This is a genomic window from Synechococcus sp. BMK-MC-1, assembly GCF_014279955.1.
In the GTDB taxonomy this organism is placed as follows: domain Bacteria; phylum Cyanobacteriota; class Cyanobacteriia; order PCC-6307; family Cyanobiaceae; genus Synechococcus_C.
Map to the genome: position 1 here is coordinate 1126019 of NZ_CP047939.1, position 52867 is coordinate 1178885.

General features: G+C 60.8%; 61 protein-coding genes and 1 tRNA gene (1 of these 62 only partly in view). 21 read left to right on the top strand and 41 right to left on the bottom strand.

Translation table 11 applies throughout. The annotated features are described in order from the left end of the window. A protein-coding gene (locus SynBMKMC1_RS06385) for a kinase (RefSeq protein WP_186473120.1) crosses the window boundary here: on the top strand, positions 1 to 617 show its 3' portion. It extends 316 nt beyond the left edge of the window; 617 of the gene's 933 nt are visible here — the last part of the coding sequence; the start codon falls outside the window, past its left edge; the stop codon is at positions 615 to 617. 1 nt (position 618) lies between these two features. Here the strand turns inward: SynBMKMC1_RS06385 and rpmF are convergent, their stop codons facing one another. After that, positions 619 to 795 carry a 50S ribosomal protein L32 gene (gene rpmF, locus SynBMKMC1_RS06390; protein ID WP_011933023.1) on the bottom strand — a complete coding sequence of 59 codons (177 nt, stop codon included), beginning with the start codon at positions 793 to 795 and terminating at the stop codon, positions 619 to 621. An 87-nt stretch (positions 796 to 882) separates the two neighbouring features. Between rpmF and ftsH the strand changes: the two genes are divergently transcribed. Continuing rightward, complete coding sequence (gene ftsH, locus SynBMKMC1_RS06395) at positions 883 to 2745, top strand: ATP-dependent zinc metalloprotease FtsH (RefSeq protein WP_186473357.1); 1863 nt, start codon at positions 883 to 885, stop codon at positions 2743 to 2745. Further along, complete coding sequence (locus SynBMKMC1_RS06400; RefSeq protein ID WP_186473121.1) at positions 2742 to 5543, top strand: UPF0182 family protein; 2802 nt, start codon at positions 2742 to 2744, stop codon at positions 5541 to 5543. Before ftsH ends, SynBMKMC1_RS06400 begins: the two co-directional genes overlap by 4 nt. Positions 5544 to 5590: 47 nt before the next feature. Here SynBMKMC1_RS06400 and SynBMKMC1_RS06405 read toward each other — a convergent pair whose 3' ends face one another. Further along, positions 5591 to 6193: a peroxiredoxin gene (locus SynBMKMC1_RS06405; RefSeq protein ID WP_011933026.1), complete on the bottom strand. Its 603-nt coding sequence runs from the start codon at positions 6191 to 6193 to the stop codon at positions 5591 to 5593. A gap of 153 nt (positions 6194 to 6346) precedes the next feature. Here SynBMKMC1_RS06405 and SynBMKMC1_RS06410 point away from each other — a divergent pair, with 153 nt between their 5' ends. Beyond that, on the top strand, positions 6347 to 6637 hold the full coding sequence (locus SynBMKMC1_RS06410; protein WP_186473122.1) for a hypothetical protein: 291 nt from the start codon (positions 6347 to 6349) through the stop codon (positions 6635 to 6637). 49 nt (positions 6638 to 6686) lie between these two features. Then, positions 6687 to 6760: transfer RNA gene (locus tag SynBMKMC1_RS06415), tRNA-Met, on the top strand. 70 nt (positions 6761 to 6830) lie between these two features. Here the strand turns inward: SynBMKMC1_RS06415 and SynBMKMC1_RS06420 are convergent. The 6 genes from SynBMKMC1_RS06420 to SynBMKMC1_RS06445 all read right to left on the bottom strand — a co-directional run bounded on the left by SynBMKMC1_RS06420 (position 6831) and on the right by SynBMKMC1_RS06445 (position 11233). After that, entirely contained in the window at positions 6831 to 7817 is a 987-nt protein-coding gene (locus SynBMKMC1_RS06420) for a M23 family metallopeptidase (RefSeq protein ID WP_186473123.1), read from the bottom strand. Positions 7818 to 7926: 109 nt separating this feature from the next. After that, positions 7927 to 8424 (bottom strand): tRNA (cytidine(34)-2'-O)-methyltransferase, encoded by a 498-nt coding sequence (locus tag SynBMKMC1_RS06425; RefSeq protein ID WP_186473124.1) that lies wholly within the window; start codon positions 8422 to 8424, stop codon positions 7927 to 7929. Further along, positions 8421 to 8975 (bottom strand): bifunctional adenosylcobinamide kinase/adenosylcobinamide-phosphate guanylyltransferase, encoded by a 555-nt coding sequence (gene cobU, locus SynBMKMC1_RS06430; RefSeq protein ID WP_186473125.1) that lies wholly within the window; start codon positions 8973 to 8975, stop codon positions 8421 to 8423. The genes SynBMKMC1_RS06425 and cobU overlap by 4 nt, the downstream gene beginning before the upstream one ends. After that, complete coding sequence (pxcA, locus tag SynBMKMC1_RS06435; protein WP_186473126.1) at positions 8962 to 10110, bottom strand: proton extrusion protein PcxA; 1149 nt, start codon at positions 10108 to 10110, stop codon at positions 8962 to 8964. The genes cobU and pxcA overlap by 14 nt, the downstream gene beginning before the upstream one ends. A 7-nt stretch (positions 10111 to 10117) precedes the next feature. Continuing rightward, the gene (gene psb32 / locus SynBMKMC1_RS06440) at positions 10118 to 10795 is read right to left on the bottom strand and encodes a photosystem II repair protein Psb32 (RefSeq protein WP_186473127.1); all 678 of its coding nucleotides are present in this window, start codon (positions 10793 to 10795) and stop codon (positions 10118 to 10120) included. Between the two features lie 30 nt (positions 10796 to 10825). Further along, complete coding sequence (locus SynBMKMC1_RS06445; protein ID WP_041428819.1) at positions 10826 to 11233, bottom strand: tellurite resistance TerB family protein; 408 nt, start codon at positions 11231 to 11233, stop codon at positions 10826 to 10828. 67 nt (positions 11234 to 11300) lie between these two features. On the opposite strand from SynBMKMC1_RS06445, the gene SynBMKMC1_RS06450 reads away from it, so the two are divergent. After that, positions 11301 to 11966, top strand: a complete 666-nt coding sequence (locus SynBMKMC1_RS06450; protein ID WP_186473129.1) for a cofactor assembly of complex C subunit B — start codon at positions 11301 to 11303, stop codon at positions 11964 to 11966. Here SynBMKMC1_RS06450 and lptC read toward each other — a convergent pair. Both lptC and SynBMKMC1_RS06460 read right to left on the bottom strand, forming a co-directional pair. Continuing rightward, positions 11896 to 13083, bottom strand: a complete 1188-nt coding sequence (gene lptC, locus SynBMKMC1_RS06455; protein ID WP_186473130.1) for an LPS export ABC transporter periplasmic protein LptC — start codon at positions 13081 to 13083, stop codon at positions 11896 to 11898. The two genes, SynBMKMC1_RS06450 and lptC, sit on opposite strands and share 71 nt — an antisense overlap. Then, positions 13083 to 14627 (bottom strand): methionine--tRNA ligase, encoded by a 1545-nt coding sequence (locus SynBMKMC1_RS06460; protein WP_186473131.1) that lies wholly within the window; start codon positions 14625 to 14627, stop codon positions 13083 to 13085. Before SynBMKMC1_RS06460 ends, lptC begins: the two co-directional genes overlap by 1 nt. A gap of 74 nt (positions 14628 to 14701) precedes the next feature. Here SynBMKMC1_RS06460 and SynBMKMC1_RS06465 point away from each other — a divergent pair, with 74 nt between their 5' ends. Next, positions 14702 to 15346: a Mo-dependent nitrogenase C-terminal domain-containing protein gene (locus SynBMKMC1_RS06465; RefSeq protein ID WP_186473132.1), complete on the top strand. Its 645-nt coding sequence runs from the start codon at positions 14702 to 14704 to the stop codon at positions 15344 to 15346. Further along, the gene (locus SynBMKMC1_RS06470; RefSeq protein ID WP_186473133.1) at positions 15346 to 17133 is read left to right on the top strand and encodes an FAD-dependent oxidoreductase; all 1788 of its coding nucleotides are present in this window, start codon (positions 15346 to 15348) and stop codon (positions 17131 to 17133) included. Before SynBMKMC1_RS06465 ends, SynBMKMC1_RS06470 begins: the two co-directional genes overlap by 1 nt. On the opposite strand, the gene ilvD is transcribed toward SynBMKMC1_RS06470, so the two are convergent. From ilvD to SynBMKMC1_RS06485, 3 genes are read right to left on the bottom strand one after another with little or no spacing between them, the layout of a single operon-like run. Beyond that, a complete protein-coding gene (ilvD, locus tag SynBMKMC1_RS06475; protein ID WP_186473134.1) occupies positions 17134 to 18804 on the bottom strand; it encodes a dihydroxy-acid dehydratase in 1671 nt (556 codons plus the stop codon). 53 nt (positions 18805 to 18857) lie between these two features. Further along, the gene (locus tag SynBMKMC1_RS06480) at positions 18858 to 19154 is read right to left on the bottom strand and encodes a hypothetical protein (protein WP_011933040.1); all 297 of its coding nucleotides are present in this window, start codon (positions 19152 to 19154) and stop codon (positions 18858 to 18860) included. Between the two features lie 24 nt (positions 19155 to 19178). Further along, positions 19179 to 19796 (bottom strand): uracil phosphoribosyltransferase, encoded by a 618-nt coding sequence (locus SynBMKMC1_RS06485; RefSeq protein ID WP_186473135.1) that lies wholly within the window; start codon positions 19794 to 19796, stop codon positions 19179 to 19181. Positions 19797 to 19881: 85 nt separating this feature from the next. On the opposite strand from SynBMKMC1_RS06485, the gene SynBMKMC1_RS06490 reads away from it, so the two are divergent. Both SynBMKMC1_RS06490 and cobW read left to right on the top strand, forming a co-directional pair. Beyond that, positions 19882 to 20412 carry a pentapeptide repeat-containing protein gene (locus SynBMKMC1_RS06490; RefSeq protein ID WP_011933042.1) on the top strand — a complete coding sequence of 177 codons (531 nt, stop codon included), beginning with the start codon at positions 19882 to 19884 and terminating at the stop codon, positions 20410 to 20412. Further along, the gene (gene cobW, locus SynBMKMC1_RS06495; protein ID WP_186473136.1) at positions 20412 to 21509 is read left to right on the top strand and encodes a cobalamin biosynthesis protein CobW; all 1098 of its coding nucleotides are present in this window, start codon (positions 20412 to 20414) and stop codon (positions 21507 to 21509) included. Before SynBMKMC1_RS06490 ends, cobW begins: the two co-directional genes overlap by 1 nt. On the opposite strand, the gene SynBMKMC1_RS06500 is transcribed toward cobW, so the two are convergent. The 3 genes from SynBMKMC1_RS06500 to SynBMKMC1_RS06510 form a co-directional block, all read right to left on the bottom strand. Next, positions 21506 to 22873, bottom strand: a complete 1368-nt coding sequence (locus SynBMKMC1_RS06500) for an MFS transporter (RefSeq protein ID WP_186473137.1) — start codon at positions 22871 to 22873, stop codon at positions 21506 to 21508. The two genes, cobW and SynBMKMC1_RS06500, sit on opposite strands and share 4 nt — an antisense overlap. Positions 22874 to 22926: 53 nt before the next feature. Further along, positions 22927 to 23535, bottom strand: a complete 609-nt coding sequence (locus SynBMKMC1_RS06505) for a hypothetical protein (protein ID WP_186473138.1) — start codon at positions 23533 to 23535, stop codon at positions 22927 to 22929. A gap of 69 nt (positions 23536 to 23604) precedes the next feature. After that, the gene (locus SynBMKMC1_RS06510) at positions 23605 to 24153 is read right to left on the bottom strand and encodes an isoprenylcysteine carboxylmethyltransferase family protein (RefSeq protein ID WP_186473139.1); all 549 of its coding nucleotides are present in this window, start codon (positions 24151 to 24153) and stop codon (positions 23605 to 23607) included. Positions 24154 to 24183: 30 nt separating this feature from the next. Here SynBMKMC1_RS06510 and SynBMKMC1_RS06515 point away from each other — a divergent pair, with 30 nt between their 5' ends. Then, the gene (locus SynBMKMC1_RS06515) at positions 24184 to 24888 is read left to right on the top strand and encodes an SDR family NAD(P)-dependent oxidoreductase (RefSeq protein ID WP_186473140.1); all 705 of its coding nucleotides are present in this window, start codon (positions 24184 to 24186) and stop codon (positions 24886 to 24888) included. Between the two features lie 2 nt (positions 24889 to 24890). Here the strand turns inward: SynBMKMC1_RS06515 and SynBMKMC1_RS06520 are convergent, their stop codons facing one another. After that, on the bottom strand, positions 24891 to 25238 hold the full coding sequence (locus SynBMKMC1_RS06520; RefSeq protein ID WP_186473141.1) for a hypothetical protein: 348 nt from the start codon (positions 25236 to 25238) through the stop codon (positions 24891 to 24893). Positions 25239 to 25335: 97 nt separating this feature from the next. Here SynBMKMC1_RS06520 and purS point away from each other — a divergent pair, with 97 nt between their 5' ends. The 4 genes from purS to SynBMKMC1_RS06540 are packed head-to-tail and all read left to right on the top strand — an operon-like array spanning position 25336 to position 28361. Beyond that, positions 25336 to 25590, top strand: coding sequence for a phosphoribosylformylglycinamidine synthase subunit PurS (purS, locus tag SynBMKMC1_RS06525; protein WP_011933049.1), 255 nt, complete (start codon positions 25336 to 25338; stop codon positions 25588 to 25590). Then, positions 25587 to 26240 carry a phosphoribosylformylglycinamidine synthase subunit PurQ gene (purQ, locus tag SynBMKMC1_RS06530; RefSeq protein WP_011933050.1) on the top strand — a complete coding sequence of 218 codons (654 nt, stop codon included), beginning with the start codon at positions 25587 to 25589 and terminating at the stop codon, positions 26238 to 26240. Before purS ends, purQ begins: the two co-directional genes overlap by 4 nt. A gap of 3 nt (positions 26241 to 26243) precedes the next feature. After that, positions 26244 to 27221: an LD-carboxypeptidase gene (locus tag SynBMKMC1_RS06535; protein WP_186473142.1), complete on the top strand. Its 978-nt coding sequence runs from the start codon at positions 26244 to 26246 to the stop codon at positions 27219 to 27221. A gap of 9 nt (positions 27222 to 27230) precedes the next feature. After that, on the top strand, positions 27231 to 28361 hold the full coding sequence (locus tag SynBMKMC1_RS06540; protein ID WP_186473143.1) for a CARDB domain-containing protein: 1131 nt from the start codon (positions 27231 to 27233) through the stop codon (positions 28359 to 28361). Positions 28362 to 28415: 54 nt separating this feature from the next. Here the strand turns inward: SynBMKMC1_RS06540 and fba are convergent, their stop codons facing one another. From fba to hisA, 19 genes are all read right to left on the bottom strand, one after another. Then, on the bottom strand, positions 28416 to 29489 hold the full coding sequence (fba, locus tag SynBMKMC1_RS06545) for a class II fructose-bisphosphate aldolase (RefSeq protein WP_186473144.1): 1074 nt from the start codon (positions 29487 to 29489) through the stop codon (positions 28416 to 28418). Between the two features lie 86 nt (positions 29490 to 29575). Continuing rightward, entirely contained in the window at positions 29576 to 30661 is a 1086-nt protein-coding gene (locus tag SynBMKMC1_RS06550; protein ID WP_186473145.1) for a Gfo/Idh/MocA family protein, read from the bottom strand. Positions 30662 to 30693: 32 nt separating this feature from the next. After that, positions 30694 to 31089, bottom strand: a complete 396-nt coding sequence (locus SynBMKMC1_RS06555) for a hypothetical protein (protein ID WP_011933055.1) — start codon at positions 31087 to 31089, stop codon at positions 30694 to 30696. Next, on the bottom strand, positions 31089 to 31967 hold the full coding sequence (accD, locus tag SynBMKMC1_RS06560) for an acetyl-CoA carboxylase, carboxyltransferase subunit beta (RefSeq protein WP_186473146.1): 879 nt from the start codon (positions 31965 to 31967) through the stop codon (positions 31089 to 31091). Before accD ends, SynBMKMC1_RS06555 begins: the two co-directional genes overlap by 1 nt. A gap of 36 nt (positions 31968 to 32003) precedes the next feature. Next, on the bottom strand, positions 32004 to 32810 hold the full coding sequence (locus SynBMKMC1_RS06565; protein WP_186473147.1) for an A24 family peptidase: 807 nt from the start codon (positions 32808 to 32810) through the stop codon (positions 32004 to 32006). A 5-nt stretch (positions 32811 to 32815) separates the two neighbouring features. Continuing rightward, positions 32816 to 33058 carry a hypothetical protein gene (locus tag SynBMKMC1_RS06570; RefSeq protein WP_370593946.1) on the bottom strand — a complete coding sequence of 81 codons (243 nt, stop codon included), beginning with the start codon at positions 33056 to 33058 and terminating at the stop codon, positions 32816 to 32818. Between the two features lie 144 nt (positions 33059 to 33202). After that, positions 33203 to 34105, bottom strand: coding sequence for a phosphoribulokinase (locus SynBMKMC1_RS06575; protein ID WP_011933059.1), 903 nt, complete (start codon positions 34103 to 34105; stop codon positions 33203 to 33205). A 75-nt stretch (positions 34106 to 34180) separates the two neighbouring features. Next, positions 34181 to 35254 carry a 3-isopropylmalate dehydrogenase gene (gene leuB / locus SynBMKMC1_RS06580; RefSeq protein WP_186473149.1) on the bottom strand — a complete coding sequence of 358 codons (1074 nt, stop codon included), beginning with the start codon at positions 35252 to 35254 and terminating at the stop codon, positions 34181 to 34183. A 29-nt stretch (positions 35255 to 35283) separates the two neighbouring features. Next, positions 35284 to 36360: a UDP-3-O-(3-hydroxymyristoyl)glucosamine N-acyltransferase gene (lpxD, locus tag SynBMKMC1_RS06585; RefSeq protein ID WP_011933061.1), complete on the bottom strand. Its 1077-nt coding sequence runs from the start codon at positions 36358 to 36360 to the stop codon at positions 35284 to 35286. A 4-nt stretch (positions 36361 to 36364) separates the two neighbouring features. Further along, positions 36365 to 37480 (bottom strand): glutamate 5-kinase, encoded by a 1116-nt coding sequence (proB, locus tag SynBMKMC1_RS06590; RefSeq protein WP_186473358.1) that lies wholly within the window; start codon positions 37478 to 37480, stop codon positions 36365 to 36367. Further along, positions 37477 to 37986, bottom strand: coding sequence for a YqeG family HAD IIIA-type phosphatase (locus tag SynBMKMC1_RS06595; RefSeq protein WP_186473150.1), 510 nt, complete (start codon positions 37984 to 37986; stop codon positions 37477 to 37479). The genes proB and SynBMKMC1_RS06595 overlap by 4 nt, the downstream gene beginning before the upstream one ends. Then, positions 37986 to 38528, bottom strand: coding sequence for a DUF3727 domain-containing protein (locus tag SynBMKMC1_RS06600; protein WP_011933064.1), 543 nt, complete (start codon positions 38526 to 38528; stop codon positions 37986 to 37988). Before SynBMKMC1_RS06600 ends, SynBMKMC1_RS06595 begins: the two co-directional genes overlap by 1 nt. Next, on the bottom strand, positions 38525 to 39004 hold the full coding sequence (gene ruvX / locus SynBMKMC1_RS06605; RefSeq protein ID WP_186473151.1) for a Holliday junction resolvase RuvX: 480 nt from the start codon (positions 39002 to 39004) through the stop codon (positions 38525 to 38527). The genes SynBMKMC1_RS06600 and ruvX overlap by 4 nt, the downstream gene beginning before the upstream one ends. 23 nt (positions 39005 to 39027) lie before the next feature. Next, positions 39028 to 40092 (bottom strand): hypothetical protein, encoded by a 1065-nt coding sequence (locus SynBMKMC1_RS06610; RefSeq protein WP_186473152.1) that lies wholly within the window; start codon positions 40090 to 40092, stop codon positions 39028 to 39030. 51 nt (positions 40093 to 40143) lie between these two features. Further along, a complete protein-coding gene (locus SynBMKMC1_RS06615; protein WP_186473153.1) occupies positions 40144 to 41310 on the bottom strand; it encodes a F420-0:Gamma-glutamyl ligase in 1167 nt (388 codons plus the stop codon). Positions 41311 to 41371: 61 nt separating this feature from the next. Further along, entirely contained in the window at positions 41372 to 41908 is a 537-nt protein-coding gene (locus SynBMKMC1_RS06620) for a thylakoid membrane photosystem I accumulation factor (protein WP_186473154.1), read from the bottom strand. Positions 41909 to 41968: 60 nt separating this feature from the next. Then, positions 41969 to 43585 (bottom strand): DUF3685 domain-containing protein, encoded by a 1617-nt coding sequence (locus SynBMKMC1_RS06625; RefSeq protein WP_186473155.1) that lies wholly within the window; start codon positions 43583 to 43585, stop codon positions 41969 to 41971. 45 nt (positions 43586 to 43630) lie between these two features. Next, positions 43631 to 44008 carry a Fur family transcriptional regulator gene (locus tag SynBMKMC1_RS06630; protein ID WP_255486381.1) on the bottom strand — a complete coding sequence of 126 codons (378 nt, stop codon included), beginning with the start codon at positions 44006 to 44008 and terminating at the stop codon, positions 43631 to 43633. Positions 44009 to 44152: 144 nt separating this feature from the next. Then, the gene (gene hisA / locus SynBMKMC1_RS06635) at positions 44153 to 44923 is read right to left on the bottom strand and encodes a 1-(5-phosphoribosyl)-5-[(5-phosphoribosylamino)methylideneamino]imidazole-4-carboxamide isomerase (protein WP_186473156.1); all 771 of its coding nucleotides are present in this window, start codon (positions 44921 to 44923) and stop codon (positions 44153 to 44155) included. Positions 44924 to 45002: 79 nt separating this feature from the next. Here hisA and SynBMKMC1_RS06640 point away from each other — a divergent pair, with 79 nt between their 5' ends. Then, positions 45003 to 45926 (top strand): NAD-dependent epimerase/dehydratase family protein, encoded by a 924-nt coding sequence (locus SynBMKMC1_RS06640; RefSeq protein ID WP_186473157.1) that lies wholly within the window; start codon positions 45003 to 45005, stop codon positions 45924 to 45926. Here SynBMKMC1_RS06640 and pgsA read toward each other — a convergent pair. Further along, positions 45892 to 46440, bottom strand: coding sequence for a CDP-diacylglycerol--glycerol-3-phosphate 3-phosphatidyltransferase (pgsA, locus tag SynBMKMC1_RS06645; protein ID WP_011933073.1), 549 nt, complete (start codon positions 46438 to 46440; stop codon positions 45892 to 45894). The two genes, SynBMKMC1_RS06640 and pgsA, sit on opposite strands and share 35 nt — an antisense overlap. A gap of 31 nt (positions 46441 to 46471) precedes the next feature. Here pgsA and SynBMKMC1_RS06650 point away from each other — a divergent pair, with 31 nt between their 5' ends. Further along, the gene (locus tag SynBMKMC1_RS06650) at positions 46472 to 46942 is read left to right on the top strand and encodes a CBS domain-containing protein (protein ID WP_186473158.1); all 471 of its coding nucleotides are present in this window, start codon (positions 46472 to 46474) and stop codon (positions 46940 to 46942) included. Here the strand turns inward: SynBMKMC1_RS06650 and SynBMKMC1_RS06655 are convergent. Continuing rightward, positions 46939 to 48135 (bottom strand): hypothetical protein, encoded by a 1197-nt coding sequence (locus SynBMKMC1_RS06655; protein WP_186473159.1) that lies wholly within the window; start codon positions 48133 to 48135, stop codon positions 46939 to 46941. The genes SynBMKMC1_RS06650 and SynBMKMC1_RS06655 overlap by 4 nt on opposite strands. Positions 48136 to 48211: 76 nt before the next feature. On the opposite strand from SynBMKMC1_RS06655, the gene SynBMKMC1_RS06660 reads away from it, so the two are divergent. Together SynBMKMC1_RS06660 and SynBMKMC1_RS06665 are read left to right on the top strand one after the other, a co-directional pair. Then, a complete protein-coding gene (locus SynBMKMC1_RS06660; protein WP_011933076.1) occupies positions 48212 to 48685 on the top strand; it encodes a L,D-transpeptidase in 474 nt (157 codons plus the stop codon). A gap of 17 nt (positions 48686 to 48702) precedes the next feature. Next, the gene (locus tag SynBMKMC1_RS06665) at positions 48703 to 48984 is read left to right on the top strand and encodes a hypothetical protein (RefSeq protein WP_186473160.1); all 282 of its coding nucleotides are present in this window, start codon (positions 48703 to 48705) and stop codon (positions 48982 to 48984) included. A gap of 2 nt (positions 48985 to 48986) precedes the next feature. Here SynBMKMC1_RS06665 and SynBMKMC1_RS06670 read toward each other — a convergent pair whose 3' ends face one another. Beyond that, entirely contained in the window at positions 48987 to 50372 is a 1386-nt protein-coding gene (locus tag SynBMKMC1_RS06670) for a hypothetical protein (protein ID WP_186473161.1), read from the bottom strand. 62 nt (positions 50373 to 50434) lie between these two features. Continuing rightward, positions 50435 to 51115, bottom strand: a complete 681-nt coding sequence (gene pdeM, locus SynBMKMC1_RS06675; protein ID WP_186473359.1) for a ligase-associated DNA damage response endonuclease PdeM — start codon at positions 51113 to 51115, stop codon at positions 50435 to 50437. Positions 51116 to 51202: 87 nt separating this feature from the next. Here pdeM and SynBMKMC1_RS06680 point away from each other — a divergent pair, with 87 nt between their 5' ends. Then, positions 51203 to 51391, top strand: a complete 189-nt coding sequence (locus SynBMKMC1_RS06680) for a hypothetical protein (RefSeq protein WP_011933080.1) — start codon at positions 51203 to 51205, stop codon at positions 51389 to 51391. 81 nt (positions 51392 to 51472) lie between these two features. Further along, positions 51473 to 52546 (top strand): transporter substrate-binding domain-containing protein, encoded by a 1074-nt coding sequence (locus SynBMKMC1_RS06685; RefSeq protein ID WP_186473360.1) that lies wholly within the window; start codon positions 51473 to 51475, stop codon positions 52544 to 52546. Positions 52547 to 52569: 23 nt separating this feature from the next. Here the strand turns inward: SynBMKMC1_RS06685 and SynBMKMC1_RS06690 are convergent, their stop codons facing one another. Further along, a complete protein-coding gene (locus SynBMKMC1_RS06690; RefSeq protein WP_011933082.1) occupies positions 52570 to 52806 on the bottom strand; it encodes a CopG family transcriptional regulator in 237 nt (78 codons plus the stop codon). Between the last annotated feature and the right edge of the window lie 61 nt (positions 52807 to 52867).

Below are 52867 nucleotides of genomic sequence, written 5' to 3' on the forward strand. Positions count from 1 at the left end.
AGCAGTTATCGCTCGATGACTTCTATTGGCCTGCAGACGAACTGGAACGCAGCATGGCTGGGAATCCCTGGCGGGTTCCCCGGGCTTTGCCTGGCAGTCACGACCTCAACGGTATGGAACGATCGCTGCAGACCTGGCTGCAAGGGGGCTGTTTGCAAGCGCCGCGGTTTGACAAATCCCTTCGGGGAGGACGCGGTGACCGTTGCGGTTCCGTGACCTCCAAGCCACGGGTGGTGTTGCTCGAGGGATGGTTTCTTGGTGTGGTGGCTGGTGAGCACCATGAGGACGTCCTGCAGCAACCGCTGACGCCAGCAGAACGCCAGTGGCGCCCCAAAGCCATGAGCAGTCTCAGCGAGTATGCGTCGATCTGGACGTTGCTCGATGAGCTTTGGCATCTGCGGATCGACAGTGTGCAGGCTTCCGCGCGCTGGAAGCGTCAGCAACTGACCACCCAGTTGGACAACACCGGTGTGATGTTCGCTGAGAACGATCTCTCTGATTTCAATCGGATGGTTGAGGCCGCTCTCCCGAGCAGTTGTCTCAACAGCATTTCTGGAGCCGCGGTGATTGTCGACCTCACGAGTGACAGGAGCATTCGCGAGGTCAGACTGCGCTGATTCAGCTTTCGGAGTCGTCGGCTTCCGCCACGGGATAAACGAAACCTTGAGCCCGGCCGCTCAACACAGACTTGCCAATGGACAGTGCTCGCTGGGCTGCCGTAGCGGCCTTCGCTTTCCAAACGGCATGGCGCTGGTTGCGCTTGCTTTTAGAGGTTTTCTTCTTCGGGACGGCCATCTCGGGCTGATCACTGCCAAAGAGCCATGATCCACTTTCGAGAGCCCCTCCGTCAAATCGCTAGTCTTGACTCAACGCAACAGCGGTGTGAGCTCAGAGCAAAAGAGTCAGTCACAGCCGGGCCTTGATGCCCCTAAAGCAGAGGGTGCCAATCAACCGAGCAATCCATTCTCCCGCTTCCGTGCTGAGCCTCCCCCGAGTTACAGCGTTTTGCTGAAGCAGATCACCACGGGGAAGGTGAAGGAGCTGGAGTTGGTGCCGGCCCGTCGGGAGGTGATCGTCACCTACCCCGATGGACGCACCGCCACGGTGGCGATCCTCGCAAACGATCAACAGATTCTGCGAACCGCTGAGTCTTCAGGAACTCCCTTGCGTGTCAAGGACGTTCGCCAGGAACAGGCGTTGGCTGGTCTGGCCGGAAACCTGGCCCTGATCGTGCTGATCGTCGTCGGCTTGTCGCTGTTGTTGAGGCGATCGGCGCAGGTGGCCAACAAGGCGATGGGCTTCGGACGGAGTCAGGCGCGCACCAGCCCGCAGAGCGAGGTGACGGTGCGTTTCGACGATGTGGCTGGGATTGCCGAAGCCAAGGACGAGCTCCAGGAGGTCGTGACCTTTCTCAAGCAGCCGGAGACATTCATCAAATTGGGGGCGCGCATCCCCCGGGGGGTGCTGCTGGTTGGCCCTCCGGGCACCGGAAAAACCCTCTTGGCGAAAGCCATCGCTGGCGAAGCTGGGGTTCCGTTTTTCTCGCTTGCAGCCTCCGAATTCGTGGAGTTGTTCGTGGGTGTGGGAGCCAGCCGTGTGCGCGACCTGTTCCGCAAAGCCAAGGAGAAGTCGCCCTGCATTGTGTTCATCGACGAGATCGATGCCGTTGGCAGGCAGAGGGGGGCAGGGATTGGCGGAGGCAATGACGAGCGGGAGCAGACGCTCAATCAGCTGCTTACCGAGATGGATGGGTTCGCTGATAACTCCGGCGTCATTCTTCTGGCGGCCACCAACCGCGCCGACGTCCTCGATACAGCCTTAATGCGTCCAGGGCGCTTCGATCGCCGAATTGCCGTTGGCTTGCCAGATCGCAAAGGGCGTGAGGCGATTTTGTCGGTGCATGCCCGCACCCGACCCCTGGCTGAAGAGGTTTCCCTGGCGGACTGGGCCAGGCGGACGCCTGGTTTCTCCGGAGCTGATCTGGCCAATCTCCTCAACGAAGCGGCCATCCTCACGGCCCGGCATCAGTCCACAACTCTGGGCAATCGCGAGCTGGAAATGGCTCTCGAACGCATCACCATGGGCTTGACGGCTGCCCCGCTTCAGGATGGGGCCAAAAAGCGATTGATCGCTTACCACGAGATCGGTCATGCCTTGGTTGCCGCCTTGACTCCCCATGCCGATCCCGTCGACAAAGTCACCCTCCTTCCCCGCAGTGGTGGTGTCGGGGGATTCACGCGCTTTTTCCCCGATGAGGAGGTGCTCGACTCAGGCCTGGTGACCCGCGCTTACCTCCAGGCCCGTCTGGTGATGGCTCTTGGAGGCCGTGCCGCGGAAGTTGTGGTGTTCGGCGCGTCCGAGGTCACCCAAGGCGCCAGCGGAGATCTGCAGATGGTGGCGCAACTGGCCCGGGAGATGGTGACGCGATTCGGATTTTCAGATCTTGGTCCTGTGGCCCTGGAGGGACAGGACCAGGAGGTGTTTCTGGGCCGCGATTTGATCCATACCCGGCCGTCTTACGGGGAACGCACCGGACGCGAGATCGACCTCCGCGTTCGTGTCCTGGCATCGGATGCTCTGCAGCAAGCGATTCAACTGCTTGAGTCCAGGCGTGAACAGATGGATCGTTTGGTTGACGCCCTGATCGAGGAAGAAACGCTTCAGTCGGATCGGTTTTATTCCCTGCTTGGGATTGATCCTCCGGATCGGAGACCTAGCCTGGGGCAACTGCCGGCCTGGACTTGAGCCTGTCCAAGCGAGCCTTCCCCATTCGCCATCGAACCTCGGCCCGTTGGCTGTTGCTTCTGCTTCCTGCGTTGGTGGTGTTGGCACGCCTTCACGTCGAGGTGGCCTGGTTCCAGCAGTTCAACCTTGAGGAGGTTTACCTCACACGTCTCGGCCTGCAAGCAGCCGGTGGCGCTGTCGCCCTGGGTCTCGCAGTTGTCACGATCCTTTGGCGACGGCGATGGATGGCGGCCTACGAGCCGACCCCCAAAGGTGAGCTCCCCGCCCTGAGGGGGAGAACCTATGCCCTGTGCTTGGCCAGCACGCTGGTGGTGCTGCTGAGCGTGCTGGTGGTTGACACCCGCCTGGCCTGGTTGGCCTTCTCCCAGCCCTTCCTCCTGGCGCACTGGTGGAGTGTTCCCTTCCAGAGCAGCTGGCCACTGTTTGCGTTCTCGATTCTGCTGATCCTCACGATCACGTTCGGTCTCACACGCAGTCATCGCCTGGGATTGGCCCATCTCTATGGAAGTGCCTGTTTTTGTTTGATCACAGCGCGGGCCTGGGGACTCTGGGCTTTGGCGCTGACGATTCCAGACTCCAACCGTGTTGAGCCGCTTCTCGGAGCTGATGTGAGCTTCGGTCTTGGTCGTTTTTCGGCGATTGCCCTGGCTCTGGAATTGCTGCTTCTGCAGCTGCTCCTCGTTTTGAGCACTGCGATCTGGAGCCGGCTCACCCGCAGTCCATGTCTGAGTGACTGGGGTTTTCCTGGTTGGACAAGCCAGGAACGCCGATTGCTGCGTCCTTTGCTTTCACTGTTGTTTCTGGTGCTGGGCGCCCTGCTCTGGTTGTCCAGGCATCAGCTGCTCTGGACTCAGAACGGTGTTGTGGCGGGTGCTGGCTGGCTGGACGTGCATCTTATTTTGCCACTCAGGGATGGGGGCAGCGTTCTTCTCGTTCTCTTAGCGACCACCGTCTTTCCATGGCCTGGGGTGCCCTCGCGTCGCCGACAGGGGTTGAGGCGTTGGTTGGTCACCTTGGCAATCCTGTTTCTTCTCACTGAACTTCTGCTCACACCCCTGTTGCAGTGGATGGTGGTTCGTCCCAGAGAATTTCAACTGGAGGAGCCGTTCCTCGGGCGTGCGATCAGTGCAACCCGGGATGCGTATCAACTCACCGGCATGACGACACGACCGATCAACCCTTCCAAGCAGCTGGAAGCGGATGATTTGGTTCAAGGAGAAAGCACGTTGAGGAACATTCGTCTTTGGGACAGTCAACCGCTGCTGGCGTCGAATCGACAGCTTCAACAGCTCAGGGTTTATTACCGCTTCGCCAAAGCAGCCGTGGATCGCTACCCATTGCGACCTGATCGCAAGGAACGGCAGCAAGTAATTCTGGCGGCGCGGGAGCTGGATCAAACAGCCCTTCCCAAACGATCAAGAACCTGGCAAAACCGACACTTTGTGTTCACGCACGGATTCGGTTTTACCCTCAATCCGGTTAATACCAGTGCGCCCGATGGTCTACCTGTCTATTTCATTAAAGATCTAGGACGTTCAACCAGGATCCAAGGAAACCCAGCCCTTGGTATTACGCAAGATGACGTCAAACGTGAAGTTCCCATTGGCCGTGCTGCTCTGTATTTCGGCTTGCTGCCTTCGCCCTATGCAGTGGCACCAACGCGAATTCAGGAGTTTGATTATCCAGAAGGCGATAAAAATACTTATACCCACTACTCCGGCACAGCGGGGATTCCTCTGTCTTCACTCTGGCAGCGCATCAGTTCCTCGATCTACCTCGCTGATCCCAGGCTGCTGAACACCGGTGCCTTGACGCCGCAATCCAAACTACTTCTCAGGCGCGATGTGAAACAGAGGGTCAAGGCTTTGGCTCCATTTCTCACCTTTATGGGTGACCCGTACCTGGTCTCTGTGCCCTTGGAGGATCCGCCACCTGGTTATGCAGAGGGTCAACATCAGTATTGGATTGTTGATGGCTACACCACCTCCCGAACCTATCCCTATGCAGCCACGCTTCCCGATGGACGACCCCTGCGCTATTTGCGTAACTCGGTGAAGATCATTGTGGATGCCTACAACGGCAACGTTCATTTCTATGTGAGTGAGAAAGATGATCCAATCATCCGTGGCTGGAGCCGATTATTCCCGGCATTGTTTGAATCATGGGATGGGATGCCGTCAAACCTCCGCGATCATTTGATGGTTCCTCCGGATCAGTTTGAGCTTCAGGTACAGCAACTCCTGCGTTATCACGTTACTGAGCCGAGAACGTTCTATAGCGGTGATGATGTTTGGCAAGTTCCCCTTGAGCTTTATGGGCGCCAACAGATTCCTGTTGCTCCTTATCACATTACGGCTCAGGTGAAAGGTAGCGAACGTTCCGAATTTCTACTTCTACAACCACTCACACCATTGGCTCGCCCGAACCTTTCGGCTTGGCTAGCCGCCCGCAGTGATGGGGAGCATTACGGCGAATTGATCCTGTTGCGATTCCCAAGCGATGTTCCGATTTTTGGTCCTGAGCAGGTTCAGGCTTTAATCAATCAAGACCCTGAAATCAGTCAGCAATTCGGTTTGTGGGACAGGGCCGGGTCCCAGGTTGTTCAGGGAAATCTCCTTGTGGTGCCTGTCGGCGATTCCCTGCTCTATGTGGAGCCGATCTATCTCAAAGCGCGCCTTGGCGGATTGCCGACGCTCACTCGAGTGGTTGTCAGTGATGGGCGACGCGTGAAGATGGCCAGTGATCTTGAGGCTGGGCTGAAGGCTCTTCTGAATCAATCTGCTGCAACGCAGCCATAAAAAAAGGACCCACATGCGTGGGTCCCCAGTTGTCACTGACGTGGAGGTCAGTTCACAGCGGCGAAGAACTCCTTGCTTCCCACGGGATCAGGCTTCATGGTCTTCTCGCCGGGAGTCCAGTTGGCGGGGCAGACCTCATCGGGATGGGACTGCACGTACTGGAATGCCTGGAGAACGCGGAGCGTCTCGTCAACGTTACGGCCAACGGGGAGGTTGTTGATCGTGGCGTGCATGATCACACCCTCGGGATCGATGATGAACAGGCCGCGCAGCGCAACACCTTCCTCGTCGTCCAGCACGTTGTAGGCGCTAGCGATCTCTTTCTTGAGATCAGCGACCAGCGGGTAGTTGATGTCGCCGAGACCACCCTGGTTGCGGGGTGTCTGAATCCAGGCGAGGTGGCTGAACTGGCTGTCCACGGACACGCCCAGAACCTCGGTGTTCTTGCTTGAGAAATCGGCGTAGCGATCGCTGAATGCCGTGATCTCCGTGGGGCACACGAAGGTGAAGTCGAGAGGGTAGAAGAACAGCACCACGTACTTGCCGCGGTACTGGGACAGGCTGATCTCCTTGAATTCCTGGTCAACCACTGCTGTGGCGGTGAAGTCGGGGGCTTGTTGGCCCACGCGCAGACAACCGTTGGCGGTCATGATGAACGGGCGAAGGATGGCAAGGAAGCGTGAGGACCTAGCTCGAAGTCGTTACGACTTCCATTTGCGCGCAACAATTTATCACGCCTGCGTGCGTCAAGGGCGTGCCTCGCTGCACCGAAGCACGGTGTCATGGGCTTTTAAGATGGGTTGATGATTCAAACATCCATGGCCTGGGATCAGGCATTGCTTCGCAAGTTCAGCAGCACTGGCCATTTCCGTTTGCTGAATCAAGTGCGTAGTGAGCTCAGCAGTCAGCCTCTAGTTCGCGATCCTTCGACCCGTGTTTTGTTGCTCAAGGCCAGGCCTCATCGCGGGCAGCCTGTTCGTCAACAGCGCAGGCCGAATGCCATCCCTGAAGGAATGGAGTCTCTCTCTAATGCCGTTGTCGCGTCGTCTCCGAAATCGTTCCGAGAGAGGCTGAACGCCATTGATATGCGCTGAGGTTGTCCCTTCAAGATGTATGATGGCAACTGGCCAAAAGGGGCCTTTCGTCAGAGTAGCTCAGCTGGTTAGAGCACAGGATTCATAACCCTGAGGTCGAGAGTTCAAGTCTCTCCTCTGACATTTTCAACACTTAATTAGATCTTCGCAATCGATCAATTGCGAGGATTTTTGCTGTGATTAGCCTGATTGTTCAGCCTCTGCGGGAGGGAAGCATGGTCATCGGATCCATGGCAGCTCCTCCAGCTTTGCGGATTTCAAAATGAAGGTGGGGTCCAGTGCTGCGACCCGTGCTTCCCATCAAAGCGATGCGGGCACCTTGAGGAACCAGTTGGCCTTTTTTCACGAACAGTCGGCTGCTGTGGGCGTAGCGGGTTGACGATCCATCGCCATGGGAGATTTCAACGAGGTAGCCATAGCCGCTGCTCCAGCCGGAGTAAGCAATCACGCCATCCTTGGCAGCCACAATCGGCGTCCCAACATTGTTGGCAATATCAATCCCTTTGTGCATCCTTCCCCAGCGCCATCCATATCCAGAGGTAAAGACCCCTTTGGTGGGCCAGATATAAGTTTGCGACGCATCGAACTGTTGACTGCCGGGAAGAGCGGGCAGTTCGGGCCAGCTTGCCCCACCGGATCGCAGGGGCCTCACCGCCAGAACACTGGCTTTGGCAACCCGGACCTTGCTGCCCACCACAAGTTTGGAGAGCTCGACCCCAGGATTGAACGATTCCAATTGCGTCAGTGTGATCCCGTGATCCCTCACGAGGGACATCAGGGATTGCTCGGGCTTGATTTCAACGACGTCCACCGGAGTGGGAGGCGTTTTCAGAGGAGGAGTGTCTCTGATTTCTGTTCCATCAAGGGCGGTCGATGCACTGATGGATTCAACGCTTGTTTCAGGAAGAACCACCCAGGTTCCTGCTTCAAGAACAGCTTCGGCTTTGAACTCATTGAGTTCTTCGAGCTGACTCTCGCTCAGGTCGAGATCACGCGCCAACGTTTGCAGGTCGCTGCGTTCAATCAACCGGACCCAGATCTTGGTGGGCTCTGACGTCAGAGCCGAGAGAAGTTGCTTGGAGCTGATGTGGTCGGAATCTGCGAAACCCGACGCCTGCGACATCGCGAACAAGGCGCTGCTGGATGCAACAGCGGTCACGGCGAGGAGCAGAGGCTTCATTCAGCGCGCAAGTGAAGAACAGATCCCAGACCGCCGCCACAGCACCGGACCGGGCTGAAAGTAGCGGGCTGAACACTGCTCTGCAAGGGTGCTCGTGGCAGATCATCGATCACCACAGCTGCAGGTTCAGGCCTGCCTGAAAGCAGGCGATCGCGCAAGCGACAGACAGATTCAAACTGCGGACCCCGCCCTGGCCGTCACTGTCAGCACTGCAAGGCATTGGAATCGTCAAGATCTGATCGCACTGGTCACGCACTGGCTGCGGCAGCCCTGTGTCCTCTCGTCCGAACAGAAGAACATCGCCAGGTTCGAAGCAGAAACCCTGCAGCGCAACGCCGTCCCTTCGGCTGCAGCCGATCACACGGGACGGTTTGGCGAGACTGTTTTTAAATGCTTGGAAATTGGTGTGAACCGAAAGGTTCACATGGGGCCAATAATCCAGTCCGGCTCGCTTGAGCTGCCGGTCATCGATCGAGAAACCGAGGGGTTCGATCAACGACAACGGCAAGTCGAACGCTGCACAGGTTCGCGCGATGTTGCCTGTGTTCGGAGGAATGCGTGGTTCGAATAAGGCGACGCGAAGCGGGGATGGCTTGAGATGGGTCACAGCGGAACGGCCTGTCCTAAAGCGTGAAGATCGAGAGCTCTGCCCTGAACGACGAGCCAGCTCCGATTGGCCTGACTGGCCAATCGTTGAGCCAAGGCCCCCTGGCGATCGCGGAAGAGCCCGCCAATGGCTGTGGAGGGCACCACCCCCCAGCCTGTTTCTTCAATCACGATCACGACGGGCTCTTGGCGCTGTTTTAGAGAGGTGAGCAGCTCGATCTGAAGTGCATCCCACTCCTGTTCATCGGTCTGGAGATGGGCGGCCGTAAAGCCTCCGAGTGCATCAATCAGCAGCCCATGAGTCTGCGGCGCTTTTTGCAGCGCAGCCGTGAGCTGTCCCTCGCATTCGAGAAGACTCCAGTTCGCTGGCCGCCGGTCTCGATGCAGGCGCAGTCGCTCCTGCCATGCAGCATCCCCCGGCAAGGAAGGCGACGTGGCGATGTAAGTCACTTCAGAACAAACGGACACAAGATGCTCGGCCCACCTGCTTTTGCCGCCACGGCTAGGCCCGGAGACAAGAACAAGACCTTCGGGATGATCAGCCGCCACCATTCATGCCGCGAAGCGTCGCCACCGAGGAGGGGCTGACACGGTTGAGGTAGCGGAAAATCCAATATTTGAAGATCGTCGCCAGGATCACCGGGAAGGTGGCGATAAACAGAAGGATGAAATTCTCGCGCGCGGGGAATCCGAAATGATTCGCGATCCCATCGAGAAGAACCGTCCAACCTTCCGGGCTATGGAAGCCAACAAAAATGTCGGTAAAGAGAATGATGGCGAACGCCTTGGCTGAGTCGCTGAGTCCATATACGGCTTCGTCGAAAAATCCTCTCAGTACGCGTAATTCTTCCCGACTGAAGACACAGACCACTACAAACGCAGCTGTGGCTGCGAGATCAGCGATCACATTCTTGACGGCATGGGTGCTTTCTGAATCGGCCTCCTGCTTTAACTCCTCCGCTTTTGCAGACAGTTTTTTCTGCAGTTCTTCCTGTGTGGGTATCGAGTCGCCGCGCAAAAGTGCATCAAATTCGATCTCAGCCTTGTACACCCGAAGCTTCTCAACAGCCTGTTCCTCAAGTTGCGGTTTGGGGTAACTGAGAAAAGGCAGGTCTGGTGCGTAGCGATCCACAGCTGGGCTAATGATGTAAGTGCGGCTCACTTGTTGCACCAAAAGGGGCACAAGGATGAGCAGCAGCAGCACCTTCAGTGAAATCAGAGTGGAATCGCGACGTCGCCGGAATCCAGCCACCAGCGTTGCTTCTGCGGTGGGATTCAGCTGCCGCCGCAGCGTGTCGAAAATGCCAAGCAGAGAGCGTGGGAGCGGATCAGGAGATCGGCTGATGGTGGGAGCTGAGGCTGTTCGCCGCGGGCTGTAGCGGTTCACAACGCTTTCGATCAGCTGGAGCTGACGCAACTCCTGGGGATCAAGCTCTCCCCGCTGATATTCGAGCTTGTCTAGAGAGGCCCGGCAGACGCTGATGGCTGCTCGGAATTTCCTCAGAACCGTTGCTTGCACTGAGCTGGGAACAGACAGTTCCAGATCGGGGCGGATCGGCCGGTCTCCGTAATATTCAAGCTCCAGGCTTTGAATCAACAGAGCGGCTTCATAGCCGCGATCGAGATCGGCGTTCACATTGAGGGACTTGGCCCTTCCGAAGGTGTCGAGCCAGTTGCGTCCTGCCATCGTGCTGTTACCGGGAGAAAATCCACCAGGTGGCCATCGGAACTATCGTGCCGACCACGAGCAGAACGACAACCCAAGTGAAGGCATTGCTTTCCTCGGTTTGTTCAGCAGTTGGCACATTGGTGGGAAGCGCAACCCTCTCCACCTGAACGGGAGGACCTGGATCTTCGCCACCGTCGAGCACGACCTCAAGGCGCGTGATGCCGTCGAGCGTGGCTTGGCGGAAGCGATCGCCATCCCGCAAGGGTTGGCTCATGGTGGTTCGCCCTGTGCTCCGCAACAGGCTCTCCGGCAGTTGCTCCAAGAGGGCCGGTGAGGCAACAACCGTGGCCTGTTTGCTCTGGCTTTCCTCCAGGAACAGCAGAAGGGGTTTGTTGGAATCGGCTGTGGTCGAACTCCAACGACCGAGTAATTCCTCCCCAAACGCTGGCAGGCTCAGGCCGTAATCAAGACGTCGCAGTGTTACGAGTCGAGCATCAACGTGAAAGCGATCCAGCTCCTCAAGTCGGCTGCTGATTTCGTTGCGACCAGAACGACTCAACACCTCAGCTGAATCGAGAACCAGCTCGTCGGGGGGCTGGGGTGGGAAGTCTTGGGGAGAGACGGCAAGTGCGATCGGCGTGCAGAAGAGCACGCAGAGAATGGCGGCAAAAATCCCGCCGGTGAGCTGGGTCAGGCGATTCATGGTCATGCTCAGCGTCGCAACAGTCTGCCTTTAAGCGGCAAGGCTGTCTCGGTTGAGGGCCATGATCGCTTCCAGCACCATCACAGCGCGTCCCTCAGGAAGATTCAGGCGTCCAGTCAGGTTGTTCAGAAAGCTTTTTTCTTCAGGGGTCACGTCCCGGTCGGCATGGGTGAGCTGAACAGCCACTGCCAGTGCTGTCTCTTGCTGGACGGGTGTCAGAACAGGCAGGGCGTCGTCGACCAGTTTTTCAACACCGTCGCTGCGCAGCTGGGCCAGGAGGCGATCGAACAGGGTCGCCATCTCCTGCTCATTCCGATCTTTGTAAGGCGTTCGGTATTCGAGGGAGCGGCGCAGAGCGTGGGCTTCATCACGCCCGAGGGTGCCGTCGCAGGCCACTGCGGCAAGGGCGATGGCGGCAAAGGCTTCAGCGTCAGTCATCTCGGCTGGTCCGTGCTCACCCATTTGAGCAAGAGTGCGACGATCTGACCGCAGCATGTTGCAGACCATGCCTGGCTCCGCTCGTCTTTGTCTGATCGCTGGGGTGCTGGTGCTGAGCCTGTCGCTCCTGAACGCCCTCACGGCTGGAGAATTTCCCCCGGCCCTGCAGCGGGCCGAGGTGCTGGCTGGAATGGCCTCCGTTGGCTTGATGTTGGTTGCCGCTCTGTGGACCCGGGCCATACCGCGTGCTGCTGAAGCAGCGAAACTCAGTGGTGAACAGGGATTTCAGATCAACGACACGCTGGATGGTGCCTTGGCATTGGAGTTGGCCTGGGGAAGCCATCAGTTCCTCACCGCAACTTCAGCCGCCTCGATGTTGGTGATGTGGGATGGGCACGTGCTGCTTCGGCGGGGTCTGATCACTTCGGATGCCTTCGTGCCCGGTGCCATCTGTGCGCGGGCGCGCGAGCGACAGGAGCTGATCTCGCTGGTGAAAACAGCGCTTTATCCAGGGCGCGAAGAATTTGATCCTGTGCTGCCGGGCTTGCCATCGCTGATGGTGCACCCCCTAGGGCAAAGGGGCTGGGTGGTGCTGGGTGGTTGGTCCGAACGCTGCTTCACCCGATCGGATGAGCGTTGGTTGGCGGGGTGGTGTGAACGCCTCAGAACGACACTGGATTCGGTTGGCGGCGGGATCCAGGAGTCCCACCCCTGCCCTCAGCCGGGATCCTGATTTCTGATTCCACCAGAGATCCGGGCGCAGTGAAGGAAATGCGTCCTTCCTTCCCAACCGTTCCCTCAAGCCGTGTGGCTCGTGTCACCTGATCGTTCTCATCCCTGCGCACGCGAACCTGCCCTTCGGCCAAGACGGCTTCACTGCTCCAGTTCCAGCGGCAACGTTCAGCTTTCAGCACTTCCCCTGGCTGGCGAATCTCACAGGCTCCCTCAACGTCGACGGTCGTGTCGCCGAGATCCGCCCTGAATCCCTCCCCCGTGATGCGCGTGCGGTCGAGATCAGCCTCAAAGGGTTCGGTGCTGCGAATCACCTGCTTCCGGAACAGCCAGGTTGTGGCTTGAGCCCGCAGCACACCTTTTTCACGCGGGATGCGCAGCGTCACCGGAGACAGAACGGTGATCTCACCCTTCAGGGTGTTTCCATTCAGGGATTGGCCCTCGAGTTGCTCGAGAACGGTTCCCTCCTGATCTCTGCGCTGACCAAGAACGGGCCCGTTGGCTTTGAGTTGTCCTGAATCAAGATTCCACTGCGCTTTGCCGCTGCGCAATGAACTGTCAGGCGGGATGGTGCGGTCGTCGTTGGACCAACGCTCGAGTTGAACGGTGCCCGTCAGGGTGAGTTCATTGGTGGCTTGTTGAAGAACGGCTGTTCGCGACGAAATCCGCGACTCCCGATCCGTGGCACGGGGCCGCTGCTCCATGGTCAACTCGCCTTGTTCAGGCCTCCAGCGCAATCGATCCCCCTGGATCAGCAGCTTCGCGCCGGTGAGTTGCTGGAGCTTGACATTCCCCTCCAGCAGGATCTTTTCACCATCGTTGATCACTTGGGCTAGATCGGACTGAATCCGAAAGGAGGGCTTCCCATTCCGAAACAGGAGGCCAACGGGTTTGCGGGCACGAACCAAGCGTTTGTTCAGTTCGTAACGGGCTTCAGGGCTCGAGAGGGTCCATTCGTTTTGGCCATCACTCGATTTCTGTTCAAGCTCCAGTGAACGAAACACGAAAGGGGGTGCTTCGAGGGCGACTGGAGCGTCGGCATCGGCGCAACCGCCGAGAAGAGGGAGGCCTGCTAGCAGGCAGCTTGCAAGCCAGCCATGGCGTGAGGGCAAGGCCATCAGAGGGGGGACTCAAGCTCAAGTCTCTGCATCACTGGCTCCGGTTTGGGCAGACCGACGCCTGGTTCCAGTTTTCCCCAGCGCAGTGCCTGGGTCCAGCCATCGTCGCTCGGCCGCTGATCGAGCTGGGCCAGGATCCTGGAACTGAGGCCTGGCACCAGGGGTTGAAGCAACAGGCCAATCACCCTGCAGCATTCCAGAACGGCATAGAGATCATCCCCCACTTTTTCTTCGTGGCCTGGTTGTTTCATCAGGCTCCATGGCGCTTGTTCATTGAGATAACCGTTGGCTTCGATCGCCAGTTGCAACACGGCTTCGGCCGCGTCTTGAAACGCCAGTGCCGGGATCGACTGACGCACGCGCTCGATTGTCTGTTCGGTGGGTTGTTTCAGCGGATGCTCAGAGCGCACATCTGGCGAGACGGGAGGGAGGGATGCATCGAACCATTTGCGCGACATCGAGGCTGTTCGATTCAGAAGATTGCCGATCGTGTTGGCGAGATCGTTGTTCACGAGATCCATAAATCGTTGCTGCTGGAAATCGCCGTCTTCTCCAAATTGGATGTCTCTCAGCAAATACCAACGCACGGCATCGGTGCCGCAGCGCTCGAGCAGGATTTCAGGATCCAGCACATTGCCAAGAGCTTTTCCCATCTTCTGCCCCTCTCGGGTGAGAAAGCCATGTCCGAAAACACGTTTCGGAACGGGCAAACCCGCCGACATCAGCATGGCAGGCCAATACACAGCGTGAAAGCGCAGGATGTCTTTCCCGATCACATGAACATCGGCAGGCCAGCCGATGTCAGCAAGGCGATCCAGGTCCACCGCTCCGCCGTCATCCAGCAGCGCTGTGAGGTAACCGAGCAGGGCGTCAAACCACACATAAAAGGTGTGTCCAGGATGTCCAGGGACGGGTAGGCCCCAGGACACATTCACCCTGGAAATGGAGAAATCACGTAGTCCTCCGGCGACGAAATTTTCGATTTCACGACGCCGACTCGTGGGTGCGATGAATTGAGGATCAGCAATCAGGGTTTCAATGCGCTCTTGAAATTGCGAGAGGCAGAAGAACAGATTTTCCTCATCGCGCCATTCCAGCGGCTTGCGATGGATCGGGCAGTCGGGAGCCTTGGCATCGGCAGGATCATCTTTGAATTCCTCACAATCCACGCAGTACCAACCTTCCTGATGGCCGGTGCGGATGTGTCCTGCAGCTTCGCAGCGCTGGAAAAAGGCCTGAACCAGCGGAAGATGGCGAGCGCTTGTGGTGCGAACGAAGCGATCGTTGCTGATGTGCCAACGCGTCCAGAGGTCGGAATACAACGCCGAAATGCGATCGCAATGATCGATTGGGCTGATGTTCTGCGTTTCGGCCGTGCGTTGAATCTTCTGGCCGTGTTCATCAACCCCGGTAATGAACACAACGTCTCGTCCTTCCAGACGCTGAAAACGAGCCAGTGCATCGCAGGCGAGCGTGGTGTAAACGCTTCCGAGGTGGGGTTTGGCGTTGACGTAGTAGAGCGGCGTTGTGAGGCTGTAGGTCATCGCGTCGGCTCTCCTCTGAAGCCCCTGGCTCTGGGGCTGGATCTTAACGACCCCCTTTCCCCCCCCTGGAATCGATGACGTCCTCAATCCGACGCGCAGAGCTTCGGCGTGTGTGGTTGTCAGCCCTGCACCAACTGGCTCTTGCTGACGGTGATTTCAGCGAAGGAGAGCGCCGAACGCTGGCCGATCACCTGGCGGCCACCCTGCCCAACGCCGAACTCGACTGGGAGGGCTTGCCCCCTGTTCAAGACAGAGATCTGGCCGGGGCTTTTGCGCAAGATCCGACCCTCGCCGAGCAGTTTCTGCGCTCGGCTGTTGTGGTGTCGTTGGCCGATGGTCATCTCAGTGACAAGGAATTGGCTCTGCTCCATCACTGGGCGGACTTGCTCGGCTGTGATCAGTCAGCGTTGAAGGGATTGCAGCCGTGTGAGGCTCCAACAAGCGCCCTGAACCTTCATCCGCTTGAACCTTTGAAGCATTGGTTGGATGCGCTCGACCCCAGCGACCAAGCCGTTGCCGGCTTCATCGTCAGCCTGATCCCCGCGCAATGTCCGTTTGAGAGGGACATCGTGCTGTTTGGCCACAAACTCGTGCACATTCCGCCCATGTGCAAATTGAATCCGCTCTACGACCAACTCGTGGGTCTGCGCTTCCGCTGCCTGAGCCGCCTCCCGCAGGACGAGCAGTTGCGGATCAGTCGCAGGGACTGCGGCGCGTGATGACCACGTCCATCGATGCGGTTGATGTGCTCGTTTGGGGGGGCGGCACTGGTGGCGTGGCCGCTGCCATTCAGGCAGCACGGGGTGGAGCCTCCACGCTTCTGCTCACCCCTGGCAGCTGGCTTGGGGGAATGGTGAGCGCCGCCGGGGTGTGCTGTCCGGATGGCAACGAGCTCAGCCCCTGGCAGACGGGCCTATGGGGTGCCTTCCTGCGGGAGCTGGAGAGGCGTGAGCCGGAGGGGCTCGATCACAACTGGGTGAGCTGCTTCGGCTACCGGCCCACGACCGCCGAGCAGATCCTCCAGGACTGGGTGGCGGCCGAAGCCAAGCTGCTCTGGCGTTCCGGTTGCCGCTTGCTGGCGGTGGAGCGCGAGGGGGCGCTGATCACGGCGGTGCGCGTTGACGTTGAAGGAGAGCCGCGTCGGGTTGCCTGCCAGGTGGTGATCGATGGCAGCGACCGCGGCGATCTCTTGCCCCTTGCAGAGGTTCCCTTCCGCTTCGGCTGGGAAGCCCAGGAGCACTGGAATGAACCCAGTGCCCCAAGCCGCGCCCGGCTGGAAGCGGAGCCCTTTTTCAGTGAGCATCCGCTGCAATCGCCCACCTGGGTGGTGATGGGGCAACTGCAAAGCGACCATCTGGAGCCGGATCCAGCCCGCACGATCGGATCCAGCGCTTGCCCCCAGCTGCCAGCTCCGTTCGAGCGGGCCTGTGAGGCCTTCGGCTTGGAGCGCACCCTCACCTATGGGCGCCTGCCCGGTGGGTTGGTGATGCTCAACTGGCCCCTCCACGGCAACGATTGGCACTGGGGGCTGAGTCGGGCCTTTGGCGCTGACCCCAAGCAAGAAGCGGCGTTGTACGAAGAGATGCAGGCCCACAGCCTGCGTTTTGCTGAAGCCCTCAAGGAAGCCAGCGATGGCTGGCTGCAGCTTGGCCACGCCTTCCCCGCCGAGTCCGGCAGTCCGGCTCCCTGGCTGGCGGCCATGCCCTATTGGCGGGAGGGGCGGCGTTTGGTGGGGCGCGCCACGGTGATCGAGCAAGACCTGTTGCCAGTTGGCCAGGGTGCTTCGTGCGCTGCTTTGCCGCGAGATTCCGCCGGCGTGATGCAGTCGATCGCGGTGGGCAATTACGCCAACGACCATCACTATCCCGGGCCGGATTGGCCCCTGGCGCCAAAGAGCTGCCGCTGGGGTGGGCGCTGGACGGGCACACCGTTCTGCATCCCCTACGGCGCGCTGGTGAGCGCGGAGATCGCCAATCTGATGGCGGCCGACAAGGCGATCAGCACAAGCCATATGGCGAATGGCGCCACGCGGCTGCAGCCGTTGGTGTTGAACGTGGGTCAGGCGGCGGGAGCCGCTGCAGCGCTGGCGGTGGCCCAGGCCGTGCCACCGGCGCACTGTTCAGTTCCCCAGCTCCAGGAGCTGTTGATCAATGATCGAAGGGCACCTGCAGCAGTGGTTCCGAACTGGACCTTGGCTTGGAGGGATCCGTTCTGGAACGACCTCCAGCACAAGGCACTGCGTGGGTTTTCGGAGCAGACTGATGCAACGCAGGCAGCGGCCCCTGCCCCCCCCAGCCACAGAGATGCTGTGTTGAGGGGATGGATTCATCCCTGCGGCGACGGAGGATTTCGGCTTGAGACGCCCGATGGGGATGCCTGGCCGGTGATCACCCTCGAGCCATCGGTTCAGGCCTGGATGACCACCGTGAAGGAGCCGACTGCCGTGGCCCTGCGAGGAATCCTCAACCCCTGGGGGCCCTGGTTGAGGGTGACAGGCTGGGGCTGATCAGGGCTGGTCGGTGACCGCACCCTGGCTGCTGGAACTCACAAGCCGGGCATATTTGCCGAGGATTCCAGTGCGGTACTTCGGCACTGGTGCCGACCATGCACTCCGCCTCCGCTCCAGCTCAGCCTCCTCCACATTCAGTTGCAGCAGCAGCTGATTGGCGTCCACGGTGATGCTGTCTCCTTCCTCGATCAAACCGATGGTTCCGCCCACGGCCGCTTCGGGGGCTACGTGGCCAATCACGAGGCCATAGGAGCCACCTGAAAAGCGTCCGTCGGTGATCAGCGCCACCTTGTCGAGTAGCCCTTGTCCCACGATCGCGGACGTAGGACTGAGCATCTCGCGCATGCCCGGTCCGCCGACCGGGCCTTCATTGCGCACCACCACCACATCACCGGCCTTGATCTGATTGTCGAGAATCGCTTCAAGACAGCTTTCTTCGCTCTCAAACACCCTTGCTGGACCGGTGATCACCGGATTCTTCACACCACTGATCTTCGCGACAGCTCCTTCGGAAGCCAGATTGCCCTTAAGGATGGCCAGGTGGCCCTTGGCATACAGGGGATTGGAGAGCGGCCGAATCACATCCTGATCCGCGGGCGGAGTGGAGGGCACATCGGCAAGCAGCTCCTTCAGGGTTTTGCCTTCGATGGTGCGGCAATCACCGTGGAGGAGTCCGGCATCCAGCAGCAGTTTCATCACCTGGGGAATTCCACCGGCGCGGTGGAGGTCCACCGTGACGTAACGGCCACTGGGTTTGAGGTCGCAGATCACTGGAACGCGCTGGCGGATCCGTTCAAAGTCGTCGATGGCGAGCTCCACCCCAGCAGTGCGGGCAATGGCGAGCAAATGCAGGACGGAATTGGTGGAACCACCCACCGCCATGATCACGCTGATGGCATTTTCGAAGGCTTCCCGGGTCATCAGGTCGAGGGGGCGGATGCCGGATTCGATGGCCTGCACCAACACCTCCGCCGATCGGGCTGCGCTCTCGGCCTTCTCTTCATCTTCAGCAGCCATGGTGGAGCTGTGCGGAAGGCTGAGTCCCATCGTTTCGATGGCGGCGCTCATGGTGTTGGCGGTGAACATGCCGCCGCAGCTGCCAGCACCGGGGCAGGCATTTTTCTCGATGGCCGTGAGCTGCTCCTCGTCGATCTTGCCGCTGGTGATCTGACCGACCGCTTCAAAAGCACTGACCACGGTGAGGTCGCAGCCGCCGAGTTTTCCGGGCTTGATGGTGCCGCCGTACACGAAGATCGCCGGGATGTTCATCCTCGCCATCGCAAGCATGGCTCCAGGCATGTTCTTGTCGCAGCCGCCCACGGCCAACACGCCGTCCATGCTCTGGCCATTGCAGGCTGTTTCGATGGCGTCGGCGATCACTTCCCGGCTCACCAGGGAATATTTCATTCCCTCTGTTCCCATCGAGATCCCGTCGCTGACGGTGATGGTCCCGAACGTTTGAGGCATACCTCCCGCTAGGCGGGCCGCCTCCTCGGCACGCTTGGCGAGATCATCGAGCCCAACGTTGCAGGGCGTGATCGTGCTGTAGCCGTTGGCGATGCCAATGATTGGTTTTCCGAAGTCCTGATCGCCGAAACCGACGGCTCGCAGCATCGCCCGATTGGGTGAGCGCTGAATCCCCTTGGTAACGGCATCGGAGCGGAGCATGGATCAGGCCGTCATCCGGCGTGAAACTGAAAGCAACCTACCGGCCGCGCTGGTCACCCCTTCGAGCCAAGGTCTTCCAGCTGCTTGCGTACATCGGCGATCGCGGCATTCAGCTGATCAACGCGAGCCTCCAGCTGGCTGTCGGCATCCAGAGGCTGGCGCTCTCCAGGGCCCAACGCCTCACTGCCGTCCTGCATGCGTGGGGCGTACAACATCGAGCGTTTGTAGCGCAGACGCCGGCGACGGTCCGCCTCGGAGATCAGCCACCAGCCAAGGCCGGCTGCACCGAGGACAGCGCCGCTGACGAGTGTCGCCAGGGTTGCCGATGTTGACTCTTGCTGACGCGCCATGGCCCTCCAATCCTTGAATGAACCCTAGGTGTCTTGGGATGATCTGATCCCGAGCCTTAGCAAGGGGTCACCGATTCCAGGAAGAATCTGATTGTCTTCATTGAGGTCGGCATCGATGCAGGCGGTGTGAAGGGTGATGTCGGGGAAGGCCTCACCGATGCGCTTCAACCCCGGGCTTGCACAAACCGTGGTGATCACGCGCAGGCGACGCCCATCCACCCCTTCCTGATGCAACCGACTCAGGATTGAGACCACAGCCTCACCATCGTCGATCTGATCGAGAAGCACCATCACGCCAGCCTTGCTTTCGATGCTGGAGGGCACGCCATCGAGGCACAGGTCAGCATTCGGAAGCACCTGACGCGCCCCTTCCCAGAGATGCAGGCCACCTGGAAGCAGTGGGATGGCCAGCAGGGGAACGCTTGTTTCAATCATCGTTCCTTCCGTGCTCGCCAAAGGTGTCTTCACCACCTCCCTGCGGTGCGGCAACCAATCGCGAAGCGCTTCATAACTCAGCCATCGGCCGAGCTCCTCCATGGCTGTGCGGTAGAGAGCTGCTGGAGTTCTCTCGTGGCGCAACACTGTCAGCCAGTGGGCGATGAGGGGGTGGGGCGGAACCACCACTCGAAGAGTCTTGGCCATGACACGTGGCTGGGCAGATCTCTGCCATAACGTGACCGTTCAAATTACGGCAGTTGCTTCCGGCACCCGCCGAGCGTCCTCCCCCATGCCAGTCCCTGCGTTTCTTCGCCACTCGCTGCGACAACTGACCACGGCCCTGCTCGCCGGCTTGTTGGTGCTCTCATCCGTTCTCATCGGTGGACTTTCCGCAGAGGCAATCACCGCACCGGAGTTGCGCGGTCAGCGTGCTGTGCAGGACATCTCCTCCAACATGCACGGACGGGATCTCAAGGAAAAGGAATTTCTCAAGGCCGACCTGCGCGAGGTTGATCTGGGGGATGCCGATCTGCGCGGGGCTGTGATCAACACATCGCAACTCCAGGGTGCTGATTTACGCGGAGCCGACCTGGAAGATGTGGTGGCGTTCTCCAGCCGTTTCGATGGAGCCGACCTTCGCGATGCGAACTTCACCAACGCGATGCTGATGCAGAGCCGATTTAACGATGCACAGATCGAAGGGACCGATTTCACAAACGCCGTGATCGACCTTCCCCAGCTCAAAGCGCTCTGTGGACGCGCCAGTGGGGTGAACAGTCTCAGTGGTGTGAGCACAAAAGAATCACTCGGATGCCGTTGATGGCCAAACGACTTCCTGTGACGGTGATCACCGGCTTTCTCGGCGCCGGTAAAACCACTGTTCTCCGGCATTTGCTTACCCAGAGCGGTCAACGACTTGCCGTGATGGTCAATGAGTTCGGAACGGTTGGCTTGGATGGAGATCTGATTCGCAGTTGCGGTTTCTGTCCAGAGGAGGAGGTGGAAGGTCGCCTTGTGGAACTGAATAACGGCTGTTTGTGTTGCACCGTTCAGGACGATTTCCTGCCCACGATGGAAACGCTTCTGCAACGCTCCGATCAGCTCGACGGCATTGTCGTTGAAACGAGCGGTCTGGCTCTTCCCCGTCCCCTGCTCCAGGCTCTTGAGTGGCCAGCCATCCGTCGCCGTGTGCACGTGAATGGGGTTGTCACGGTGGTGGATGGCGAAGCCCTCAGTGGCGGCAGTCCCGTTGGCGATCCCGAGGCCCTGGAACGTCAGCGGCAGGGGGATCAGAGCCTCGATCACCTCACCGCCATCGAAGATCTGTTCGAGGACCAACTTGAGGCAGCGGATCTGGTGCTGATCAGCCGTTCCGATTGTCTGCAGCCTTCCCAGCTGGACAGCGTGCTGGAGGGGATCCAGCCGCGTTTGCGTCCAGGGGCAGGCACTCTGGCCATCAGCCAAGGGCAGGTTGATCCAGCCCTGGTGCTTGGTCTTGAGTCGACCGAATCCACCCATCGCGCTCACCAGCCTGAGGATGCCGGTGACCACGATCACGACCACAGCCATCACGACCACAGCCATCACGACCACGGCCATCACGATCACAGCCACGTGGAGGCGATCAGCGGTCAGATCCGTCTGGAAGGCTCTTTTGATCGCAGCTCGCTCGAGCAACTCTTACCGGAGTTCGCCCGCACCCACCACGTCATCCGCCTCAAAGGCCGTGTCTGGCTTCCAGGCAAAACCCTTCCTCTGCAGATCCAGATGGTGGGTCCCAGATTGGACAGCTGGTTTGAGGCCGCTCCGGAGCAGGCCTGGACACCTCCCTCAGGGGCCGGTCTCGAGCTCGTCGTGATTGGCCTTGAAGCTGGCGCGGCAGAACGTCTTGAAACCAGGCTTGTGGCCAATCGCTAGCTCGGCAAAAGGCGCGTCCGCACCCTGTTCCAGTCGCGCATGACCCAAAGAGAGAGCATGACCAAACCAGCGGGAATCAACCCCATGCTCATTCGGATCATGACCAGAGCTCGATCGGGCTGGGCTTCCCCCAGGGATGCTTCGTAACCACTCCAGCTGAGCATGAGGCCCAGCAGGAACACCGAAGCGGCACTGCCAAGCTTCTGGATCTGCACCATGAAGGCTGTGATCAGACCGGCGGGATGATTTGGCTCTGCATCAACGGCATCTGGAAGAAAAGCCCAAGAAAGCAGATAGGCCGTGGCAGCGCAGAGACCGAGCAGCACCAGGGTGACCAGCAAGGCGAGAAGCTGGCCCCGGTTGGCAGCGGCCAGGGCGTTGCCGCTGACCGGAAGCGCTGGCAGCACCAGCGCAAGGATGCAAAACACGATCCAGCCACAACCACCAACCTGAAGCGCAACCAGGCGGCTGCGTTGCGCGGCCACCCGATTCCAGATCCAGAGTCCTGCCAGGGCGCTGATCTGAAACGGGATGAGCAAGAACGTGCTCCAACGATGGGGGAGATGCAGTGCATCCGAGAGGTAGATGATCGACACGGGCTGCATCAGCTGAAGAGCACCCCAGCCCAGCAGGTACATCGCCACCACGCGCACAAACAGACCGTTGGTCTTGAGGCTGCGCAGCTGAGGGATGAGGGCCTGATGCGTCGGAGAAGGACGCTTGCAACGGGCCGCCGCAGGCGCCAACCCAAGCGCACTGGACACACTGCCGAACGTCAGGATCAGGCCCGTGGCCAGACCGATCTGCAGATATCCAGGTGCACCTTGATGGCTCAGGGCAGCGCCGAGCAGAAGCCCGAGAAGGCTGGCCAGAACAGACCCTGTGAAGCGGTAGGCATTGAGGCGTGTGCGCAGCTTTTCATCCTTCGTCAACTCCGTTGCCAGAGCTGAGTAGGGCAGGTTCACGCCGGAGTAGGTGCTCTGAAAGATTGCTGCCACCGCAACAAACCAGAGAAACCGCCAGGGATCAGCGAATGGAGGCACCCACCACATCAGGGTCATGGACAGCCCCAGGGGGACCGCACTGGAGATCATCCAGGGCAAACGCGGGCCCCAGCGTCCACCTGTGCGATCGCCGAGCCAGCCGATGAGCTGATCACTCAAGACATCCCATACGCGCACCACCATCAGCACCGTTCCCGCCAGCCATGCGGGCAATCCAGCGACTGCGGTGTAAAAAACGAAAAGGTAGAAGCCAACGACCGCTGAGGCCATGCCTGTGCCGGCATCACCGATGCCGTAGGCACGCAGCACCCTGCGCTTGAGTGCAGCGGGGGCATCGATCAGATCCACCGCAGTGCTCATTGTCGCTTCAGTCCTCTGCTGGCAATTTTGGGCGAACCAATCAGTTAAACAACTCAGTTCATCACCACAAGACGCTGGGTTCCCGATTGTTCGATCAGGCTGGAGAGATCGAGCATGTCCTTGCGATGCACGAGGCCGATGCAGCCAAGGGTGCCGCTCTGGGAATTCAGGCGACCGGCGCTTGGGTCTTGGTGAATTCCCAGAACTCTGCGCCCCGTTGTGAACGTGGGTTCGATGCTGATCCACACAGGGCCGAGTTCGGGATAGGCCCCGTCGGCGAGGGGTTCCACCGGACCGACGCTGTAGGTGCCTGCCGGTAGGGGAGCCCGACTTCCCATGCGGTCGCGGTCCGCGTTCTGACGATTGGCCCGTCCACTGACGGCGTCGAAGCGACGGGTGGGCTCGCCTGGAATCTCGAGCCTCAGATCCCAGATTGGATCCCCGGTTGAGGCGATGCGGCGCCCGGTCCTCTCCAGGACGAGGGTGGGGACCGGCTCCACCTGCGGTTGCACGGGCTCGAGCAGGGCCATCAGGGACGAACGCTCTCCATCCTCACGATCAGCCCGGGCTGCGGACGTCACTCCCAGTCCGAGCAACGCTGTGGCCAGCACCGTTCGTGCAAGGCAACGGCGGAGGGTTCGGCGGTCCCGGACGATTTGCATCCCGCTGACAGAAAAACGACCCTGTCCTACGGGCAAACATTATCGGCTCAGGAATGAATAAACGGTTTGTCAGCCGGACCTTGGTGCCCGCCAGTCGAGGCCTGGGACGTGCGCCACGATCGCCGCTGTGGTTGTCATGTAGTGCGCGTAGTTGGGGCAGCACTGGAGCAATTGACGCTCTTCCCGGTGTGCTTTCCCCGTGAGGACAGCCACCAGTGCGACAAACAGAGCCATGTGCAAAAGACTTCCCCAGGCGAGGGTCACTCCCAAGGAACACACCAAAACAGCTCGGTAAAGAGGATGGCGGCAGTGGGCATAAACGCCTGTGGTCACCAGTGCGGCCCCCTGTTTTGGTTCCGGAAGCGGCGAGAGACTGGGTCCTAGGGCACGGAATCCCTGAACCGCCAATCCCAGTCCCCCAGCGAGGAGGATCAGCCCACTGAGGGTCATCACCGCTGGCCAATGGACCCCGAGGGAGTCAGGGGCCGGCCAAGCCGGCGCTAAATGCCCCACGATCAGCAGCAGCTGGGCCACCAGCCACCACTCCCCCTGCTGATTGTTGAACAGGCTTGTCCAACTCAGATTCCAGCCTTGGAACGCCTGTTTCCAGTCCTCCATGGGGTTTGCTTCCTCGACGTCCCCCCCACTATGCGAACGGTTCTGATCACAGGTGCGAGTCGAGGCATCGGCCGGTCGATCGCCACCTTGCTGCTGTCCCAGGGACATCGCCTCTGCTTGGCTATCCGCGACCCGGACGGCCTGCGCGACACCGCTCTGGATCCCCGACTCCATGGGGATGCCCTCTCGCTTTGTCGCTACGACGCCAGGGATCCAGACGCAGCCGAGCGCGCTGTGCAGGCGGTTCAGCAGGCGTATGGATCACTCGACACGCTGATCCATTGCGCCGGAATCCTCAGAAGCACCCCCTTGTTGTTTGGGGATGCGCAGCGCGATGAGCCCGATGAACTTTGGCGTGTGAATGTGAAAGCGCCCTGGCTGCTAACGCGAGCTGCCTGGTCAGCACTTGTGGCGTCCCAGGCAGGACGGATTCAGGTTCTGGTCTCCATGAGCGGAAAACGTTGCAAGGGCAAGTTGGCGGGTTATTCCGCCAGCAAGTTCGCCTTGATGGGCCTCTGCCAGGCGATGCGCAACGAAGGTTGGGACAAGGGAATTCGCGTGACCGCCATTTGCCCAGGCTGGGTGAACACTGAGATGGCCAGAGGAATCAGTCCTCTGGCACCGGAGTTGATGACCCAGCCAGACGACATTGCATCCCTCTGCGCCCAACTGCTCAAGCTGCCGGCATCCGCTGTGCCCTTTGAACTCGCGTTGAATCCCACATTGGAAAGCTGACCTCAATCGAGCGGGATGTTGCCGCGGGCGCAGACCGTGTTCCAGCAGAGCGAACCATCGGGGGTCCAGCGCCCTTGCACCTTGGTCCAGGCGCTTTGCTCGCCAATTTGCATCTCGATCGTGCCGCTGCCGTCGTGCTGAAACCGCACGATCTGATCGTTGAACGCCAGCTCCCAGCGTGCCCCCGGTTGTTCACTCACGACGTTGCAGGGAGACCACACCTGATGGGCATGGCGGCATTCCATGGAGATGGCCGCAGTCGATTCAGCTCGCGCCTGAGCGCCCAAGGCTGCCACTGAGACCATCAGCAGAGCGACGGATCGAAGAACAGCAAGGCTGGTGCCAGTCACACGTCGCCGGTTTCAACGCACTGTCTTCAACGTGCAGTCGGTCGCGATTGAGCGGACCCCTGGCCTGTCAAGATTTAACAATTCCCGTTCAGAGCTCGTGCCGCGTTTTCAAGCCCGCGTTCTGGTGCAACTGCGCCCATCGGTCCTCGATCCTGCAGGAGAGGCAGCCAGTGCCGCTGCCCAGCGTCTTGGTGTGGATGGAATTGCCCATCTCCGCATCGGCAAGGCTGTGGAACTTGAATTGGAAGCACCTGACGAGGCCGAAGCGCGGCGCCGGGTTGAACTGCTCAGCGATCGTCTTCTGGCCAATCCTGTGATCGAGAACTGGACTCTGGAGCTCTCGCAGTCATGACCATCGGGGTTGTCGTTTTCCCAGGATCAAACTGTGACCGCGATGTTCGCTGGGCCACAGAAGGGTGTCTCGGTCTTCCGACCCGGTACCTCTGGCATGAAGATCGTGATCTCAGCGGCTTGGACGCCGTCGTGCTGCCGGGGGGATTCAGCTACGGCGATTACTTGCGTTGCGGCGCCATCGCCCGCTTTGCACCCGTGCTCGACTCCTTGAAACGTTTCGCGGCCGATGGCGGCCGTGTGCTGGGAATCTGCAATGGATTTCAGGTGCTGACGGAACTCGGTCTGCTCCCTGGCGCCCTCACACGCAATCGTCATCTCCATTTCATCTGCGAGTCCACCCCTCTGGCGGTCGTCAGTGATCGCAGCCCCTGGCTGGCGACCTGCGCACGCGACGACCAGTTCTCCCTGCCGATCGCTCACGGGGAGGGCCGTTTTCAGTGCAGTGACGACACCCTTAAAAAGCTGCAGGACGATGACGCCATTGCCCTGCGCTACTGCCGTAATCCCAATGGGTCTGTTGCCGACATCGCCGGCATCACCAACGCCCAGGGCAACGTGCTGGGTCTGATGCCCCATCCGGAGCGTGCCTGTGATCCGGTGACCGGGAGCACATCTGGTCGCGCGATCCTGGAGGCTCTGCTCTCCTAGGTCATGCGCCGTCGATCGCTGCTGGAGCTGGCTTCGCTTGCGGTCGGTTCCGGGGCGATGGCCTCACTCTGGCCTGGAGAGGGGAGGGCACGCCAAACCTCCCGAGCGCTTCAAGCTCCGCGACCGCTCAGGAAAGGCTCACGCTTGCGCGCTCTCAATCCAGGAACCTGGATGGATCCAGACACGGATTTCAATCCCCTCGTTCAACGCTGTGAGGCCCAGGGGTGGATCCTGGAGGTTCCGGAGCATGTGCGTGGTCAGTGGCAGTGGTTTTCTGCACCTGACGCTCAGCGATGCCAGGTGATTGAGCAGGCCTGGAACGATCCCACGCTGGACGGGGTGTTGTACGTGGGGGGCGGCTGGGGAGCGGCCAGGGTGTTGGAAGCGGGTGTTCAGTTTCCGAAACGATCCTTTTGGTCGCTGGGTTTTTCCGACAGCAGCGCCCTGCTGCTAGCGCAGTGGAACGCCGGTCTTCTTGGCGCCATTCATGGCTCCACCGGTGGACCGGAGGAGCAGTGGTCACGCACAGTGTCGCTTCTGAACGGTGCGCCGACAGCGCCACTGCAGGGGCGGGCGCTGCGCGCCGGCATCGTTCAGGGTCCCCTGGTGGTGAGCAATCTCACGGTGGCCACGCACCTGATCGGCACCCCTTGGTTTCCGTCCCTTCAGGGATCTGTGTTGGTGCTGGAGGATGTCGGCGAGGCTCCCTACCGCGTAGACCGGATGTTGACGCAGTGGCGCAGTGCAGGGCTGTTGAACAGCGTTGCGGGTGTGGTTTGCGGTCGTTTCAGCTGGAAGGAGGACGACATCCTTCCCGGTGATTTCTCGATGGCTGGGATTCTCGAGGAGAGGCTCGGTGATCTCGGCGTCCCCCTACTGCTCGATCTGCCCTTAGGCCATGGATTACCCAACCAATCCCTGCCTCTTGGCGTGAAGGCACAGCTCAACGGGAACGACGGCACCCTGCAACTTCTTCGCTGACACACCACCATGGCCGACCTCACCATTGCCAACAGTGTCTGTGATCTGATCCTCGGCGATGTCCGCGAACATCTGCCTTTCGAGCGCATCCCGCTCGACGGTGATGTGCTGGGTCTGGGCACAACCACGAGTGTCGACAATGGAGAACTGACGTTCCTGCGCGATGGCGATCAGCAGTCCGCCATCTGGCGCTGCGTCGCCCATGACGGCAGCATCCGCAGGCTCACGTCTGGTGATGGCAGCGGCCATTTCCCCTATGTGTGCTTCACCGGTGATGCCACGGCTCTGCGACGACCCGCCGACCTCGCAGCCCTCGGAGATCCGCAGGGCCGACCACTGCAAGCCCTGGTGCAGCAAGCCATCGCCCATGGACAGCGTCTTGGCAACTTGGAAAGGGCACCGATCTATGGGGTGCGTTTGATCGCCCACTGGCATGAACTCGTGATCACCGTGGCCTCCAAGCTCTGCATGGGACAGCAGCGCAGAAATCTTGGAATCGCCACGAGTGAGGCTGGAACCACTGCTGCGGGCCTCAGCATCTACGACATGCTGCAGCATTACCGGCTCGCTCCACTGCCCCCGGACCCGGGCAACACGGACGATCCGATCCGCTATCTCGGCCGCTCCATGCACTGGGATTGCTGCGGATTCTTCGATACGGAGCCGGAACAGGGACGGGTGACCGTGCCACAGCCGGGTGCCCATCTGCATCTGCATGGCTGCAGCACCGACCTGGCCTTTGGTGGTCATCTCCACCATGAACATCCGTCAACCCGCTTGGAGCACCTGGACAGTCTTTGGCTTTACCCGCTGCGCAGCATCGCCTCTCTGGCCAGCGATCTGGCCATTCAGCACCTCGCCTTCAGAGAGGGAGAGCTCCGATTCCGTGTCAGCAATATCGGCAGCATGGATGTCAGTGATGTAGGGGTCGCTGTTGTGATCGATGACCGCTACAGCAACCATCGCTACGTGCGCATCCCTTGGCTCAAAGCCGCTGAAGGCGAGGACTTCACGATGCCCCTGGATCTGCCCGTGGGTGATCACCGGATCTCTGTGATCGCTGACCCCGAACAGATGGTGATTGAAGCTGACGAATGCAGGACCAACAATCGGATGGACCTGGATGTGGTGATTGCTTAACCACAAAAAAAGGGGCCTTGCGGCCCCTGTGGATGGATCAATTGATCGAGATGATCAGGCAGCGACGGCAGCCTTGGGATCGAGAGCGCCTTTGGCGTAGAGGCCGGCGTAGTGGGTGATGCTGGCTTGCTTGATCTTGCTGGCGTTGCCGGCGGCCCAGAACTGCTGGTAGCGGTCGAGGCACACCTGCTTCATGTACTTGCGAGCCGGCTTGTTGAAGTGGCGGGGATCGAAGTTGGCGGGATCAGCCATGGCTGCTTCGCGAACAGCAGCGGTGAAGGCCAGACGGTTGTCGGTGTCGATGTTCACCTTGCGCACACCATTGCGGATGCCTTCCTGGATCTCTTCGACGGGAACGCCGTAGGTCTCAGGGATGGAACCACCGTGCTTGTTGATCATTTCCAGCCATTCCTGGGGAACGGAGGAGGAGCCGTGCATCACCAGGTGGGTGTTGGGGATGGCTTTGTGGATCTCAGCAATGCGGCTGATGGCCAGCACTTCACCGGTGGGCTTGCGGGTGAACTTGTAAGCGCCGTGGCTGGTGCCGATGGCGATGGCCAGGGCGTCGCACTTGGTCTTGGCAACGAAGTCAGCGGCTTCCGCAGGATCGGTGAGCAGCATGTCCTTGGACAGCTCACCTTCAAAGCCGTGGCCGTCCTCGGCTTCGCCCTTACCGGTTTCCAGGGAGCCCAGGCAGCCCAGCTCACCCTCAACGCTCACACCCACGGAGTGGGCGAAATCCACCACTTGCTTGGTAACAGCCACGTTGTACTCGTAGCTGGCAGGAGTTTTGGCGTCGGCTTCCAGGGAGCCATCCATCATCACGGAGGTGAAGCCGTTGATGGCAGCGGAGTAGCAGGTGTCAGGAGCGTTGCCGTGGTCCTGGTGCATCACCACGGGGATGTGGGGATAGGTCTCGGTCGCGGCCAGGATCAGGTGACGCAGGAAGATCTCACCGGCGTAGTTACGGGCGCCGCGGGAGGCCTGGAGGATCACGGGGCTGTCGGTCTCATCAGCCGCTTCCATGATGGCCTGAACCTGCTCCAGGTTGTTCACGTTGAATGCAGGGATGCCGTAGCCGTTCTCAGCGGCGTGGTCGAGCAGGAGCCGAAGCGGAACGAGCGCCATGGGAAAGATCCTCGAAGTGGAACGTCTTTAAGACGAATGGGGGCGAATCTACCGGATCTAACCCCAGGATTCCTGTCTCCCCTCAATCATGGCTCCGAGGCCATCGCGAGGCAGCGGTCGCAGGCCTTCTGACTGGCCAGCCCTTCCAGCAGACCAGGCACCATCGGCCGGCCGCTGCGGATGCTTTCGGCCCACCAACCCTGCAGCCGGGCGACTGGGGCCACACGACCGTCGCTCCACGTTGTCGCAAAGCGGAACTCTTCATCCGCCTGAATGCTGCGAGGTGGCTCGCCGTCCCGCTGAAGGGTGAGGGAGAACCCATGCACATAGTCCTTCTGGTTTTCACTGCCCAGCTTCAAACTTCCCTCTGATCCGTAGACCTCCAGCCAGCAACCCCTGCCATTGCGCGCCACCGATGCCAGGGCCACCTGGGCGGCCAGTGGTGCTCCCTGATGGGTTGTGAGGGTGGTGTTGATCAGGGCGATGTCTTCGGCGGTCACGGCCTGGAATTCGCCGCTGGCATCCGGCCTGTGGGCGATGGCGGTTTGCGTGATGGATTGCAGGGTCTGAACCGGGCCGATCAGCCAGGCCAGCATGTCGAAGGCATGGGTTCCGAGTGCACCCAGCACACCGCCGCCTTCATCGGTTTTGGCGTACCAGTTCCAAGGGCGCTGGGGATTGGCTCGGCTGCTCATCAGCCAATCCAGCTTTGCCAGCCAGGGTGTGCCGATCGCGCCGCTGCTCAGAAGCCGTTCTGCCTGCTGGAAGAGCGGTACAGCTCGATACTCGAAATCCACAGCCACCGAGAGGCCCGATGCCAAGGCTGTGCGTTGCAGGTCAGCCACCTGGTCGGCATTCAAGGCAACCGGCTTTTCAAGCAACAGATGCTTTCCTGCGGCAAGAGCACGCTGGGCGAGGTCGTAGCGAGGCCCAGGAGGCGTGGCGATGATCACAGCCTCCACATCAGGATCTCCGAGCAGGGCATCGAAGTCGTCGTAACCCCTCAGACCCTGGTCACCAACCACTTGATCCAGGCGCTCTCGGCGGGGGTGCCAGAGCGCAACGGACTTGAGATCAGGATTCGCGTCGAGGGCGGGCAGGTGAACCGCGGCTCCGAAACCGAGCCCGGCGACGGCAACACCAATGGGTTCTCGACTAGAGCGCAAAGCCATGGAGGATCAGGGGGTCAGACAACACGATGGGATCAAGCCAATCCAGAGCTGCACACGGCGTCGATCACTTCGCTGATCAGATCGTCGTCAGCTGGCGCTTCCCAGGAGGCCTGGAAGCGGGGAAGACCGTTTTTCTGCGTGTCCCGATAGAGCCGTTGGTCGCAATCGATGTCCATCACGACCAGGGTGCCGAGGGCTGGTGATTCGTCCTCCGTTCTCAGGCTGTAGCGGCTGAGAACGGACACGGTGCCGTCCCGTGTGCGCCGAACACTGCCGGCGTCCCACCACTGCTGGCCTTCAGAGCTGGATGGAACCTCGCGCCAATCCACTGGGCCGGCCAGAACGGGACCGCCAAGCAGCAGCAGCAGGAGTGGAACGACCACAACGACGATCCACCGGGAGGGTGTGAAACGGGGGATCGGGTTCATCAAACTGCCGCACTCCCCTGCAGGCAGCCATGCAGCTTCATCAGATTGGCAAGCGTGGACTTCAGCTGGGTGCGAGGAACGATCGTGTCCACGAATCCATGGTCCTGAAGGTATTCAGCTGTTTGGAAGTTGTCGGGCAACTTTTCCCGCAGGGTCTGTTCGATCACCCTGCGACCAGCGAAGCCGATCAAGGCTTTCGGTTCCGCCAGGATCAGATCACCGAGCATGGCGAAACTGGCGGTCACCCCTCCGGTGGTGGGGTGGGTAAGCAGGGGCATGTAGAGCACGCCGGCTTGGCGATGACGCTCCAAAGCCCCTGAAATCTTGGCCATCTGCATCAGGCTGAGCATGCCCTCCTGCATGCGTGCTCCACCTGAGGCGCACACGATCAGCAGCGGCAGGCGCTTGGCTGTGGCCTGTTCCACCAGGCGCGTCAGCTTCTCCCCCACCACGGATCCCATGGATCCGCCCATGAAGCGGAAATCCATCACCGCCAGGGCCATGGGGATGCCAACCACGCGGCACATGCCCGTGATCACGCCATCGCGGAGTCCCGTTCCGGACTGGGTCTCACGCAGCCGGTCGGCATAGGCGCGACGGTCTTTGAAACCGAGAGGATCGGTGGGAGCCAACGCTTCGTCGATCGCTTCAAAACTGCCTTCATCGGCAATCAGGGCGATGCGCTCGGCGCTGTTGATCCGATGGTGATGGCCGCAATTGCTGCAAACACTGGCATTGGCAAGCAGATCCTTGCGATACACCACCTGGCCGCATTCAGGACATTTGCTCCAGAGGCCGTCGCCTTCTTCGGGCTCCTGGGCAACCTTCACGACGGACTGTTCCTTGCGGCGATCAGCGAACCAGTCGAATAGCGACACGCATTGCCTTCCACTGGAACCATTTAAGACGACCCATCAGGTTCCTCCCATCAGGGCAAGCCAGCGTTGCCACCACCACGGCGCACCCATCAGCCATGTCATCCAGATCCCAAAGGCGATGAAGGGACCGAAGGGGAAGGGTTGCCTGGGCCCGAGACGGCCCGTCCAGCGGCCCAGTGTCCCCACCGCGGCACCGGAGAACACAGCCAGAGCCATGGAGATCCCGAGGCCGCCCAGACCGAGCCAGGCCCCAGCCATCGCAGCCAGCTTGGCGTCACCGAGACCAAGGGCAGGTTGGCCCAGAAGTTGTTCAGCTAGCGCGCTGAGTCCCTCCATCACCAGCAGTCCGGCCGCGCTGGCGATCAGGTGATTCAGGAGAACCGATTCCGGGCGCTCGCTGCCACCCCCCCAGGCCAGGAGGGCTGTCGCAAGAACACCGCTGATCACCCCTGCCCTGCAGATCGGCTCCGGCAACCACAAATGGTCTAGATCGATCAGCACCAGGGGCAGCAGGAGGCTCACGAGCACAAGCCCCATCAGCAGCGTGATCAGCAGCGTGTTGCTGCTACGAAGTGCCGGTATCAGGGCGCTGAGCCACAGGAAGCCACTGAAGGCTTCCACGATTGGGTAACGGGCAGAGATCGCTGCTGTGCAATCGCGACAGCGGCCGCGCAACAGCAACCAACCCAGAACGGGAACGTTGTCATGCCAACGCACGGGGTGACCGCAGCTCGGGCAATGACTTCCTGGCCAAATCGGTGATTCCTGCCTTGGCAGACGCCACACCACAACGTTGGTGAAACTGCCGATGCAGGCACCGAAGAGGGCCAGGACAAGCAGCATGAGCGTCACGAGAACGCTCCCCCCCTCGCGCGATCCTTCGTGACCCTGGGGCGCTTGAGCCTGAGGCCAATCAGCTCAGCACTGATGAATTGCTCCTCGGGCAGCAAGGTCGGCATTTCGAACACCACGCGACCGTCATCGTGCTGACCATTCACCACCACACCCAAGGGATCAAGGCTGTACCCATTCGTGGTCAGGTGCTTGAAATAAACCTTTCGCGCAACGGCGATCAAGCGCCGGCTGTCCACTCGATCCCAGCGTGGTGTCAGTGCGGGGTTGGTGCCCCCAGCACCTGCAATCACAAAGGACGGTGAATACGAAGAAATGGGTTCACCTGATCGTTCAGATGAACCCACGATAGATCGATTCAGCGTGACTGGAACAGAGCAGAATCAGCCCAGCTTTTTCTTTTCCTCAATCATCCGGTGAATGATTGGCGTGAGGATGAGTTCCATGGCGAAGCCCATCTTGCCGCCGTTCACCACAATGCTGGTGGGGCTCGACATGAATGAGTCGTGAATCATGCTCAGAAGGTAGGAGAAGTCGATTCCCCACTTTTCACGTGCTCCCTTGCGGAAGTGGATGATCACGAAGCTTTCATCTGGCGTTGGAATGTTTCTGCAGATGAAAGGGTTGGACGTGTCCACCGTGGGCACCCGCTGGAAATTGATATCCGTGCGGCTGAATTGCGGACAGATGTGATTGATGTAATCAGGCATCCTGCGCAGGATGGTGTCCACGATGGCTTCGGCGGAATAGCCGCGCTCGGCATTGTCCCGGTGGATTTTCTGGATCCACTCCAAGTTGGTGATGGGCACCACACCCACCAGCAGGTCGGCGAGGGCAGCCACGTCGTAGGACTCGCCCTGAACGCCACCGTGGAGGCCTTCGTAGAAGAGAAGGTCGGTTCCACTGGGGATGTCTTCCCAGGGGGTGAACTGGCCAGGGTCGAGCTCGACGCCGAGACGGGCGTTGTGTTCGGCTGCTTCTTCGGGGCTGTGCAGGTAGTAGCGCTTCTGCCCGCCGCCGGTTTCGCCGTAAACCCGGAACAGCTCCTCGAGCTTGTCGAACAGGTTGGCCTCAGGGCCGAAATGGGAGAAGTTTTCTCCTTTGGAGAGAGCTTCTGCCATGGCCTTTTTCATCTCCATCCGCTCGAAGCGGTGGTAGCTGTCACCCTCAACGACAGCCGGGGTGATGCTTTCACGGGCGAAGATGTGCTCGAAGGCACGCTTCACGGTGCTGGTTCCTGCGCCGGAGGAACCAGTAACAGCCACGACAGGGTGACGCTTCGACATCGACGGAGGCAGATCTGGCCCGACGAGTTTGGCAGGTCGAAGGGCCAAAACCGAATTTTCGTTGGCGCAACGTGTTTAGAGCGCCTTACGAAGCTCTTCGCCCATGGCCTGGCATCCCAGAGGTGTGCATCCCTCGGCCATCAGGTCACCGGTGCGGAAACCGCCGGCCAGCACACGGTCGACGGCCTGTTCAAGGGCATCAGCGGCGGCTTTCTGCTTGAGACCAATCCGAAGCATCATGGCCGCAGACAACACCATGGCCATGGGATTGGCCTTGTCTTCTCCGGCGATATCCGGAGCGGATCCATGCACCGGTTCAAACAGTCCCGGGCCATCGCTGCCCAGGGATGCTGAGGGGAGCATGCCGATGGAGCCGGTGAGCATGGCGGCCTCGTCACTGAGGATGTCGCCAAACAGGTTGCCGGTGAGCAGCACATCAAACTGCCGAGGTGCTCGCACCAGCTGCATGGCTGCGTTGTCCACATAAAGATGACTCACCTCCACATCGGCGTAGGAGGGGGCCATGGCATCCACCCGATCGCGCCACAGCTGGCTCACATCCAACACATTGGCTTTGTCCACAGAGCAGAGTCGCCCTCCTCGCTCCCTGGCGAGTTCAAACGCCACCCTGGCAATGCGATCCACCTCTGATGCCGAATACGTCATGGTGTTGAAACCGCGTTCCTCTCCGTCGGCTTCGACCCTCCCCTTGGGCTGACCGAAGTAGATGCCTCCGGTGAGTTCGCGCACCACCATCAGATCCACACCTTGAATCACTTCGGCCTTCAGGCTGCTGGCTTCGATCAGGGCGGGCACGATCTTCACCGGCCGGAGATTGGCAAACAGGTTCAGCCCCGACCGCAAGGCGAGAAGGCCGCTTTCAGGTCTCTTCTCCCGCGGGAGCGTGTCAAACCGCGGACTGCCGATCGCCGCCATCAGCACCGCATCCGCCGATCGGCAGGCGTCCAGAGTTTTGTCGGGCAGAGGCTCGCCGGTGGCTTCGATCGCAGCCCCTCCGATCAACTGGTCATCAAAGTCCAGCTGGAAGCCGTGGCGATCGGCCACCACTTCGAGCAGCTGGCGAGTCACTGCTGTGATTTCAGGGCCGATGCCATCACCCGGAAGCAGGACGACGCGATGGTGAGTCATGGAGCCGGGCGAGAAGGATGGTGCTGAGATTACTGATCGGCTTCGATCGATCCTCCGGTCGCTTCTGAAGACACTTGCTTCTTGAGTTCGCGCAGCTGCTTCGCCATCTCAGGCAACTTGGAGAAGGCTGCTGAGCAGCGCAACCAGAGCCGGTTGGGAATGGCTGGGTAGCCGCTGACCACCTCGCCTGCGGCCACTTCTCCATGGATCCCGCTTTTGGAGCTTGCGATGGCACGATCGCCAATCACAGCTCTGTTGGCGACGCCCACCTGGCCGGCGAGAATGACCCCATGGCCCAATTGGGCGCCACCGGCGATCCCCACCTGAGAGGCCAGGGCGCAGCCGCGGCCTGTCACCACGCCGTGGCCGATCTGCACCAGGTTGTCGATCTTTGTACCGCTGCCGATCCGGGTTTCACCGACGGAAGGCCGGTCGATCGTGCTGCCGCAGCCCACTTCAACGCCGTCTTCCAACACGACAAGGCCAGTTTGGGGCATCTTGCGCCACCCCTTGGCGGTGGGCACAAAGCCGAAGCCTTCGGATCCCACCACGGCATTGGAATGCACCACGCAGCGATCACCGATTCGGCTTCCGGGATGGAGAACAGCGTTGGCATGGAGCTCGCAGCCCTCTCCAATGTCCACATTTCCGTAGATCACCACCCCCGGATGGATCACGGTGCGTGGACCGATCCGGGTGTCATCGCCGATGCAAACCCGCGCACCGATGCTCACACCGGCGCCAAGTTGCACGCGGTCGGCAATGACCGCACTGGCGTGGATTCCCGCCTGGGGGGAGGGTTTGGGGTGCAGTTGTTCGAGGGCTTCGGCAAAGGCCAGTCGTGGGTCACCACACACCGCCCAGGCCAGCTGAAGCCGCTCGGCGAGCTCCCTGAGCTCCTGTTGATCGGGAATCAGGACGGCGCCAGCTTCACTGCTTTCCAGGCTGCCGACGAGCGCGTTTCCCTTTTCGAGAAAACTGAGTTGATCCGCCGTCGCCCGCTCCAGGGAGGCAGCACCCCGCAGCTCGGGGTCCCGGCCTTCAGACGTGGAGAGAACGCCTGCATCACCGTTCTTGAGCACGGCGATCAATTGGCTGAATCGCATGGGTTCAGGAGGCTGGCTGGCGGATCGTAGGGGTGATCAGCACCATGGCGTCACGGTGAATCACCACGGGGGAGCCTCCAAGGGTGCCGGGTTTGGTGGTTTGGTTCAGGCGAAACGCGAGTTGCTCACTGTCCATGGATGTCAGCCCACGGGCGATCTCCTGGCCATCGGGGTCGAGCACGCGCACGGCCTGATTGGCGCTGAACTGACCCTCAACAGCGGTGATTCCCACCAGAAGCAGGGAGGCACCACGTTGTCTCACGGCCCTGCAGGCACCACTGTCGATGGACAGACTTCCTGTGGGCTGGAGGGCATGGACCAACCAGCTTTTGCGGTTGCCCAGCGGTTCGGGGTGGGGATGGAAGACCGTGCCACCCCGCCCCCCCTGGAGGATCTGCCGCAGTCCCTCGGGGTTGCGTCCGTCGCCGAGATGCACGGTGATGCCGCTGGCCGTAGCGATGCGTGCCGCTGCCAATTTGGTGGTCATCCCACCGGTTCCCCAGCGGCCGCCGTCCCCGGCGCCCTCCTCCAGCTCGGCGATTTCCGAGGGATGCAGCACATCGGTGATCGGAGTGGCTGCGCTGTCACTGCGGGGGTCAGCGGTGTAGAGGCGGTCCACATCCGTGAGCAGAATCAATTCATCGGCACCCACGGCCGCAGCCACGAGCGCCGACAAGGTGTCGTTGTCGCCGAAGCGCAGCTCGGCTGATGACACCGTGTCGTTCTCATTCACCACCGGCAGTACACCCCACTGCAGCAGTTGGTGCAGGGTTGCCGAGGCGTTGTGGTAACTCCGGCGATCAGCGAGATCTGAGCGCGTCAAGAGCACCTGGGCCACCGGAACCGAGCGTTGCGCTAGGGCTTTCTCGTAAAGGCTCATCAGATGGCCTTGGCCGATGGCTGCAGCGGCTTGCAGGCCAGAAACGCTCGTGGGTCGGTGGGGCATCCCCAGGCGTTGACAGCCCAGCCCCACGGCCCCGGAGGTCACAAGAACAACCTGGTCCCCGTTGTGAATGCTCTCCGCCAGGCTGTTGGCCAGACGTGCGATCGCATCTCCCGTTGTGGCATTCGGACGTTCCCGGAGCAGGCTGGTGCCGACCTTCACAACCCTGAGCATCATCGTGCGGTGCTCCCCAGCAGCCATGCCAGGCGGCGTTCCAGGCGCTGAACGCGATCGTTCGGACAGGGGAATCCCTCCGCATTCGGCGGCCTGACGAGCACCGTGAACAGCCCCAGACGATTGCCTGCCAGGACGTCGGTGAAGACCCGATCGCCAACCATGGCGATCTGGGTGGGCGGGGTCGGCAGCCGCTCGATGATTCGGCTCATGGCTCGCCTGCGCGGCTTGGAGGCTGCGCAGGTGAAGTCAACCCCGATCTGATCGGCAACCGCCTTCACCCTTTGTCTGGAGGGGTTGTTGCTGACCAGGTGCAGATGCAGTTGCCGGGAGGCGTCATCCAGCCAGCGGCGGATGGCCGGGGGTAGCACCACATCCTTTCCGGGAAGGAGTGTGCGATCCACATCCAGGAGCAGCACCTTGATCCCCCGCCCCAGCAATGGTTCCAGTGGTAAGTGGGCCAGGGTGAGACCGGGATCCCAGTCGGGCCGCAACCAATGACGCTGCATCACTCCGGGAGGTCACGCTCGTCGAGTTCAGCCTCGATTCTGGGCTGGATCCTGTCGAAGTCCTCTCCTTCCACGAGAACGGCACAGCCGTCGTCCATGCGCGCAACAACGAAGAAGGGATCGAGGGGGATGTAGAGCCCGTATTCCTGATTCTCAACAAGGAAACTCACCAAGAGTTCATAGGTCTCGGATTCGTCGTCTCCCTCTTCATCGTCGGGGTCCTCTGGTTCGGGTTCGTCCAATTCCCCGTTCACGGTGAGCGTGACGGCCGAACGCACCAGCGTGAGGTCATGTTCCTGCAGCACGACATCAGCAACCGAGAGGATTGGCTCGCTGCTGGTGATGCTGTCGATCAGCTGGGGATCGTCACCATCGCGGAGCTTGAACAGGCACACCGGCGTGTCCACCGGCGTGAGCAGGGCATAGTCCTTGCCATCAAGAGGGATGAGCTGCTCAAGGAAACAGAGCAGGTCGCGTCCCTCGCTGTCTTTCACGAGAACGGTGGGAACTTCACCGCTAGACGATGGGCCGCTTGAACTCATGGGGACGGGTGTGGATGTGAACAGGATCCTTCATCAACCCCATTCCCGCCACGTTCATCGGGTGTCGCCTTAACCGGTTCGACATCCGGGCCCTCGGCGAGCCACTGCTCCAGCAGCAAGGCGGCGGCGGCACTGTCGAGTCGTCCGCTGCGATCTCCCTGAAGTCCGTGGCGCTCCGCTGCCGCCCAGCTGCTGCTGTGTTCATTCACAAAGGCAAGGGGAAGCCCGAGATCTCGGGCGATGCGTTGCCCATAGCGATGGCAGTGGTGAGCCTGATCGGTGCGCTGTCCCTGATCATCGAGGGGAAGACCCACCACCAGTCCCTGCACGTTGCGCTGATGGCAAAGGTTTCGCAGGTGCTGCAGATTCTGCGCATGGGAGCCACGGTGCAGAGCCGGAAGCGATGACACCGTCAGCCCCAGGGGGTCGCACCCAGCAAGACCGATGCGGCGTCGTCCGACGTCGAGACTGAGCATGGAGCGGGGTTTGGGCCTGGGATTCAACGCCTCGGTGCCAGGGTTGGGGTGGGAAGGGGTGGATGCTGCGGTTGCAGATGGCCCAGCATGGTTTCCAAGGAGCGAAGGCCCGCTGGTTCCCGTTGACTCACCCGCCGCCAGAGGCTGCGGCCCAGCAGAAGCTCCGATCCCCCCGATGTCCAGCCGAGACGTTCCAACTCGCCCTGCATGCTGTGATCGTCTTCATTCACAAGCAGTTCAAGGGGCCGGCCTCGCATCCCCCAGCGTTGGAGGATGGCACTGAACGCCGCACTGATGCGTGCATCCCAGGCGGGGCCGCGCACGAATTCATAGCGGGATGCGTCCAACCCCCAGGGACGGTTGAGGAGCCCGGCGATGGCCACCGGTTCCCGATCGACTCCTGCCATCAGCACCAGCGATCCCTGCCGGCGATCCAGGAGGTCAATCCACTGCCTGTCGATGATCTGGCGGTGTTGAGGACTGATACTGCTCTGTTCAAGGGAGAGCAACGGCTTCACGTTGCTGCGCGAGACCGGCATCCATTGGATGCCTTCAGGGCATGCCAGGGATGGCTGCTCTGAAGGGGCTGAGGACGTCTCGGGGGCCCTCCAGATGCGGCGTTGCAGCAAGGGTTGAAAGCCAGACTCACGCAAGACATCCAGCGTGATGCGATCCAAAGGGTCGCAGCGCACCAACCAGCTGGGCGATTGAGCGACCGGATCCTTCATCGCACCCTGAATCAGCAGTTGCAGGGCCTGTGAGCGGCTGAAACGCTCAGGGTTTCGCACTTGAAGAAGATCGAGCTGCCAGCAGGTTGAGCGGCGATTGCCGGGGCGCAGCAGCGCCAGCGCCAGGAGTTGGTCTTGTTGGCTGGAGGAGGTTTCAAGCAGCGTCAGCACCCGGAGTGTGCGGGTGGTGAGCGGCGAGCGAATCAATCCACCCAAGCCACTCACCCAGTTCTGCACCAACAGGGTTTGAAGCGTGGATGGCGGCAGCACTGCCTGGTGCTCTCCACCCTGGGGATAGCTGGTGACGTGAGCCGCCTTCAGTGGTTCGATCCGAAGCCGAAATCCCGCTGACTGTCCCACCGCAGGCCTCCTGCTTCATCCAAATGTATCGCCGCGGTTCTCCCTTTGTGTTCAAGCAGGGCGGACCAACACCAGTGGGGTGCGCTCGTTGGCATTGCCAGCGGGATTCGGTTTGAGTGCGCGCTGAAGCAGGTCTTCATTGCATCCACGGCTCGACGCCAGCACCTTCACGCGTCCGAGATCATTCACATCCACGATGGCCACGGAAACGCCGAGGGCTGCCGCTGCTTGATCACAAAGCTGTTCCGGATCCTGGGGTCCGAGAACGATCGTTTGGTCGTAAGGAGGCGTCGTACCGGTGATGTCATCAATCAAGCGGGCCTGGTCTCCAGCCAGCCGATAGAACCAGCCCCGCTGGCCAAGCGGTTTGAGCAGGGAACCGACCAGCCAGGCCAGCAACACCCGGGTCGGCCCCACCTGGTTGATCAGGGTCTGCAGCCCGCAGGCGGTGGCCAGGCTGCTGGTGGGGTGAAACACGCGACAGAGCAGGCGGGCCAGCCATCCCGGATTGATCGTGGAGGGATGGGCATAACGCCCCTGGATCACGGCCACCGGTGTTTCACCGATCGTGAGGATGTCGCCCTTCTGAAGCAGATCAGCGCTGTAGTGACGCAAGACCTCGATGCAGTCGTCGAGAGGTCCGAGCAGGTGGGTCTTCAACGGCAGCACCGAGCATTGATCCCCCGATCGGAACTCAGCCTGAGCGGCCGTCGTCACGGCTGGTCGGCGCAGCGGCACCACCACCCCCTGGCGACGGCTCAAGCGTCCGAACGGTCCGTAGTTCACCCAGTGCACATCCACCCAGACCGTGTCCACACGCTCACCAACCGGTGCCGGTGCAGTCCCGCTCAGGGTGATCGCCACGTGCACCCTGGTGCTCTTGTGACCCTTCACGATGTACGCCGGCCAATAGCCATCGGCCCTTGTCTCTTCATCGGGATGGTGCGGTGTGATCCGGGTGGAGGTCACGATGTCGCGCAGATCGGCACTGCCGATCAGGGTGGGTTGAACCTCAAGTTCCGGAACCATCACTTCCATGCGCCCGTGAGGATTGCTGATGTCCAGCCACCCTTCCATTTCCAGAGATGCTCCGTTCTGGGTCGCAGACCAGTCGCTCTGGCGTAGCTCCAGGGGGGACGCGGGCCAGAGTCGATGCCGTGCTTCGATCCAAGCGATTGCTAGCCCCAGCAGCAGGAGAATCAGCAGGAGGCATTCCATGGAATCGCCGGTCCAGAACCGGAAGCAGTGGCGCGCAGCGTAAGGCGTCTGAGCCGAGAGCTCAGCGGGAGATCACCTCGGTGTTGAGCTCGTTGAAACTCAGCGTTGTGCTTCCTCCTGTGGGGGCGGGGATTCCGGTCGCAGCACTGATCGCTGCATTGATCTCTTCGAGCGGCACCTGTCCCACGGAATCGAGAAGCACGGATCCGCTGCCGTCGAGCACCACCACCTGAGGCACGATCCCTTTCCAATAGTGGGCAGGGTCGGTCTGTCCTTGATCGCCGCGATCCTGCAGGGCATCGGTGGTGAGGGGAAGCAGGTCCACGCTGTTGCCCCAGAGGCGCTGAAGTTCCGACACGGATGAGGAGAACACCTTGCTGGTGCTGCTGTCATCGAGGTAGTAGACCAGCACGCTGGTTCGGCCTGCTGCCTGGGATTCGGCCAGGGTTGTGGCCGGCGGAACCAGAGAGCCATTGCCTGCGTACAGAGCAAAAATATTGCCGTCATAACTGTCGGTGTCCCTGGCGGCCTCTCCAGGAAGGGCGATCAGAACCAGAGCAAGAACCAGCGAAAGGCAGCGAAGCAGAAACCCAGCCATGGTTCAGCACGAAAGACGAGCATTCTGAACCCTTCTCCATGCAAGGCGTCAGCTCTGCACTCAGCTGCGCCCGAAGCTGCGCCCCATCCCCTGGGCAATGCCCCTGCCGATGAGCCCGATCGCGCGACCGACCACCTGGGTGAGAATGACCACCATCAGATCACCGAACCGTTTCACCAGACTCTGCACCTGAGGAGCGATGGCATCGCGCGCTTCGACCAGAAGCGCGACCTGCTGTTGCCACCATTGCAGCGTTTTCAGTTCCTCATCTCTTGTTTCGGTGAGCAGCAGGGGTTCGATCTGGCCTGCGTGCAGTCTGTACAGCAATCGCCGACTTTCATACAGGCGGATCGGTCGTTCAATCCACTCCTGCCAACGGGACTGGCTGTTGAGCTGGTTGCGCAGCCGCTCCAGTTCGCGGGTGGAAATCAACGCTTGATCCAGCAGGTAACGGCGCAGTTCAGGCCACTCACCGCAGACACCCAGCAACTCGCCACCGATCAATTCCGCTGTGCGCACGAGCCAGTTGCTGATGAGCGTTTCGAGTTGAAGCAAGGCTCTGGGATCGTCAGCGGGAAGCAGCTGTCCGTCGACCAGAACGGGTTGGTCCTGCACCAACGCCGCGAGCATGGTCATGGGGTCGGGAAGTTCCTCATCGCCTCGCAAGAGGTCGGTGCGTTGCAGCAGCTCATCGGCCACCGGTTGCATGGCATCGCCAAGCGGCAAGCGCACGTAGCTTCCTGCCACGCTGCGCAATGCCTGCTCGCGGACCTCTGGCTGCAGAGCATTCCAGCGCGTTTTCAGGTCCTGCTGGCCCGATGGGGCTGAAGGGTCGTCCTGGCGCAGGCGCAGCAGCACGGCGTGCAATTGTTTGAGCAGGGCGAGGAGCAGGTCGCGGCGACGCTCTGGATGCAGACCCTCGATCGCGAGCAATTGGCCGGTGCCATTGCCCAGGCCTCCGCTGACGGCTGTTTGTAAACGGTCTTGGATGGCCTCCCACACCGCTTCGCTGTTGCGTTCCCTCAGGCTGAGACTGATGCTCTCTTTGGGTTCTGAAAGGGAAACGGCATCATCGAGCCCCACTTGAAGAGGCCCCCAGAGCCACAGCAGCAGATTGCGTGCACTGAGCAATTCCCGCCGGCGTCCCTCGAGCAGCAAACGCAAAAGCGACTGGTCGGGTGGCGGATTCAAGAGGGCTTCGATCACCTGCAGATCGGCACTGATCTGCTGCAGACCGCTCAGCAGCAGCCAACTGGCAACACCAACAGGCTGGCCTGGATGCTCAGCCGCCGAAGCGCGGGATTCGAATGTGAGCACCCGGCCCCCCTGCAACAGGCGATGGATGGCGGTTCGCAAACCCTCCAGATCGGGATCCTGAAGAATTCCCTCACAGTTCAAAGCCAAAAGCTCCCGGGGATCACGGCTGAAATCCGAGGGGAGAAGGAGCAGGATCGGAGCTGGAGTCCAGCGTTGTTGGAGCTGGAGAATCTCCCGATCAAGCAGCAAGGACTGGCTGCGGCTGGGGAGCGACCAAATCACCAGATCAGGATGGCCTTCGAGAGCTTCGCTGCTGCGCCGAATGCTCAGGGGATGCTCAGCCGTTGAAAGTTCAGCAGCCAGGCTTTCACCGAGAAGGTCGGGAGCGAAAAGCAGAATCTCCCTGGCCTGAACGTTCACAGTGGTCAGCTCGATTGCCTACAGGCGTCAAGGTAACGGTCCTTCTCAGGATCCTCCAGTGCCGCCTCCGCGCCGGCCACTGAGCTGAAGCGTGTAGGTCTCGATCGTGTAACCGGTGCGCTGTTCAATCTCCTGGAGCAGGTCGAGGGGAAGTTCAACGTCGAGATCTTCAATCGCGCCGCTGTCCAGGCACGTGATGTGGCTGTGGGGGTCGTTGCGATAGCCGTAAAGACGACCACTGGCACGGTCGAGACATTCGATCACCCCAGCGCTCTGCAAGGCCTCGAGATTTTGATAAACCGACGTGTGGCCAATGCTCCGACCGCGCTGGTTCAATTTTTCAAATATATCCCTCGCACTGAGATGGGTGCCCTCGCTCCAGAGCAGATCCAGCACCATGCGGCGTTGCCGGCTCAAGCGCATGCCGAGCGTTCGACACTGCTCGAATGCCTGCTGAAGGCTCCTGCGTCTGCCTCCGTCTTGAGTGAGGGGTGGCACGAAAGCAGACTCCACAGCGGTAGTCGGAATCACTTCACATTAAATCTCTCCTGGGGAGGCCGCATCGTGTCAAGCGAAATCCTGCAGCAGGTCTGATGGCGGGTCTTGAAGCCGGCTTTCGGCCAGCGCTTTGCGTGCTTCGCCCAGATCAATGCGTCCGTCGTAGAGCGCACGGCCAACGATGACGGCCTCGACTCCGAGGGGCTCCAACGTGAGCAGGGCCAGGAGATCGCCCAAGCATCCCACCCCACCGGAGGCAATCACGGGGACGGAACTGGCTTCTGCCATCTCGCGCAGGGCCTGGAGGTTCGGTCCCTCCAAGGTGCCGTCGGTGCTGATGTCGGTGCTAATGATCCCTGCGATGGCCGAGGCGCTGAAGCGCTGAGCCAGCGCGGTGGCCTCCGTGTTGCTGTCCTCGATCCATCCCTTGGTGGCCACCTTCCCGTGGCGAGCATCGATTCCCACCACAACCCGTCCGGGATGGCGATCGGCCAGCTCCACCACCAGCTGGGGCTGCTCCAGCGCCACGGTGCCGAGGATCACCCTGTCGAGACCACAGGCCAGCAAGGTGTCCGCCCGCTCCGCCGTGCGCACACCTCCACCGAGTTGCACGGGAATCGTGAGGGCGGACGTGATCGCACGGATGGCGCTGTCGTTGGCGGGTTCCCCTGTGCGGGCTCCATCGAGATCGACCAGATGCAACCGCTCCGCTCCCTGCTCCTGCCATTGCAAGGCCTGGGCCACAGGGTCATCACTGAAGCGTGTGACCTTGTCGTAATCACCTTGATGCAGACGAACGCAGCTGCCCCCCAGCAGATCGATGGCGGGAATGATCTGCATGGTCGACGGGGGAAACAACCCCCATCCTGCATGGCTGGGTTGAGCACGCTTCAATGGCTGCCGATCCGCTGGACTGACTGTGCAAATCCTGTTGATGGGTGGGACCCGCTTCGTTGGGAAACCCCTCGTGAGCCGCCTTTTGCAACAAGGTCACCAGCTCACCCTGTTCACCCGCGGCCGGCAGCCCCTGCCTGAGGGGGTGGAGTCCTGCATTGGTGATCGCCAGGACGCCGCCGCCCTGGAGCAGCTTCGGGGTCGCCGCTTCGAGGTGGTGATCGACAGCTCCGGTCGCACCCTGGCTGACAGCCAAAAGGTGATTGAACGCACTGGAGCTCCCTCCCACCGTTTCCTCTACGTGAGCTCCGCCGGTGTTTACGCCGGCAGCGACACCTGGCCACTGGATGAGCAGAGCCCCCTGGATCCGCAGAGTCGTCATGCCGGCAAGGCTGAAACCGAAGCTTGGCTGATGCGTGAGGGGATTCCCTTCACGAGTTTCAGGCCCACTTACATCGTTGGACCCGGTAACTACAACCCGGTGGAGCGTTGGTTTTTCGATCGCATCGTGAACCAGCGCCCGGTTCCGCTCCCTGGTGATGGAACCACAATCACCCAGGTTGGCCATGTGGAGGATCTGGCTGAGGCCATGGCCCGCAGTCTTGAGGTGGATGCCGCCTGCAACCGCATCTACAACTGTTCGTCCCACCGCGGAATCACTTTTCGAGGCCTGATTGCTGCGGCCGCCAAGGCCTGTGGCCGCGAGCTCGCTGATCTGGATCTGCGCTCGTTCGACCCCAGTGGTCTCGATCCGAAAGCGCGCAAGGCGTTCCCCCTGCGGCTCAGTCACTTTCTGACCGATGTCTCCAGGGTGGAGCGCGAATTGGCCTGGATGCCCCGTTTTGATGCGGCCACGGCGATGGCGGACAGTTTTCAACGGGATTACCAGCTGAACCCCACGCCCAGTCCGGATTTCAGCGGCGACGAGGCCCTGTTTTCCCAGGGTTGATGTAAGCCAGCCCAGACCAGAGGGCCAGCCCAAGGGCTGGCCAATACAGGCTCCAGCCCAGCTGATGCAAGCCCGCAACCACTGAATCGACCCCCCACGTTGGCGGCCAGATCAGCAGAAACAGGCTGAGGAACTGCAGGGTGGTTTTTGTTTTTCCAAGCCAGGACGCCGGCGCTCCGCTCTGGCTTGCTGAGCGCCAACCGGAAATCAGGAGTTCCCTGGCCATCAGCAGCCAGACCGACCAAAGGGGCAGCACCTGCTCGGCGGCGAGCCAGATCAAGGGGGCACTGATCAGCAGTTTGTCCGCCAGGGGATCGAGCCTCGCTCCCCAGCTGCTGCCACCGTCGGCTTTGCGAGCCATCCAGCCATCAGCCCAGTCACTGAGAGCACCGAGGAGGAGCAGGATCCATGCTGTGGAGAACTGTTCGGCGGCAAGTGCCAGCAGCACAGGGGCTCCAAGAACAGCACGGAGAAGCGTGAGTCGATCCGCCCAGGATCGCCATGGAGAGACCAAGGCTCAGAATGCGTGCAGTTGATTAGGTCCCATGGTGCTCCAGCAGACGGTCGGGGAGGTGATGTCCGCTCCGGTGCTGACCGTCACCCCAGAGACGCCGCTGAAGGATGCCGTGACCCTGTTGAGTGATCACCACATCAGCGGTGTGCCTGTGGTTGGTGATGACGGCACGCTTGTGGGCGAACTCACCGAACAGAACCTGATGGTGCGGGAGAGCGGGGTGGATGCCGGGCCTTACGTGATGCTTCTCGATAGCGTGATCTACCTGCGCAATCCGCTCAACTGGGACAAGCAGGTTCACCAGGTGCTGGGCAACACGGTGGCCGACCTCATGAGTCGTGACAGCCATTCCTGTGCCCAGTCCCTGCCATTGCCAAAAGCGGCATCGATGCTCCACGAGAAGGGAACGCAGCGATTGATCGTGATCGATGATGAGCGCCGGCCCGTTGGCATGCTCACCCGCGGTGATGTAGTGAGAGCCTTGGCGTCCGCCCAGCCCTAGAGCTGGGCCAGGGGCTGGATGCGGATGGCGATCGGCTTGATCAGCCTGAACTCCACCATGTCGCCCACCTTGAGGTCAGCGAACACCTCGTCCTCGAGTTCAGGACGAATATCGAGTTTGTGGATCTTTCCGAGAGGGCCGCGCAGGGTCACTTTGTGATCGGTGCGCGACAGCCGAACCACTTCTGCGGTTCCGGTTGCCATGGCGACCCGAGTCCCTGAAGGGAGCGGACCGAAGGCGTTGCCGAGCCGGCGATCTTCCCGCTGGAAGCTGAGCGTGGTCTGGTTCGAGGGCCTGAGATCCACCACCAGGCCTTGGAGAAGCTCGATGGAGACCTGATCTCCAGGTTTGAGGCCCGCAGCTGTGGGATCGATGGCACTGGTCAGCAGGCTGGTGTGCCCCTGGGCGCCCTTCACCTCGAGCACTTTCTGTCCGGGAACGATCCGTTGAATCGTGGCCTTCAGCTGAGCCAGTTCGAAGGCTTCAAGCAGTTCGCTCTTGAGGGCCGCGCCGTCATCGATCACGGTGCTGACCATCGGTGCCTGACCGTTGACTCTGTAGCTCTGGGCCGCGGCTTGCGACGCAGGCAGTTTCTGCACATCGATGGCCAGGGGCTGGATCAGCCGGAAGTCCACGGTGTCTCCAACCTTGAGGCGGTCAAAGGGATTCACTCCCGGAGTGGGAACAACATCAAGGTTGTTGATTCCGCCGAGAGGTCCCAGCAGATCAATGGAGTTGTCCTTGGCATCAATGCGGATCACCCGGCCGGTCCCCGAGGCCAGGGCCACGCGCATGCCCTTTTTGAGCCTGCCCATATCCATGGGCAGGATGATGTCTTCGCGGTTGAAGCTCAAATCTTTGCTGGAACTGGGTTCCAGCTCCACCACCAGGCCATCGAGGATGGAGAGGCTGACTTCATCCCCCGCTTTCAGACCCAGGGGCGCGAGATCCATGCCCACCGTCAGAATCTCTTTGTGACCGTGAGGGTCGATCACCTCGATCACCTTTTCTTTAGGGAGCGCGGTGGTCACCGTGGCCCGCATTTCGGTGACCTCAAACGCAGCCAGCTCTTCAGGTGAGAACCCGGCGTGAGCGCCGGGAGTGAGCAAAGCCGTGAGTCCAAGGCTGGCGCCGATCACACCGCGCAAAGGTCCGCAGCGGAGCAGGGATCGGAGAGCGGAAGTGGGGGACACGGAAGGCGGTGGTAAGTGGGGAGACGCTAGCCCGACCCGATCTGGGTCACAATGACGCGCAAACGAGAGTTCCGTCATGTCCATCCCTTCCTGGCGCATCGCCCTGCCGGCGGGAATGGCCCTGTTGTCCTTGGGACTGGCTCCGATGCAGGCGCGGGCGGAAAAAACCATTGAGATCAGCCTCAAACAGAGATATCTCACCCTTCTCGACAACGGCAAAGTTGTGGAGCGCTTCCCCGTTGCCATCGGGGCTCCAGAATCGCCGACCCCTTCCGGCAGTTACGCGATTACGCGCAAAGAGGAGGCACCGGTGTATCACAAGGGCGGCAAGGTCATCGCGCCTGGACCCAAGAATCCAGTGGGTGTTCGCTACATGGCTTATTTCCAGATCGGCTCTGGCGAATACGCGATTCACGGCACCGCCTGGCCGAACTGGGTGAAGCTGCGGGCTGCCGTCAGCCTGGGGTGCATCCGCATGCTCAACAAAGATGTCGTCACCCTCTTCAAGCAAGTGGATGTCGGCACTCCCGTGGTCGTGACCTCCAACTGAATTTCAGCCATTCCGCCATGTTCAACCGTTTGCTTCCCTCGCTGCTGATCACAGGCTGTGCCGCGTTGACTGCGTCGCCAACTGTGGCCTCTGCGCTGAAGGAGATGCCGGAACAGAAGTTTCTCGATCAGGTCGAGGGCCCCGGTCACGTTCTGATCACGGCCAAAGGGGTGGAGGCTGTGAATGCGGAAGCGCGTCGCCAAGGACTGCGTTTCCCTGCGATCGGCTACTGGTCACCAGACAATGTGTGCTTCTCCAAGCCGCCTCGTGGGGACTGCAACGGCATCTTCCGCCGCTGATTTCAGGGCAGAGGTGGGGGTAACAGCGGTGGAGGCGGTGCTCCCACAAACGTTTCCGCTGCATCGTTGTTGCTGTCATCAGCATCCGTCGGGACAGGTGCCGATGCGCTTTCAGCCGGAGTGGTGGGGAGCTCCTCCTGCAATCGGGGCTCAATCACCTCAGGTGGGGGCAGATCGGGGGGCAGACCCGTGTCGATCGGCGGCAGCGTCGGCTCCAGTGGTGCTGAACGCTCATTTCCGCCTGGTTGTTCGAGCAGCACGAGTGGATCCGCAGTGATTGGCGGTTCCGGAAGGGGTGAACGTGTGCCGATCCCGGGTGAGGCAGGTGGCGCCGTGTCGGACTCACGGGAGGACGGTTTCGGCGTCCAGATCATGCGGGCGATCGGTTCCACACCCTGTTCCATCACACGATTGAGCCCGGCCAAGGCGCGGTCAGCCAAACGCGTCCCTGCCATCCGCGCACAGTCGACAGGGCCGTCGCAGGATGCCTGGGATTGCAGACGCTCTGAGAGGTTGGCGACCAGTCCGCCCTGCAGTTGATTGCGTCGCTCGCTGAGGCGAAGGAGGTAGGGAACGTGCACGAAACTGGTCGCTCCGCCGCTGATCCAGTTGGCATCTTCTTCGGTGAATCCCTTCACGCCTGGAATGATCAGGCGGCTCTTGGAAGCATGGTCGGGCATGTAAGCCGCGACTAAGCCCCGTCGCCGTGCGAGTTCTTTCGTCTGCTCCAGGGTGAGGCCGTCCTTGCTCATCAGCATCTCCAGCCTTCCGTCGCTGCGCAGGCCGAAGATCATTCGGATCCGCGGCAGGTAATAACGGATTCTTTGCCCCATGCTGATGCTGTAAGCGCCTTTGTAGCTCTCGGGGGGGGTCTCAAGATCGTTGTAGATGCTGTGCAGTCCGCCGATGAACATGTCGTAGGTCTGCTCGCGTTCAGGGGTCAGTTCCCCGTAGCCAAAGTCCACGCGGCCGTCGTCTCGGATTCCAACGAAAGCCCTTTGGCGGGACGCTGTGCGGTTTCGACCTCTCCAGATGCGTTGACCGAACTTCAGGTCCCCCAGGGGAACGGTGATCTCCTGACCGCCGTTATCGATGTGTCGCTCATACATCGGCCCGGACACATAAGCCAGTGCGGCCGAGTCCTCGAATGCATCCTGTTCGCGATCCCAGCCCTCGAGGAGTCCCAGCCTGACTTTGCGCGGGTCGAAATCAAGGGCATACACCTCATCATCGGGTTGATAGCGGAAGGGACCGAGCGCATCTCCCTTGAGCTGTTGGTCCGTGCGGGGTGTGGGCTCAGGCTTGGGTGTGCCGGGTGCGAGTGCCAGCAATCCTGCGAAGACGACGACCGGAAAGCCAAGAATCAGCCAGCGTTTGCGCACCCCCAACCCTCTGCGTCGTCGCGGACGCCTCCGACGTTTCTGGTCGGTCGTGGGCGCAGGCTTCCGCTTCACCGGGCGTGCCGTCGCTTTCCTTTTTGGGGTTCGGGAGTGAGCCACGGAACGATGGCGCCCTCAGCCACCAGCCATTTGCGGTAACGGTGACCGCAGTCATGCCCTCCCGTCAACTCTCCAAAGGCAGGAATCAGCATTCGTTGCTCGAGTTCGTCGTAGGCAAAACATGGAAGTCGCAGGCGATCGGCACCCTGGCGCAGTGTCGTTGCCGGATGAATATGACCGCAGAGATTGAGCAGGTTGGCCGAGTCTGGGCCGCGTTCAGGTTCGTGGCTGAGCCAGAGACTGCCCAGACGGAATGAGGGGTTGCGGGGAAGCACCGGCAATCGCAGGTCTCGGTCGTGATTGCCCCCAACCAGAATGATCTGAGCGCCAAGCTGTTCAGGCAGCGTGGCGAGGTCGTGCAGCAACCGGGCGGTGAGCCCCTGGCGACCGTGGATCAGGTCGCCCAAGATGATCACCCTCTCGGGTTTGCAGGAGCTGCAAACCTGCGCGAGACGGCTCAGGGTTCCGCGATCCTCATCACTCGGCAGTGGAATCCCAAAGGCCTGAAACACCTCCGCCTTGCCGAGGTGAAGATCGGCTACCAGCAGGTCTCGGCTCGCCTCTCTCCAGATCGCCCGATCGGGAAGCAGCACCAGGTGCTCCTCCCGCCAACGCCAACCGCAGCCGCCCATCGGAAACGCCGAATTCGTCTCTGTAGCGTCGATGGCAGCCAAAGAATCCCTCCTTCGTGCAATGTCATTGCATTGTGGGTCGGTCGAATGGCAAGCGCTTCCCAACCCCTGGCTCCTGCGGGAGAAACTCTGTACTGGCTCCAGCGCCGGCTGATGTCCCTTGAGCGGCAAGAGCGCTTCGAATGTGCCTATGCGCTGCGGATGGAGGTGGCGGAGTGGATTCTCGGGGCTGAAGATGGCAACCTCAGGGTTCCACGCTTCCCTGAGCCTCAATGACCCTCGCCTTGCTTCTGGCCCTGCTCGGTTCGCTGGTCGCCATGGGGGTCATCGTGCGCCGGCTTGAGAACAACGGCTGAAGTGGTGCGCGTGAACGTTGCATTCCTGCTGGCAGGTCTGACGGCGCTGGTGTGGCCGGGGCTTTCTCTCGCCCAGGCGCTTCGCGTAGGAGTGAGCGGTTCTCCCCCTTTCCTGATGAAGGATGGCGTCGCCTTGGAGGGGATCAGTGTTCAGATCTGGGATGCAACGGCCGATCGTCTGAACCGCACCTACGAGCTGATCCAGTTCCCAACAACGGAAGCCAATATCGACGCCGTGGTGAATGGAAAGGTGGATCTGGCGATCGGACCGATCAGCATCACCCCCGATCGTCTGGCCAACCCCAAGATCGACTTCACCCAGCCGTATTTCCACGGCACTGAAGACCTGCTGCTGCCCTTGCGAGCACCGGGTCTCTTCGCGCGGCTTCGTCCCTTTTTCGGTTGGGCTGCCTTGTCCTCAGCCGGAGGCTTGACGCTGCTGTTGTTTGTGGTGGGCAATCTGATCTGGTTGGCGGAACGCCGGCGGAATGCAGCTCAATTCCCCCGGCACTACCTGAAAGGTGTGGGCAATGGCATGTGGTTTGCTCTGGTCACGCTCACCACCGTTGGCTATGGCGATCGGGCCCCGCTGTCCAAAACCGGTCGCACCATTGCAGGGGTCTGGATGGTGATGTCGCTTCTGGCGCTGTCATCGATCACGGCGGGCCTGGCCTCAGCCTTCACGGTGTCGTTGACGCGCCTTGACCCCACAGGCATTCGCGAAAGCGCTGATCTGCGGGGCAAATCCGTTGCCGTAGTGGATGGCACGACCAGCGAAACCTGGGCGAAGATCTACGGCGCTCGGGCGAAGACGGCCCCAACACTGAATGCAGCCATTGCCCTGCTCGGCAATGGTGCTGTGGAGGGGGTGATTTTTGATGGTTCGCCTCTGCGCTACTACCTCCAGAACAACCCTGAGGCGCCGTTCAAGATTGCTCCTTTCAGCCTGGCCAATCAGACCTACGGCTTTGTTCTGCCCGTCGACAGTCCCTTGCGCACGCCCATCGATGTGGTGTTGCTCGATCTGCAGCGCAAGGGTGAGGTGAAAACGATCACGGACGCGTTGTTGCAATGAACTGGATCGCTTCGAAGCCGCGATTAGTGCAGGGTTCCGTGCCTGCGTAAACCATCCTCGATCAAGAAGGTGGCGAGGCTGCTGCAGCTGCGCCCTTCGGCGAGTGCCTGCTGCTTGAGGCGATTCATCACACCGGCAGGAAGGGTGACATTGACCCGTTCGGATTCAGCGGCTTCGGCAACCTGTCCAGCGCTGATCTCCTGATGTTCAGACTGCAGCTGATCCTGGAGTTCGCGGAGCAGATCCTGGAGAAATGACACGTTCTTGTATCGAATGCGTTACGCAATCGTAACGCGAAGCCGCTTGATTGGCTGGCGTTAT

Coding starts and splice junctions, on each gene's coding strand:
- rpmF (WP_011933023.1), bottom strand. CDS start 795: ATGGCCGTCCCGAAGAAGAAAACCTCTAAAAGCAAGCGCAACCAGCGC.
- SynBMKMC1_RS06405 (WP_011933026.1), bottom strand. CDS start 6,193: ATGACCGCCAACGGTTGTCTGCGCGTGGGCCAACAAGCCCCCGACTTC.
- SynBMKMC1_RS06410 (WP_186473122.1), top strand. CDS start 6,347: ATGATTCAAACATCCATGGCCTGGGATCAGGCATTGCTTCGCAAGTTC.
- SynBMKMC1_RS06420 (WP_186473123.1), bottom strand. CDS start 7,817: ATGAAGCCTCTGCTCCTCGCCGTGACCGCTGTTGCATCCAGCAGCGCC.
- cobU (WP_186473125.1), bottom strand. CDS start 8,975: ATGGTGGCGGCTGATCATCCCGAAGGTCTTGTTCTTGTCTCCGGGCCT.
- pxcA (WP_186473126.1), bottom strand. CDS start 10,110: ATGGCAGGACGCAACTGGCTCGACACCTTCGGAAGGGCCAAGTCCCTC.
- psb32 (WP_186473127.1), bottom strand. CDS start 10,795: ATGAATCGCCTGACCCAGCTCACCGGCGGGATTTTTGCCGCCATTCTC.
- SynBMKMC1_RS06445 (WP_041428819.1), bottom strand. CDS start 11,233: ATGACTGACGCTGAAGCCTTTGCCGCCATCGCCCTTGCCGCAGTGGCC.
- SynBMKMC1_RS06450 (WP_186473129.1), top strand. CDS start 11,301: ATGCCTGGCTCCGCTCGTCTTTGTCTGATCGCTGGGGTGCTGGTGCTG.
- lptC (WP_186473130.1), bottom strand. CDS start 13,083: ATGGCCTTGCCCTCACGCCATGGCTGGCTTGCAAGCTGCCTGCTAGCA.
- SynBMKMC1_RS06460 (WP_186473131.1), bottom strand. CDS start 14,627: ATGACCTACAGCCTCACAACGCCGCTCTACTACGTCAACGCCAAACCC.
- SynBMKMC1_RS06465 (WP_186473132.1), top strand. CDS start 14,702: ATGACGTCCTCAATCCGACGCGCAGAGCTTCGGCGTGTGTGGTTGTCA.
- SynBMKMC1_RS06470 (WP_186473133.1), top strand. CDS start 15,346: ATGACCACGTCCATCGATGCGGTTGATGTGCTCGTTTGGGGGGGCGGC.
- ilvD (WP_186473134.1), bottom strand. CDS start 18,804: ATGCTCCGCTCCGATGCCGTTACCAAGGGGATTCAGCGCTCACCCAAT.
- SynBMKMC1_RS06480 (WP_011933040.1), bottom strand. CDS start 19,154: ATGGCGCGTCAGCAAGAGTCAACATCGGCAACCCTGGCGACACTCGTC.
- SynBMKMC1_RS06485 (WP_186473135.1), bottom strand. CDS start 19,796: ATGGCCAAGACTCTTCGAGTGGTGGTTCCGCCCCACCCCCTCATCGCC.
- SynBMKMC1_RS06490 (WP_011933042.1), top strand. CDS start 19,882: ATGCCAGTCCCTGCGTTTCTTCGCCACTCGCTGCGACAACTGACCACG.
- cobW (WP_186473136.1), top strand. CDS start 20,412: ATGGCCAAACGACTTCCTGTGACGGTGATCACCGGCTTTCTCGGCGCC.
- SynBMKMC1_RS06500 (WP_186473137.1), bottom strand. CDS start 22,873: ATGAGCACTGCGGTGGATCTGATCGATGCCCCCGCTGCACTCAAGCGC.
- SynBMKMC1_RS06505 (WP_186473138.1), bottom strand. CDS start 23,535: ATGCAAATCGTCCGGGACCGCCGAACCCTCCGCCGTTGCCTTGCACGA.
- SynBMKMC1_RS06510 (WP_186473139.1), bottom strand. CDS start 24,153: ATGGAGGACTGGAAACAGGCGTTCCAAGGCTGGAATCTGAGTTGGACA.
- SynBMKMC1_RS06515 (WP_186473140.1), top strand. CDS start 24,184: ATGCGAACGGTTCTGATCACAGGTGCGAGTCGAGGCATCGGCCGGTCG.
- purQ (WP_011933050.1), top strand. CDS start 25,587: ATGACCATCGGGGTTGTCGTTTTCCCAGGATCAAACTGTGACCGCGAT.
- SynBMKMC1_RS06535 (WP_186473142.1), top strand. CDS start 26,244: ATGCGCCGTCGATCGCTGCTGGAGCTGGCTTCGCTTGCGGTCGGTTCC.
- SynBMKMC1_RS06540 (WP_186473143.1), top strand. CDS start 27,231: ATGGCCGACCTCACCATTGCCAACAGTGTCTGTGATCTGATCCTCGGC.
- fba (WP_186473144.1), bottom strand. CDS start 29,489: ATGGCGCTCGTTCCGCTTCGGCTCCTGCTCGACCACGCCGCTGAGAAC.
- SynBMKMC1_RS06550 (WP_186473145.1), bottom strand. CDS start 30,661: ATGGCTTTGCGCTCTAGTCGAGAACCCATTGGTGTTGCCGTCGCCGGG.
- SynBMKMC1_RS06555 (WP_011933055.1), bottom strand. CDS start 31,089: ATGAACCCGATCCCCCGTTTCACACCCTCCCGGTGGATCGTCGTTGTG.
- SynBMKMC1_RS06565 (WP_186473147.1), bottom strand. CDS start 32,810: ATGCTGCTTGTCCTGGCCCTCTTCGGTGCCTGCATCGGCAGTTTCACC.
- SynBMKMC1_RS06575 (WP_011933059.1), bottom strand. CDS start 34,105: ATGTCGAAGCGTCACCCTGTCGTGGCTGTTACTGGTTCCTCCGGCGCA.
- leuB (WP_186473149.1), bottom strand. CDS start 35,254: ATGACTCACCATCGCGTCGTCCTGCTTCCGGGTGATGGCATCGGCCCT.
- lpxD (WP_011933061.1), bottom strand. CDS start 36,360: ATGCGATTCAGCCAATTGATCGCCGTGCTCAAGAACGGTGATGCAGGC.
- proB (WP_186473358.1), bottom strand. CDS start 37,480: ATGATGCTCAGGGTTGTGAAGGTCGGCACCAGCCTGCTCCGGGAACGT.
- SynBMKMC1_RS06595 (WP_186473150.1), bottom strand. CDS start 37,986: ATGCAGCGTCATTGGTTGCGGCCCGACTGGGATCCCGGTCTCACCCTG.
- SynBMKMC1_RS06600 (WP_011933064.1), bottom strand. CDS start 38,528: ATGAGTTCAAGCGGCCCATCGTCTAGCGGTGAAGTTCCCACCGTTCTC.
- ruvX (WP_186473151.1), bottom strand. CDS start 39,004: ATGCTCAGTCTCGACGTCGGACGACGCCGCATCGGTCTTGCTGGGTGC.
- SynBMKMC1_RS06615 (WP_186473153.1), bottom strand. CDS start 41,310: ATGGAATGCCTCCTGCTGATTCTCCTGCTGCTGGGGCTAGCAATCGCT.
- SynBMKMC1_RS06620 (WP_186473154.1), bottom strand. CDS start 41,908: ATGGCTGGGTTTCTGCTTCGCTGCCTTTCGCTGGTTCTTGCTCTGGTT.
- SynBMKMC1_RS06630 (WP_255486381.1), bottom strand. CDS start 44,008: ATGCGCTTGAGCCGGCAACGCCGCATGGTGCTGGATCTGCTCTGGAGC.
- hisA (WP_186473156.1), bottom strand. CDS start 44,923: ATGCAGATCATTCCCGCCATCGATCTGCTGGGGGGCAGCTGCGTTCGT.
- SynBMKMC1_RS06650 (WP_186473158.1), top strand. CDS start 46,472: ATGGTGCTCCAGCAGACGGTCGGGGAGGTGATGTCCGCTCCGGTGCTG.
- SynBMKMC1_RS06660 (WP_011933076.1), top strand. CDS start 48,212: ATGTCCATCCCTTCCTGGCGCATCGCCCTGCCGGCGGGAATGGCCCTG.
- SynBMKMC1_RS06665 (WP_186473160.1), top strand. CDS start 48,703: ATGTTCAACCGTTTGCTTCCCTCGCTGCTGATCACAGGCTGTGCCGCG.
- pdeM (WP_186473359.1), bottom strand. CDS start 51,115: ATGGGCGGCTGCGGTTGGCGTTGGCGGGAGGAGCACCTGGTGCTGCTT.
- SynBMKMC1_RS06680 (WP_011933080.1), top strand. CDS start 51,203: ATGGCAAGCGCTTCCCAACCCCTGGCTCCTGCGGGAGAAACTCTGTAC.